We start from the raw sequence: 57671 nt of genomic DNA, 5'->3' as shown, positions 1-57671 counted from the left end.
CGGGTTGTACGCCTTCGCCGGCGCCTCGGCCACGGCGACCGCGGCGGCGTGGGCGAAGCGGTTGGACTGGCCGATGACGAAATTGTCGAAGGTGTACTTCGGGTTGAGGCGCGTGTCGTTGCGGGACGCGGGAACGATCGGCTCGGGTGCCTGCTCTTTGAGGGCGGCGTGCGTGGGGGCGGCCTGTATCGCGCGCTCTTCACTCGGCGCCGCCGACGAGCTGCGCTGGGTTTCGATGACGTCGGGGTTGACGACGACTCGGAACGTGCCGATCTGCGGGTCGTCTCCCTGTACCTGGGCGAGCGCCTCGAGGATGGGGGCGCGCATGCGCTTGTTGAACTGCGCCGCGGTCAGATCGTTCGGCACGTCGAGATAGAGCGTCCCGCCCATCACACCCTGCGGAACGGCGAGGTTCAAGAAGCCGTGGAGTTGCGGGGTGACGCGATCATCGGTGAGAAGCTGGTCCAGCACGGATGACCAGACGGGCACATCCGGTGCTTCGTGCAGAGACATATCCCCTCCGGGATCTTGACGCGACGGCAGATCGACGTGTCGCGTCGAACCTGTGGATAACTTCCGGGGCCACGCTAGTTCGCGGCTCAGTCGGAGCAAAATCCACTGTAGGACTCGGTCGCGTGTCTTTGCCACGCTTGTGGACAACGCCTGGGGATAATGGGCGGTCGCGTTCTCGGTTTGAGTTAACGCCGCTCGCGACGTAGCCTTAGTCGGTTGACTTATGCCTATACGGCAGTCCCGACCCCCGTCCCCGGCAGAAGAGCATCGGGCGACATCACCTCCGGAGTGACCCATGAGCAAGCGCACCTTCCAGCCCAACAACCGCCGCCGCGCCAAGAAGCACGGCTTCCGCGCCCGTATGCGTACGCGCGCCGGCCGTGGCATCCTCGCGGCCCGTCGCGCCAAGGGCCGCACCGAGCTCTCGGCCTGACAGCCCCGGTGCTCGCGAAGCCGAACCGACTCACCCGCGGATCGGACTACAAAGCCACGGTCCGACGGGGCACTCGCTGTGCCGGAGCGCACACCGTGACCTACGTCGGAACCTCGGCCGAAAGTGGTTCGCCCCGGTTCGGCTTCATCGTGAGCCGCCAGGTCGGCTCCGCGGTCACCCGCAACACCATTCGCCGCCGCCTCAAGGCGGTGTGCGCCGAGGCGCTCCCGTCTGTTCGCGGGGGCGCCTCGATTGTCATCCGTGCGCTGCCATCGGCGGCGACCGTCGACTACCCGACGCTTCGCGCCGATGTGGTGCGATGCCTCGAACGAAAAGCATCGGTATGAGCGCTTCGACTCTCCCGACCTCCTCCACGGGGGCTGGCCGTCTCTCGGCCGACGGTGTCGTGGCATCCATCCCGCTCCTCCCCCGCAATGCGGGGCTGGCGCTGTTGCACGCGTATCGAGCGACCATCTCGCACGTCTACGGCGACGTGTGCAAGTACTACCCGTCCTGCTCCGCCTATTCGGTGGGCGCCGTGCAGCAGCATGGACTCGTGAAGGGCATCGCGTTCACCGCGGCCCGTCTCGCACGCTGCCATCCCTGGGCTCAGGGTGGCATCGACGACGTCCGTCCTCATCGGGCCTTCCGCCACGAACTCACTCGGCACGGATTCGTCGTGCCCTCCCGAAAGGACTGATCGTGCAATTCGATCTCATTGGGACCATCCTCTGGCCATTGAAATGGATGGTCGAACTCGTGCTGGTCGGATGGCACGCGCTCTTCACCGCGCTGGGCATGGCCCCGGCCGCCGGTCTGACCTGGGTGCTGTCGATCGTCGGCCTCGTGCTGATCGTGCGCGCCGCTCTGATCCCGCTGTTCGTGAAGCAGATCAAGAGCCAGCGCAAGATGATGGAGATTGCTCCTGAGCTGCGCAAGGTTCAGGAGAAGTACAAGGGCAAGCGCGACCAGCTCTCCCGCGAGGCCATGAGCCGCGAGACGATGGCGCTGTATAAGAAGCACGGGACGACGCCCGTCTCGAGCTGCCTCCCGCTGCTCGTGCAGATGCCGATCTTCTTCGCCCTCTTCAGCGTGCTGAACGACGTCTCGAAGCACGCGGCGAGCGGCATCGGTGGCGTGGGCCTGCTCACGCCCGAGCTCACGACCGAGTTCTACGACGCGCGCCTGTTCGACGTGGCATCCATGCACGTCAACCTCGTCACGGCGTGGAGCCAGCCCGACGGGCAGGTCACCGTCGCTATCCTGCTCACGCTCGTCGTGCTCATGATCGGTTCGCAGTTCTTCACGCAGCTGCAGATCATCTCGAAGAACCTGTCGCCCGAGGCCAAGACCGGTCAGGCGTACCAGATGCAGAAGATCATGCTCTACATCCTGCCGCTGGCCTTCATCTTCTCGGGCGTCTTCTTCCCGCTCGGTGTCGTCATCTACTGGTTCGTCAGCAACCTGTGGACGATGGTGCAGCAGTTCGTGGTCATCCGTGAGATGCCGACGCCCGGTTCCGACGCCGCCAAGGCTCGCGAGGAGCGCCTGGCGCGCAAGGGCAAGGCCATCGACTCGTCGGGCAAGGTCGTCCCGGTCGAGAAGTATCGCGCCGAGCAGGAGCGCCTCCTCGAAGAGGCTGAGAAGGCTCGCGCAGCCCAGCCGAAGCGTCAGCAGCCGGTCGGAAAGCAGCGCGCGAAGAAGCAGCAGTCCACGAAGAACACCGGTGCCGCGGGTGGATCCACCGGCAACGCCGGCTCCGCACCCGCCTCCTGAGAACCGGAGATCACGATGACGACGTCCGATCAGATCGCCCCCGACCAGACCGCCGCCACCGAGGAGCAGCTCGAGCAGGAGGGCGACATCGCCGCCGATTACCTCGAGGGTCTCCTGGACATCGCCGACATCGACGGCGACCTCGCCATGGACGTGCGCGCCGGCCGCGCGTACGTCTCTGTGGAGGCCGAGGATGCCGCGGCGCTGTCCACTCTGTCGCACCCTGACACCGTCCAGGCGCTGCAGGAGCTGACGCGTCTGGCGGTGCAGAACTCGACGGGACGGTTCTCGCGCCTGATCCTCGACATCGGCGGATCGCGCGACGCCCGTCAGCGGCAGCTCGAGAACCTCGTCGACCGGGCCATCGCCCGTCTCGACGAGGGAGCATCGCAGGCGTCGCTGCCGGCCATGTCGAGCTACGAGCGCAAGCTGGTGCACGACATCGCCGCCGACCGCGGGTTCACCTCCGAGTCGTTCGGTGAGGGTGCCGACCGCCACACCGTGATCCGTCGCGGCTGAGTGATCGGATGCCGGAACAGCTCGAGGCCGAGCCGGGCGCAGCGCTGACGCTGTTCGGCGATCACATCGAGAAGGCCCGTCGTTTCACGAGGAATCTCGCCGTTCACGGGGAGGAACGCGGGCTCATCGGCCCGCTCGAGGTGCCGCGACTGTGGACACGCCACATTCTGAACAGCGCGATCGCCGCGCCCTACTTCTCGGGGCGCGCCGTCGACGTGGGATCGGGTGCGGGTCTGCCGGGTCTCGTGCTCGCGATTGCCCGTCCGGACGTGGAGTGGACGCTCATCGAGCCGATGGAGCGCCGTACCGCGTGGCTGTCGGAGCAGGTGGCTGAGCTCGAACTCGAGAATGTGACCGTCGCTCGTATGCGTGGCGAGGAGTGGTCCGAGGGACGGGTGTTCGACGTGGCGACGGCCCGCGCGGTCAGCGCTCTGCGCACGCTTCTGCCGTTCACCGCTCCCCTGGTTCGACCAGGCGGCAGGCTTGTCTTCTTGAAGGGCGCCAACGTGGGTGCCGAGGTAGACGCGGCCGCGAAGCAGGTGCGGAAGTTCGGGCTGACTGACGTCGCGATCGAGGTCGTCGGCGAGGGAGTGCTCGACGAACCCACGCGCGTGTTCGTGGCCACTGTTTCGCGCTGAGAGACCTGCGAGTCGGACTGACGGTCGCGAGCGAGCCGAATCACACGGCACCCCCGCCCTCACGGGTCGTCGTCGACGAGCGCGCGAGGGCGGGGTCGACCGCCGGCGGGGCGCCCGTCCGAGCTACGGGTCGTGCGGACGTGACACTTCGGGTGCACCCGGGTCGATGCTCCGGAGGAACATGGTGAAGGCCTGATCGACGCGGCGGAAGTCCGCCGTCGCATCCAGGTCCATGATCAATCCGCGGATGACGGCGAGGACCAGCGTTGCGGACGGCGGCGGGTCGATCGTTGACAGACCCTGGGCGAGCAGCGGGAGCCAGTCGGTGGTCGCTCGTGCGTGAAAGCCCGGCCACAGCGAGTTCTCGCGCTGCTCAGGGAGGTGCGTGAACATCCGCAAGAAGGACTTGCCCTCGGGTTCGGTCATGCCCACCCAGGCTGTGGCCAGCGTGCGCGTGTAGCTCTCCCCCGGGACGACCCGGAGCAGCTCGCCGAAGGAGGCGAGGTGCATCTCGCGTGCGCGGCGCAGCACGGCGCGGAACAATTCGTCGCGGGTGCCGAAGTGGTAGAGCAGCATCCGAGCGGATGTGCCCGTCGCCTGGGCGAACGGCCCGAGGCCATCGGGGAGCCCGTGAGTGAGAGCGTGCTCGGCGCACTGGTCCAACAGGTCTTCTGCGATTGCCGGCTGCTTCTGTCTGCCCACGGTGCGATCATTTCACGTAATATCAGGTACGTCTAACCTTGACGCGGGGTCAACACGAACGGGCGTGACCATGGAGGTTGTGTCTGCGCACGGAGCATTGGTGCGGGGTGGCGCGTGGTGATGGAAGCCGACGGCTGATCTCCTACGGGACCGTACCGGGATCGTGAGCCGCGCTGTCGCGCTTCCTTCGTGCGGTGACGCGGCTGGCCCGCGTCTGGAGGTCTGGTGGCGGATGCCGCGGACCTGCGTTTCGCTCTGATTCAGGTGGATGCGGCGGTTGTCGTCGGCCCCTCCTGCGGTCGCACCGTCATCGCAGAGGCGGGCCATCATCCTGCGGTGAAGAAGCCGCCGTACGTAACCTCCTATCTGCCGCAGGTGGGTCAATCTCAAGGAACCATCATGAGCGATGACCCTGACCTGGTGCGCGCGAAGCTCGGCGGTGGAGGGCTCCTCGAGCTCGAGGGAGAGGATGTCTCGTCGTTCGGGCGGCGATTCCTCCAAGACGCCGATGCCGCCATCCAGTCCCGAGCCTGGGACCGAGTCACGATGCAATCCACGGCGGCTTTCGCGACTCCGGTCTCGTGCGCGGGCTGGCACGGGGTGGATTCGACGTACATCGTGTGCCAAAAGGACCGCAGTACGTCTGTCGTCCTGCAGCGCGTTGATGCTGCTCGTGCGCAAAGGTTCGTCGAGCTTGCGCCCGGCCACCATCCCTTCGTCCCGCGTCCCGATCTCGTTGTCGATCAGCTCGAGCTGCTTCTGTGAGACGCGAACGTGATGCTTGCGCTTTCAGCAGGATCGAGCGCGCGTGCGTTGCAGTGGTGGGACGGTGGGACACCAAGGGCGAGACGCGTGCGTTTCACGTGAAACGGGAGCTGAACAAGGCTGGTGGGGAGGTTGTCTCGACGTGGCGGTTGTGTGGAGCGAACCGGGTCCGGGTGCCAGCGCCTGGTCATTGGGCAGGCCCCCGCGTCTGGTGGGGTGGGCCGTCCTTTCCGCTGAGAGTGGTCCGAGCTAACTCGGCATTCCGTGGGTAGGGATGTCTCGTGCGCTCTCTCATGGTGGTGATCGAACGACTGTCCGGGTCCGCGTGGGTGTTGTCGGCTATCGGGGACAACACTTTGCGGCTGTGCTCGGGGAGTACGTTAAGTGTCCCGAGCCTTTCAGCAAGCCGCCAGTCGGCCGCTAGGGGTTTCGTCCTCGATGGGTGTGTACCGGCCGCGGGTGGGGTGGGATGCCGGGTCCTGGTCGCATACCGAATGCTGCGCTCCCCCCGGCCGGCGGCAGTGCGAACGCTCGGCTCTTATTGCGATGTTTCACGTGAAACCTTTGACGATCGCGGATGGTGCTGGAGCTGGGTTGCTCTGCAGACGATCTCGAGCTCGGCGAGTGGTGGAGATCATCCTGGTGCAGCGGGTCCCTGTCGGCTCGGTCCATGTCGAGAGGTGTAGAAAGAGTGGATCGCTTTAGCGATGGGTGATCTGTTCTGCTCCGCCAGCCTTCGCGCTCGTTCGCGGCCACCCCGCGCCTATCGGTGGGCCGAGTTCGTCGTCTTCCGAGATTGGCGCGATGCCATCCGCGGGGGTGAGGCATGAGGCCCTCCTTGGGGCTGCGGGGAGTCTCTGAGGGCGGGCTAGCCAGCGTTTGGCGGCCCGATGCGTCCTCGAAGGTCGAGGGCGTTGCTTCACAGCACCGAATCACCTTTGGTCGCTCTACTCGTGTTGGTATGGGGAGCGCGGGGTGTCGCAGTGGTGCCGCCCTCCTCCCTGAAGTGCTTTCCGCCACGGAAGCGCGACACGGACGGCGCTCTGACGTAGGCGCGCAGCCCCTCCCCCGACACCGCTTCGCGTGGCCCGCGGGCCGCCACCTGAAGAAGACTGCTCCCCCGGCGGACGTCATGCCCGGAGAAGCGGGAATCCCCTCCCCCGGAACCCGTCATGATGGAGTGGGTGTCACGGACCGGGCGCTGCAGCCGTGCGCGATTGATCATGCGGAGCCAGCAACCTTGCTGCGTCAGAAGGTCAGCCACGACCCACCCGGTCGCTTCGTGCGGAAGGCGCGGGGGTATGTTTCACGTGAAACATGTCGTCGGTCATGTTTCGTGGGACGAGCCGAAAGGCAGCAGGACCTCCCTTTGACAACGTGAAGCGCGGCTTCACGGCCGTCCCGTCGCGCCCACGAATACGACCGCGCCCGTCGGGATGGCACCACGGTGAAGGACGCGCGCGGCAGTGGCTCGCCTGCTTCCAGCGGTGGAGTGATCTGGGCTGGTGACCAACACCTCTTTGGGAGCGGGCTCAGCGCGGACGGAGCGCATGCGGTTGCTCTCCATTCGGGTATCGGTAGGCAATGGGTGTGACAAAGCCGTTCCGCGCTGGCGGTCGATCTCTTCTCGCTCGTGCACTGGTCTTCCTGGGGACGGAAGAGGGCTGCTTGTCGGGCCCGAGGCCCACGGCCTGATGCTGTTGAGGACCGGGGAGTGCAGGGCACGCCTGAATAGCGGACGATTTGATTGCCAACCCTTGGAAGAAGGCCGAGCCCTACTGGGATCAACTCACGCGACGTTTCACGTGAAACATCGCACCGCGCGGCACGTGCGTGAAGCTGGTAGACCCACGTCGGACGCGCGTGCCAATATCGACGCGTAGCGCTGTGGCCACATGGTGGCGGAGCTCGGCGCTTAGGTGGCCGTGCGCAGAACCCCAAATTACCGCACGCTGACGTGAACGCCCCAGGTGTCATCCGAACGCGCATGTATCGCCGACGGTCCGACGATCGAGCGCAGCTGTCGAGCCGCACTCTGGGGACCCGGCCGGCGAGTCTCCGGTATCCACCCAATCGAGCCTGGAAGCCGGTGAGATCGCAGGGCTTTCGGCTCGTCTCGAGAGTGGCCTCAGTCCCCGGCCAAGGGGCGAAGGTGACTCAGTCCTGGGCATTGCCCGCCTGCGTGAGGTGCGTGCGTCCGTTCACCGCGCAGGCCTCACGGAAGGACTGGTGGCGGGCGCGGCCGGCGGAGCGCGCTCTACGCACGGCGGCCGCGGGTTCATGCCGTTGTGGTGCGAGTTCTTCTCCCCTGCCGCTCATCGCCCACGTGGGCATCGAGCGACTCGCTGGTATCGGTGGCCGGCGGTCGTCTTCTGGCGGTACTGCTCGACGCGTCCTCATCTCGGTCCGCTCCCCTGCGTCGTGCCCTGGCACTTACGCCAGCGTGGCTCGCACCGGGTCGGCGGTCGTCGTTGCACGGAGCTGCTCAACCCCGCGCGATCCCGGCCGACCGCTGTGCCCCGCGCGGCTCTTACGAAGGCGTGGCTCGCACCGGGTCGGCGGTCGTCGTCGGACGGAGCTGCTCAACCCCGCGTGATTCCGGCCGACCCCCTGGGCCGTGCACGGATCTCGCAGAGGTGTGGATCCCCTCAGGCTGGCGCCCGCCGTCTCGTGGAACTGCCCGACTCCGTCTGATTCCGGTTCGCTCCCGTTCGCGGTGCGTGATACCCGCGGCGGCGCGGCTCGCCTCGCACGTGCCGAATCCGCTGCCGTGTGATCTCCCGGAGCCATTGCCGGTTCGGAGGTCCAGGACGTGTGCCGCCAGCAGCCGTACGAGTGCTCTCGGGTGTGTGCATCGCGCGCAACCGTGCGTCACACGCCCAGGTTGTGAGGCCAGCCTGAAGACTGTGCGCTGGCGCGGGTGACAAGAACGTAAACGCCTCCCGGAGACACGGGCTGGCTGGTCGCGCTTGCGACGAGACTCGGAGTTCCCTGCTGTCACCAGGAGCCGCCGTCATCCTGTATCGCTGGGGCGCATCGACATCGGCTGATGAGGGCGGTCAGTTCCTCGCGCCCGATGGACTACGCCCTCCCCGTCCTGGGTGGGGTGTTTGCAGTGATCGCGAGACTGCGCAACTTCTCGTGGATAATCGCGGAAACATGAACTCCCCAGCCGAACGAACGCATGGCCGCGCTCACGGCGGTCGCACCAAGCCAGCCCAGCATGAGGAGGCGCGGAGCAAGCCGCGGCATCGCATGTTTCACGTGAAACGTCTATCAGCTCAGCTCGAGCAGAGAACCTGCAGCTGACGCAAAGCGCCGAACGCACGAAACTGGTTGTGTGGCGACCTTCCTCTGCGCATTTTCGGGTGAGTCTCAATTCTCCGCACACGTTTCACGTGAAACATCCCTCACAGGGCGACGCGTACTCAACTTTGCAGCGCGAGACCACAACCGCCGAATGGTCAGATCAGAACGCGACGTTTCACGTGAAACGAACACTGAAGCCCTCTCCGGGGGGTGCGACCCCCTTGTGAGTCGGGCTGAGCCCCCGGCGCTCATGCCTCTGCTGCACGTGATCCAATTCATCCGCCCATCAGGAATGTCAGCACCCGCGGGTAGACTGATCGGGTTGGCGACGGGAAGGTGTGTTTCACGTGAAACAGTCCGATGAGGCAGCCACGCCGTCATCCTTCGAGGACTCCCCCATTGCACGTGAGATCGCGAATCTCTCGGCGCGGAGGCGTGTGCTCGACGAGACTACCGTCGAGTTGTCCGGTCGAACCCGTGTCTTCACGGTCTCTAACCAGAAGGGCGGAGTGGGCAAGACCACGACCGCTGTTAACATCGCTGCCGCACTCGTTTCGGTCGGTGCTCGCGTCCTCGTCATCGATCTCGACCCCCAGGGAAATGCGTCGACCGCCCTGGGCGTTCCCCACAACGCTGATACGCCCAGCGTCTACGACGTGCTCATCGATGAATTCCCTCTCGCGGATATCGTGCAGGTCAGCCCCGAGTCCCCCGACCTGCTCTGTGCTCCGAGCACCATCCACCTCGCCGGTGCCGAGATCGAGCTGGTATCACAGGTCGCGCGTGAACATCGCCTTCGGGGTGCGCTGCGGGATTATCTCGCGATCGAGGGCAATCACCTCGATTTCGTCATCATCGACTGCCCTCCCTCGCTGGGACTGCTGACGATCAACGCGTTCACCGCGGCCGACGAGGTCATGATCCCCATCCAGTGCGAGTACTACGCGCTCGAGGGGCTGAGCCAGTTGCTCGGCAGTGTGCAGATGATCCAGAAGCACCTCAACCCTGGTCTTCACGTATCGACAATCCTCTTGACCATGTATGACGGGCGTACGCGTCTCGCACAGCAGGTCGCGGAGGAGGTTCGATCGCACTTCACGGACGAGGTGCTCGACACCGTCATTCCTCGATCCGTCCGTGTGTCCGAGGCGCCGAGCTTCGGGCAGACCGTCATCGCGTACGATGGCCAGTCAGCGGGCGCCATCGCCTACCGCGAGGCAGCAGTAGAGATCGTCGCTCGCGACACCACCAAGAAGGGCTCCTGATGGCCAAGAGGACCGGTCTGGGGCGCGGTATCGGCGCCCTCATCCCCACGATGGAGCCGTCGGAGGCGCGTCCCGTCGATGTCTTCTTCCCCGACGGGGTCGCCGCGGCGAAGGATGCGGCGGCGAAGACCGAGGCGGATCGCACCGAGGACGACGCGGCGCTGGTGTCGGTGCCGGGCGCACGCCTCGTGCACATCGACCCGAAGACCATCGTCCCCAACCCTCGTCAGCCTCGTACGCACTTCGATGCGGATGACCTCGCGGAGCTCGTCCACTCGGTCCGCGAGTTCGGTGTCCTTCAGCCCGTGGTCGTTCGCGACAAGGGCGACGGTACCTATGAGCTGATCATGGGTGAGCGACGCACGCGTGCCTCCCGCGAGGCCGGGCTCGAGAGCATCCCGGCGGTGGTCCGCGAGACCGATGACGAGTATCTCCTTCGCGACGCTCTGCTCGAGAACCTTCATCGTTCTCAGCTGAACCCCCTCGAAGAGGCATCCGCGTATCAGCAGCTGCTCGAGGACTTCGGCATCACTCAGGAAGAGTTGGCGACGCGCATCGGTCGCTCGCGTCCGCAGATCAGCAACACGATCCGCCTGCTGAAGCTGCCCGTCCCGGTGCAACAGCGCGTTGCTGCCGGCGTTCTCAGCGCCGGGCATGCTCGCGCGATCCTCTCTCTGGACGACCCCAAAGAGATGCAGAAGCTCGCGGATAAGATCGTCAACGAGGATCTGTCAGTTCGCGCGGCTGAGGCTGCCGCCAAGATGCCGGGTGTCGCCCCGGTTCGTCAGAAGCCGAAGGCCGGATCGCGCCGGTCGGGACTCGACGACATCGCGGATCGTCTCGGAGACAGGTTCGACACCAAGGTCCGCGTGTCTCTCAACGCCAAAAAAGGCCAGATCAGCATAGATTTCGCCAGCATTCAGGACCTCAATCGCATCCTCGCGACGCTGGGTGAAGAGGGCTACACCGGCTGAAGCGGGACCGTCGGCGAGCGGATCTCGCGGCGAGCGAACGCGGCCCCGCGCCCGGTGTCGGTAGGTCGACGTACGCTGGAACGGTGACAGCGAACGACGATACCCCGCGCCGTCGCGCCAGCCTCGAGCTCTTGCGCGCGGAAGCCTCCGACGAACTCGCGGTCCTCATTCACGAGCGTCTGCGCGGCGGTGAAGATCCGTGGGACTTCATGGAAGACCTGCCCAGTGTCGACGAGCTCGTCGTCCTCACTCTGCGCGCCGACAATATCTTCGAGAACGGCGGAGTTCGCCCCAACCGCTCGCGCAACTACCGCGTGCTCCGCCAGANCCGCCGGTGGGACGCCAACGTCAGGCTCGACGCCTCCTGAGCCCCTCGGTCGCCGCTCGGGCACTCCGGGGTCGATATAGCGTCGAACGGCCCTCAGATCGCCGGTGAGCGCTCCTACAGCGAGCGTCTGTGTGATCGACCCCGTCCTCCACGCCTGGTCGATCAGATCCGTCCTCATCGCCGTTGTCGGGGTGATGGCATCCTGAGTCGGCTTTTCTGCTTCAGCGGGGACCGCCCGCACATGCGAACGTCCCCGGCGCCCTGAGGCACCGGGGACGTTCAGTCAGAGGTCTCAGCCGAGGAACGCGGCGAGGTCCTGCTCGAGCGCGTACTTGGGCTTCGCGCCGATGATGGTCGTCTTCACCTCACCGCCCTGGAAGACCTTCATCGCGGGGATGGAGGTGATCTGGTACTTCATCGCGAGGTCCGGGTTCTCGTCGACGTTGAGCTTGAGGACGGTGATCTTTCCCGCGTTCTCGTTCTGGATCTCGTCGAGGACGGGGGCGACCATGCGACACGGTCCGCACCACTCAGCCCAGAAGTCCACGAGAACGGGTCCGTCGGCCTGCAGGACGTCCTGCTCGAACGTTGCGGAGGTCGTCGCCTTGGCAGTCATTGCATTTCTCCTTAGTGAAAGCGTCAGTTGATGAGAACGCCGGTGAACCGGGTTTTGTTCCTCAGACGACCGCGGCGTCCGGGAGGCCCGCGATGGGGCTCTCGGCGACAGCGGGCTCGCCGGCCTCGCCGCGGGCGGCGAGGAAGTGCTCCACGTCGAGAGCGGCGACGGTTCCACTGCCCGCGGCCGTGATGGCCTGGCGGTAGGTGGGGTCGATGACGTCACCGGCGGCGAAGACACCCTCCACCGAGGTGCGCGACGAGCGGCCGTCGACCCAGATGGTGCCCTGGTCGGTCAGCTGCAGCTTGTCGTGGACGAGGTGCGTGCGGGGGTCGTTGCCGATCGCGACGAACAGACCGTCCAGCGGCAGCTCACGCGTCGAGTCGTCGACCGTGGAGCGCAGGCGCACACCGTTCACGGCCTCGTCTCCGAGGATCTCGTCGACGGCGCTGTTCCAGATGAACTCGATCTTCGGGTTCGCGAACGCGCGCTCCTGCATGATCTTCGACGCGCGAAGCGAGTCCTTGCGGTGGATGATGTAGACCTTCGACGCGAACTTGGTGAGGAAGTTCGCCTCTTCCATCGCGGAGTCGCCGCCGCCGACCACAGCGATCGTGCGGTCGCGGAAGAAGAAGCCGTCGCACGTCGCGCACCACGAGACACCGCGGCCGGACAGGCGCTCTTCGCCCTCGAGACCGAGCTTGCGGTAGGCGGAACCGGTCGCGTAGATGACCGAGACGGCCTCTTCGACCTTGCCGCTCCCGAGCGTGACCTTCTTGACAGGACCGTCGAGCTCCAGCGACACGACGTCGTCGTAGAGCACCTGGGCGCCGAAGCGCTCGGCCTGGGCCTGCATCTTGGCCATGAGGTCGGGCCCCTGGATGCCGTCGGGGAACCCGGGGAAGTTCTCGACCTCGGTCGTGTTCATGAGGTCGCCGCCGGCTTCGACGGAGCTCGCGACGACGAGGGGCTCGAGGTTGGCTCGGGCAGCGTAGATGGCGGCCGTGTATCCGGCCGGGCCCGATCCGATGATGATGACGTGACGCACGTTTGCGCCTTCCTCTCGTTGATTCCGTCGGATGAAACCCATGGTAGCCGCGGGGTATTCCACGGCCCCGGGGGCTAGCGCTTGGGGAGGAACCGCCGGCCGAGCGCGAGCGCCGGGGCGAGTTCGGGAGTGCGGAACAGGGCCAGGATGCCGATGTACACGGCGAGGACGACCAGACCCAGCACCGCGGCACCGGCGATCCCGGCCGCGACGCTGCTCGTCATCCATCCTTCGGGGCCGCCCAGCAGGATCAGGACGCCCCACCCGGCTGCGGCGGCGGGGATCGCGGCGAGGGCGAAACGTCCGAGTGCCGACAGCCAGGAGCCCGTGCCGATGCCGGAGAGGCGGCGGCGCAGCAGCACCGTCGCCACGATCACCTGCACGATGCTCGCGAACGACTGGGTCAGGGCGACGCCGGCGGCCAGGTCCGACCGATCGACGAACGCGCCGGCCGCGATGGCCCCTCCTGCGACGAGCGCGCACTGCAGCAGGGTGAAGAAGAAGGGGGTGCGAGTGTCGTTGTAGGCGTAGAAGGTGCGCTGGATGACGAAGAGCACGGCGAGGGGCACGAGGCAGACCAGGAAGCACCACAGGACGGGAGCGGCGGCGAGGGCCTGCTCCGATCCGTTCGTGAAGATCCGGCTGGCGGGGACGGCGGCCACGGCGAGGGCGGCGGTGGCCGCGACGATGAAGAACCCCAGGGTGCGGATGCTGCGAGCGATGTCGGCTCGTACCTCGTCGTCGCGTCCCGCGGCGGCGTGCTCGCTGAGCTGCGTGAAGTAGGGCGTTCCGATCGACAGCACGATGATCGAGTACGGCAGCATGAACAGCAGCCAGGCGTTCTGCGAGGCGAAGATCGCGGGATCGTTGCCGGAGGCGCCCGAGAGCACGTTCGACTGCACGATTCCGGCGAGCTGGCCGGCGACGACCATCAGGAAGGTCCAGCCCGCGAGGCGGCTGATGTGTCGGAGCCCCACGCCTCGCCACTGGAAGTCGGGACGCAGGGTCAGTCCCGCGCGGCGCCAGAAGAACATCAGCACCGCCGTCTGCACGACGATGCCGCCGGTCGCGGTGGCGGCGAGAACGGCGATCATCGAGGGCGTCCACGCGTCGACGCGCACCTGCTGTCCCCCGAAGAGCAGGATGAACGCACCGAAGCCCGCGATCGACACGATGTTGTTGACGATCGGCGCCCACGTGTACGGACCGAAGACGCGACGGGCGTTGAGGATCTCGCCGAGCAGGGCGTAGAGACCGTAGAAGAAGATCTGCGGCAGGCACCAGTAGGCGAATGCGGTGGAGAGGGCCAGCTGATCGTCGGTGAACTTGCCCGCGTACACGTGCACCAGGAGTGGTGCGGCGATCATCGCGAGAGCGGTGGCGCCGAGCAGGCCCACCGTGCCGAGGGTGAACAGCTTCGAGATGAACGCCTGTCCCCCGTCCGCGTGCGCGGCGGCCTTCACGATCTGCGGGACGACGACGGCGGTCAGCAGGCCGGTCGAGATGATCGCGTAGATGTTGTTCGGCAACTGGTTGGCGACGGCGAATGCGTCACCCGCGCTGCTGATAGACCCGATGGCGGCCACGAGCACGATGGTGCGCAGCACCCCGCTGACGCGCGACACGATGGTCCCGGCCCCGATGAGCACACTGGCCCGTCCGATGCTGCTCACGGGCGTGTCTCCTGCTCGATGTCCGAAGGGTTCTCGTGGGGGGCGTGCTCGTCGGTCAGGGGATCGTCGGCGTCCTCGGCGGGGCTGCGCCCGTCGGCATCCGGATCCTTCACGCCGATCCCATCCACGGGCTCGTCGTCATCGGAGACCGGGGACGACGCCTCCTCGGCGCGCAGCCGGCGGCGGCGCGCGACAGTGCGGACGACCCCGAGGCTCAGGAAGCCCACGATGAGGGCGATGACGACGACGATGCCGATGTTCTCCCACTCCGCGCGCACTTCGACGTCGACCGCCTGGGGCGACCCGATCGGCACGCCCGAGGCGCTGTAGAGCTGCAGGTCGACGCTGACCTCACCGTTGGCGATACGCGCCTCGACGGGCACCTCGACGCGTGTGTTGGCCGAGGCCTGGGCATCGATCGTGGTGCGGTCCTGCACCCGCAGGCGGGCGTCGTTGGTGCGGACGGACATCACGACGGTCACCGGCCACGGCAGGTCGTTGCGCACCCACGGGCGCAGCGGCGCGCTCGAACTGACCAGACGGAAATCGGATGACAGGATGCCGACGGAGTCGAGCGTCGTGCGCGTGGCGGCGCGGTGGTCGGCGACGGCCTGGCGGGCGGCATCCCCCGTCCACGACACGTTCGTGACCTGGAGGAGCTCCGCGCGTTCGCGTCCGGTGAGCAGCTCGGGCTGATCGAGGATCGACGCGAACCGATCCACGTTCTGTTCGTCGCTCACGAGGTTGCGGACCTCGTCGACGCGAGCCGCGTCGACGTCGGGCGCCTCGAGCGAGATGTCGGATGCCGGCACCGAGGCGACGGCGCGCAGGGTCGACGCCGTATACCCCGGCGCGGTGGCGGCGAGGCCGAGGGTCGCTCGCAGGCTCACGCGCGAACGATCGGTGCCCCGGTCGAGGACGGCGAGGACCGGCTGGTCGGCGGTGACGGTGCGGGCGATGGAGAGATAGGCCTGGGCTGCCGCCAGCGAGGCTCCCCGACGGGTGCTGTCGTTCTGACCGGCCGCGTCGGCGAGGGCGCGCGAGACCTCCGCGTCGTAGACCGGCGTCGAGACCCCTCCCACGCGGGCGGAGGCTTGCCGCCCCCCGCCGGAGACGCTGGTCGACGGGATGAGCACGTGGGTGGGGTCGTCGGCGCTGCCAAGCGCGCCGAGGGTGGCGACGGTGTCCGCTCCCGCGGTTCCGGTCGCGGGCCAGTACACGTTGGGGGTCGCGACCCCGATGTCGAGCAGCGTCGAGAGGGACGGGTACGAGGGCTGGCCGGGCGTCGTGCTGGACGCCGGTTCGGGCGTCGACACGGCGGACACCGCCGGGGCGGGCTGCACGAAGTCAGCCGCGGCCATATAGTTCTGCAGCGAGGTGGGGCCGAGCGGGGCCGTGAGCCCGGCGTGCAGCTGCGCGGCGACGTCGGAGTCGCCGAACTGGAGGGCGAACCGGTCGTTCGGCAGGGCCAGAAGTCGCTGGAGCCACGCCACCGCGGTGGGCGGGGCGGCCGAGCCGAGCACCCGGATGGCCGCGGGGATCGCGGGATCGACGGCGAGGGTGGCCGCGGTGCCGTCCACCGCGTCGAGCTGCGCGGACAGACCACCGTCGACCGCGGTCAACTCGGCCAGCTCGTTCGCGGTGAGAAGACCGCGCGTCAGGGGGGCCGCCGTGATCGGAACGACGAGGGCGATCGGCGTCTGCGCCCCCGCGTCAGCCGGAACGACGACCACGCTCGGTGCCGTCAGCCCGCCGCTCGTCGCGAGGACCGGGTAGACGCCGGTGGCGCGGTTCGCGAGGGCCGGGTCGGTCCCCGGTGCCGTGAGGGTGGTCATCGACTGGGCGCCGGAGGCGGTGGCATCCAGGGTTCCCGTCGCGACCTGCTGGAAGGCGATGCCGGAGGCGTCACCGCTGAGCCATCGATCGATGGAGGCGTCGTCGGCCAGAGGGGCGGACCCGATCGACAGGGCGACGGGACCGGCGGGCGCAGCCGATGACCCTGCCGCGAGACTCACGACGACCGACAGGGAGTCACCGGGACGCAGGATGCCGTTCGCCGAGGGAGCCGCGATGAGCACGGACGGCGAGCTCGAAGCCGACGGAGAAGGGCTCGGCGTCGCAGCGGAAGCCGCCGAGACCGGCAGCGCCACGCCCGCGACGATGGCCCCGGCGGCGAGGGTCGCCAGGAGCCGGCGCGTGAAGGAGCGCCGCGGCACGGGTGAGCCCGAAGGCTGGGAGGTCACGGTCATACGAGCGTCGGTGGAGCGAGGGGGCCTCGCACCGCCTGCGAGTCTAGGCCCGCCTACCTACAAGCCCCCCGATAGCCTCGCGCAGACGGTTGAATGGACCGGTGCTTCCCGAACCCGATCCCCAGCTGTGCCAGGCCTTCGCCGACGACCTCCGCACCGCGGACTACACGAGCGCCGCCCTCCGCGCCGCCTGGGGACCCCAGGCCGACGACGCCGTCGCGAGGGGTCTCCGCCGCCCGGCCACGCGCGCGTTGGGTGAGCGCGGCGATGCGCTCGCCGTGCTGGGTCGTCTGTGGGGGCTCGGGCTGCCCGTCCCGCGCGGTGACGCCGAGGCGGCGCTGCCGACGTTGCGCGTCGACGGAGCTGCCGCGCTCGGACTGCTGGAGATTTCGGGGGATGCCGTGACTCCCGCCGTGCTGGTGAGGCCTCAGGCCTTCGCCGACGACGAGGGAGAGGTCGAGTGGTGGATCGCCAGTGACCTCGACGAGGCGGCCCTCGAGGGTCCGCTCCCCGAGGACCACGTGCTCGGCGTCGGCGGGGCCTCCCAGACCCTCGCGCGCCTGCAACTCACCCGCCGAGCGCGCACGGCCGTCGACATCGGCACGGGCTGCGGCATCCAGGCCCTCCGACTGCGCCGGCTCGTCGACCACGTGGTCGCGACCGACATCTCCGAGCGCGCGCTGCGCTTCACCCGCCTCAACGCCCTCGTGAACGGCGTGGACGGGATCGAGACCCGCCTGGGCTCGCTGTTCGAGCCCGTCGCCGGCGAGACGTTCGACCGAGTGGCATCCAATCCCCCGTTCGTCATCACGCCGCGCGTCGCCGGCGTTCCGGCGTACGAGTACCGCGACGGCGGAATGGAGGGCGACTCCCTCGTCGCGGCGGTCATCTCGGGCGTGGGGGAACATCTCGCGCCCGGGGCGGTGGCGCAGTCGCTGGGAAACTGGGAGTACCGGTGGGGAGAGTCGGGGCTCGACCGCGTGCGCGGGTGGGTCGGCTCGTCGCTCGACGCGTGGGTGATCGAGCGCGAAGTGCTCGACCCCCTCGCGTACGCCGAGCTGTGGGTGCGTGACGGTGGCACCGTTCCCGGCACACCCGAGTACGCGCGGCTCATCGACGCGTGGCTCGACGACTTCGCGGCACGGGGAGTGACCGGCGTCGGGTTCGGGTACGTGCTGCTGCGGCGCCCCCTCGCGGGCGGGCCGACCCTCGCGCGGTACGAACGCGTTTCGGGCGGAGGCGAATCGGCGTTCGGACCGCACCTCTCGGCATCCCTCGCCGCCCATGACCGGGCCGCCCTGCTCGACGACGACGGACTGGCCTCGAGCGTGCTGCGCGTGGCTCCCCACGTCACCGAGGCGCGCCACCACCGACCGGGCGAGGAGGACCCCTCGGTCATCGAGCTCCGACAGGGCGGCGGCTTCGCGCGCACGCTCGAGGTCGACCCGGGGCTCGCGGCCCTTGTCGGCGCCTGCGACGGCGACCTGGCCGTCGGAGCCCTCATCGATGCGATCGCCCAGCTCATGGAGGTGGATGCCGAGGCCCTGCGCGCCGACCTGTTGCCGCGGGTGCGCGAGTTGCTGGTGACCGGGTTCCTGGGCTTCGCCGACGACTGACGCGTCGCGACTGCCCGACGGAGCCGTCGGCGGCCCCGGATAGGCTCGAAGGCATGCTGAACATGGCCGAGGGTCTCGCGCGCCTCGAGGAGCTCGCCGCGCATCCCGTGGTCGCCACGCTCGCCCGGGTCTTCGCCGATGCCGGTCGCGATCTCGCGATCGTGGGCGGTCCCGTGCGCGATGCCCTGCTGGGGCGCGTGACCCACGATTTCGACTTCACCACCGACGCTCGCCCCGACGAGATCCTCGCGCTCGTGAAACCCGTCTCGAGCGTGCAGTGGGACGTCGGACGGGCGTTCGGCACCATCGGCGCCCGGGTGAAGGGCGAACAGGTCGAGATCACCACGTACCGCGCGGACAGCTACGACGGGGTCACCCGCAAGCCCACCGTCGAGTTCGGCGACACCCTCGAGGCCGACCTCAGCCGCCGCGACTTCACCGTGAACGCCATGGCGCTCCGCGTTCCCGCCCGCACGCTCGTGGACCCCACCGGTGGTGTGGAAGACCTCATCGCCGGGCGCCTGCGCACGCCTATCGATCCCGCCGTGAGCTTCGGCGACGACCCCCTACGCATGCTGCGCGGAGCCCGCTTCGCGTCGCAACTCGACTTCGTCGTCGACCCCGACACCCTCGATGCGATCCGCGAGCTGCGTAGCTCTCTCGCCATCGTCAGTCCCGAGCGCGTGCAGGCCGAGCTCGTGCGCCTCCTGCAGACGGATGATCCCGTCCGCGGCATCCGCGTTCTCGTCGAGACCGGGCTGATCGACGAGTTCCTCCCCGAAGTGCCCGCCCTGCGCCTCGAGGTCGACGAGCACCACCACCACAAGGACGTGTACGAACACTCGCTGACGGTGCTGCGCCAGGCGATCGCGCTCGAGAAGCAGCGACACCCGGATGCCGCCCCCGATGTGCCCCTGCGGCTGGCGGCGCTCCTGCACGACATCGGCAAGCCCGCCACCCGACGCCTCGAAGCGGGCGGGGGCGTCACCTTCCACCACCACGACATCAAGGGCGCGCGCATGGCGCGAAAGCGCCTGCAGGCCCTGCGCTTCGACGCGGCCACGACCACCGTCGTCACCCGACTGGTCGAGCTGCACCTGCGCTTCTTCGGCTACGCCGAGGGAGCGTGGACGGATGCCGCGGTCCGGCGCTACGTGCGCGACGCCGGGGACGAGCTCGAACGCCTGCACATCTTGACCCGGGCCGACGTGACCACGCGCAATAAGCGCAAGGCGCAGCGCCTGGCATCCGCGTACGACGACATCGAGGCCCGCATCGCCGCGCTCCGCGAGCAGGAGGAGATCGACTCGATCCGCCCCGAGCTCGACGGCAACCGCATTCAGGAGGTCCTCGGCCTCACGCCCGGTCGCGAGGTCGGCGAGGCCTACCGCTTCTTGCTCGAGCTGCGCCTCGACGAGGGCGTGCTGGGCGAAGAAGAGGCCGAGAAGCGCCTGCGCGAATGGTGGGCGGCGCGGGGCTGAGGCAGCCCTGTCAACGCTCCTGGGTGATCGGCGCGACGGTCACGCGGACCTCGTGGGTGACGCGTCGGCGGTGGACGACGGCCGGCGGCGCGTCTCCCGTCTGATCCGCTCGACGGTAGATGCTCGGTCCGGAATGAAGCGATCGGGCGACGCCCGGGACGGTATTCGGAAGCCCCCACTCCCCGGAAGATCCGTCCCGAGCGCCTGTCTCAGTGCGGTCGGTCCGCGTCGTCATCGCCGTGGGCCAGCGCAGCTTCGACGAGGTGGGTCAGGTCGATGCTGATGAGGCGCGGTTGATCGGTCACGGCGCGACCGCCTCGGTCGGCTGCGGGGAGGGTGTCGCTCCCGTCGTCGGACCGACACCGGTGTCCGGGAGAGGTTGCACGTGCGCGAAGGGTGCGGCCGGGATCACAGCCTTCGACAGGTCGATCTCGGTCCACGTCCACTTGTCTGCGGGTACCTCCCGCAGCGGATAGACGTTCCACAGCGGCGCCCTCCCCGGGGAGGTGTCAGCGACAGGGACCGGTCCGCCGCCCCCGGCGAAGAAGATGTCCCAGTCCTCGCTGCCCGCCATACCGACGGTCGTGAGGGGCCGGCCCTCCTGATCGAACAGCTGAACGGACGAGATCGGATTGCCGTCGGAGTCGTAAGCGAAGATGTTGCGGATCCGGTTGCCGTCCAGGGCCAGTCCGGGCGCGGACGCCTGAAATGGAGGCGATGACGCATTCCAGACCGCAGTCTGCAGGCTCGTCAGCAGGCCGATCAAAAAGAACGGGGCGATCGCGACGGCGAGGACGTTTACGATCGTCCGAAGAATGCGAAGGGGGCGCCCCGGAATCCATCGGCCCCGCCCCCACTGAATGCTGAGCAGCAGGATTCCGAGGAAGACGACGAGCCCGGGGAAGTTCGCTGCGGTGAGGGCCCGCGAGAGAAAACCGTCGCTCGTGTTCCCGTTGAAGATGAGGACCGGCGCGATCAGGAGGTAGAGCACGACCGCGCGGAGCACCCACCACACGGGACGAAGGGCGACGAACAGGTCGAGCAACCAGGCGCCCGCGGGATTCGCGCGCACAAGGTCGTGCAGTTCCCGCGAACCGGTTTTCACCTGCTGAACGAGCGGTACTCGCTTCTTCGATACGGCGGATCCGCGTTCCGGAAGCCCCGCGGCCGCGCGCAGTTCGACGGCGTAGGTCGCGGCATCCGGGATCGTGAAGTCTTCTCCGGCCTCGCTCGCCTGGTCGGCGAGGTCGGCCTCGAGACCATCGAGCAGGTCGTCGACGTCGTCGCCAGGGAGATCATCGAGATGCGAGCGGACGGCGGCGGCGAAGGCGCGGATGCCGTCGTGGACGGTCGTGGTGATCATCGTGCGTCTCCGATCGTGCGCAGCTTGGGGGTGGGAGTGGTGTCGTCGAGGAGGCTCGTCATGGCTGACGAGAAGTGCGTCCAGCTGGCACGTTGTGCGTCGAGCAGCTCACGGCCCTGCGGGTTGATGGCGTAGTACTTGCGGTGCGGCCCGCCCTCCGACGGCACGACGTAGCTCGACAGCGCGCCCGCGGAGTACAGGCGGCGGAGCGTCCCATACACCGACGCGTCGCCGACCTCGCCGAGCCCCGCTTCGCGCAGGCGCCGCACGATGTCGTACCCGTACCCGTCGTCGTGCTGCACGACCGCGAGCACCGCGGCATCCAGCACCCCCTTCAACAGCTGCGTCGTATCCACGCGGCCCCCTTCGCTTGTCTGCCTCGGACAGTACCACGCACTGCGCAGTAGTGCGGAGTGCATACCCGGGTGATTTCGGAACGCCGAGGGGGTGGCATCCATGATCCGGATGCCACCCCCTCGAGGTTCGCGTCAGGGCACGACGACGGCGCGGCCGCGCACCTGCCCCTTGTGCAGCTTCGCGTACGCCTCGACGGCGCCGTCGAAGCCGTAGCGCTCGACGTGGACGCCGACCGCGCCGCTGCGCGCGAGGTCGAGCACCTCGATGAGCTCACTGCGGGTGCCCCAATAGGGAGCACGCACCGCGGCGCCCATCGGCGTGGAGAAGAACCCGGCCGGCATGATGCCTCCGCCGATGCCGACGATGTGGATGAAGCTGTCCATTCCGGCGACCGCGCGCGCGAGGTCGATCGTGGGCTGCACGCCGACGAAGTCGAAGACCGCGGTGGCGCCGAGTCCGTTCGTGAGATCGCGGATGCGTTCGGCCGCGTGCTCGTCGGAGTTCACCGTGTGGTGCGCACCCACCTCGCGAGCGAGGGCCAGCTTGTCTTCGCCGAGGTCGACGGCGATGACGGTGGCCTGGGTGATCGCGCGGAGGATCTGCACACCGACGTGACCGAGGCCGCCGACGCCGATGACGACGGCCGTCGCACCGGGGTACAGCTTCTCTTTCGCCGAGACGATCGCGTGGTACGGGGTGAGTCCGGCATCGGTCAGCGAGACCGTCTCGACGGGATCGAGGTCGCCCAGCGGGGCGAGGTGTCGCGGGTCGTCGACGATCACGTATTCGGCCATGGCGCCCGGGCTGCCCAGGCCCGGAGGGGTGATGCCCATCTCGGCCGCGTAGGGGCAGTAGTTCTCGGCACCCTGGGCGCACGCGTGGCAGCGCCCGCAGCCCCACGGTCCGTAGATCGCGTAGGCCGCGCCGATCTCGACGCCCTCGACGCCCTCGCCGAGTTCGTCGACGATGCCCGCGCCCTCGTGGCCGAGGGTGAGCGGCAGGCCGTAGGTGTACTGGTCCTCGGGGAGGTCCATCACGAACCAGTCGGAGTGGCACAGCCCCGCCGCGGTCACCTTCAGACGCACCTGGCCCGGGCCCGCGTGGGGCTCCTCGATCTCGACGACCTCGGGTCCTTTGCCGATCTCGCGGTACTGCACAGCCTTCATGGCGTTCCTTTCTGTCGGTCCTTCCACCGTGCGCTCGCCGGCCGTGGGCGGTGACGGGGGTTGACGGCGTTTCGAGGGGATCGGGAACCGTTCTCATCGGCAGGGGACGAATGGATGCCTCGCACCGGTGCCGCTGGGCCGCGCGCACGTCGTGTCGTGGGAGGTCGCGCCGTAACGGGGCGCGTGTCGTGCAGTGGGGTGGTCGACGACCGCCCCGGTGCACCGAGAGCGCCCCAGTGATGCCCGCCCTCCCCCACGCGCACCACGCGACCTACACTGGGAGCCACCTCCGTCACCGCCGATGGGAGTCCCGTGCCCTCTCCATGGTCGCGACCGACTGTTTCCCCCGAGACCTCGGGGCTGTTGATCGCGCGTGCTCACGAGGAGCTCATCGCCGGCAACGACGACCGCCGACTCGACGACGTGCGACCGCTCGTGCAGGAGTCGTGGCGGAGGTCCTTGGCATCCCTCGTCGGCCCCGAAGGTCTTCCTCCGCTCGACCTTCCCAGCGGCGAGCTGGAGGCCTACCGCCGCGCTCACCCGCTCGCCGGGGTCATGGACATGGTGCGTTCTCTGCTCCTGCCCGGAACTGCGGAGGAATCGGGCGTGGTCGTGGCGGTCGGCGATGCTGCGGGCCGTCTGCTGTGGGTCGAAGGCGATCGTCACATCCGCGCCCTGACCGGCGACATGGGGTTCGTGGCGGGGGCGAATTGGGCGGAGGATGCCGTGGGCACGTCCGCTCCCGGAACGGCGCTGACACTCGACAGGTCGGTGCAGATCCGCGGTGCCGAACACTTCAATCGCCTTGTGCAGCCGTGGTCCTGCACCGCGGCGCCCGTGCACGATCCCGAGACGCGGCGTCTGCTCGGCGTGATCGATGTCACCGGAGGGCCCGAGGCCGTGACACCTCAAGCCCAGTTGTTGGTGGATGCCACGGCCCGGGCGATCGAGAGCGAGATCCTCGTGGGGCGGCTGCGCGCTCAGCAGGCTCCTCCCCCGCGGCGGTCCGCGCCGGCCCGGGCTCTGCTGCGCATCCTCGGACGGGATCGCGCGCTGCTCGAGGTCGGGGGTGCGTCGGTCGAGTTGAGCGCCCGGCACGCGGAGATCCTTCTGCTGCTCGCCGTGCACCGGGAGGGGCTGTCGGCCGAGGCCCTGAGCGAGGCGGTGTACGGCCACGCCGCCGTCGAGACGCTGCGCCCCGAGATGGTGCGGCTTCGGCGCGCGCTCGTGCCGGTGGCGCCGCGTCTCGTTCCGGCATCCCGTCCCTATCGACTGCCCGTGGGCCTCGAGACCGACGCCCAGCACGTGCTGTCGCTGCTGGACAGGGGTGCGCATCGCGTGGCGCTCGCCGCGTACGCCGGACCGGTGCTGCCGGAGTCGGAGGCACCTGGAGTGGTCGAGGTACGCGAATCGGTGCGCTCGACCCTGCGAGAGGCCCTCATCGAAGAGGCGGGGGTCGACGTCCTGCTCGCCTACGCCGAGACAGCCGATGCGCGCGATGACGAAGAGGTGCTGCGGCTCTGCCTCGAGCTCGTTCCCGCCCGCTCCCCCAAGCGAGCGGGACTGGTCGCTCGACTGGAGCGTCTCGCTCGGGGGTGACACTCCGCGCTCGCCCGGCGCAACCAGGGGATTTCCCGAGAGCGTCCCCGATGTCGGAGGCCCTCGTTACGCTGAACATATGGACGAAAACGCGCTCGACATCTTCTCGGCAGCACGCGCCCGTCGCGACGTGGGGCGTATCCGCGAGGCCCTCGCCGAGGTCAAGGCGGGTGACGTCGCGCGCGTCATCGTCCGCTCCCCGCGCTACGGCCTGTACGCGCTCGAGGGCACCGTGCGCATCGGCGTGGGCGGGCAGCCGCTTGTGGGCGACGTCATCCTCGCCACGAGCGCCGAGATCCAGCGCATCGACCTCGGCATCGAGGCTCCCCAGCCCGCGCTCGAGGCCGACGTCGTCGATCCCTCGACCCTCCCCCACGGAACGCCCGTGCGCGTGACCTTCCTCACGCCGACGCACCAGACCTTCGCCCTCACCGGCCCGATCACGGCGGGCAACGACCGCTTCCTGCTCGTCGGCAGCTGGATCGTCGCCGATGACCGCGCGATCGCGCCGCGCGTGCAGAGCATCGAGCGCCTCGACGGCGTCGACCTGCACGAGGTCAACGTGCCCCCGCTGCGCTCGGTGCTCGCCGACGCCGACGCGTAGACAGCGTTCGCTCGAACGGATGCCGCGGCCCGAGGGTCGCGGCATCCGTCGTTCTGTCCGGCCGTCCTGCCCGCGTCGGCGTCGGGCTTCTGGCGCGGTCCCCCCGCGTGCGCTGCATTCCAGGCACGGTCCTTGCGTGTGCGTCGGGTTCCAGGCGCGGGCCTCGCGTATGCGTCGAAGCCGCATTCATTCGTCGACGACGCACCCGTTTCGCGTCGATCTCGTGCGGTCTCGTCGAACGAATGCGTCCTCAGCGCATGCCCGCTCGCCCGCGCAACCCGATGCAACCTCCTGCGGCGTACCGTCGGCGCATCGCCGCCCGAAGCCGACGCGGCGACTCATGACCGTCGAAGGAGACACGCATGACCATCGTCGAAGAAGGCGTATCCAGCGTCTACGCCGCCCCGGGAACCCGCGGGGCCGTCGCCGAGTACCGCTCGCGGTACGGGCACTACATCGGCGGCGAATGGGTCGAACCCCACTCCGGGGAGTACTTCGAGAACATCACCCCCGTCACCGGCAAGCCGTTCTGCGAGGTCGCCCGCGGCGACGCGCACGACATCGACCGTGCGGTCGAGGCCGGGTGGAAGGCGTTCGCGTCGTGGAAGAAGACCACTCCCGCCGAGCGCAGCGTCATCCTGAACAAGATCGCCGACCGCATCGAAGAGAACCTCGAGAAGATCGCCGTCGCCGAGACGTGGGAGAACGGCAAGCCGGTGCGCGAGACGCTCGCCGCCGACATTCCCCTCACGGTCGATCACTTCCGCTACTTCGCGGGCGTGCTGCGGGCGCAGGAGGGCTCGCTCAGCCAGCTCGACGAGAACACCGTGGCGTACCACTTCAACGAGCCGCTCGGTGTGGTGGGTCAGATCATCCCGTGGAACTTCCCGATCCTCATGGCCGCGTGGAAGCTCGCTCCGGCCCTCGCCGCGGGCAACTGCGTCGTGATCAAGCCGGCCGAGCAGACGCCGGCGTCGCTGCTCTTCCTGTTCGACATCATCGGTGACCTGCTCCCCGCGGGCGTGGTGAACATCGTGAACGGCTTCGGCATCGAGGCGGGTGCACCGCTCGCGCAGCACAAGCGGATCCGCAAGATCGCCTTCACCGGCGAGACCACGACCGGCCGCCTGATCATGCAGTACGCCTCGCAGAACCTCATCCCCGTGACGCTCGAACTCGGTGGCAAGAGCCCCAACGTCTTCTTCGAAGACGTCGCCCTGCACAACGACGACGCGTACTACGACAAGGCGCTCGAGGGCTTCACGATGTTCGCGCTGAACCAGGGCGAGGTCTGCACGTGCCCGTCGCGCTCGCTCATTCAGCGGTCGATCTACGACCAGTTCCTCGGCGACGGCCTCGAGCGCGTGAAGAAGGTGCGCCAGGGCAACCCGCTCGACCCCGAGACGATGATCGGCGCGCAGGCCTCGAACGACCAGCTCGAGAAGATCCTGTCGTACATCGACATCGGCAAGCAGGGTGGCGCCAAGCTGCTCACCGGTGGGGAGCGCGTCGACCTCGGTGGCGACCTGTCGGGCGGCTACTACGTCGCCCCGACCGTGTTCGAAGGCACGAACGACATGCGCATCTTCCAGGAGGAGATCTTCGGCCCCGTGCTGTCGGTCACGTCGTTCGACGACTTCGACGACGCCATCTCGATCGCCAACGACACGCTCTACGGCTTGGGCGCGGGCGTCTGGGCACGCAGTGGCGACACCGCCTACCGTGCCGGTCGCGCGATCGAGGCGGGCCGCGTCTGGACGAACACGTACCACCAGTACCCCGCGCACGCGGCGTTCGGCGGATACAAGCAGTCGGGCATCGGTCGCGAGAACCACCTCAAGATGCTCGATCACTACCAGCAGACGAAGAACCTGCTCGTGTCGTACGCCGACGGGGCGATGGGCTTCTTCTGAGTCGCAGCGGCGCCGGGGCTTTCGGGCCTCGGCGCCGCCTCGCCATGTCCCACAAATGGTCGTCTGAGCACCCCTCAGACGACAGAAAGTGGGACATCGTTCGAAAGGAACGGGACATGGCCGAGTTCTCTCGCGTCGATGTGACGGATGCCGCGGCCGCGCTGCTGCGCGAGCTCACGGCCACGCACGGGCCGCTGATGTTCCATCAGTCCGGCGGTTGCTGCGATGGCAGCTCCCCCATGTGCTACCCCGTGGGCATGTTCATCACGGGTCCGAGCGACGTGCACTTGGGCGACATCGACGCGGGTCTGGATGACCCGATCGAGGTCTACATGTCGGAGTCGCAGTTCGAGTACTGGAAGTTCACGCACCTGACGATCGACGTCGTCCCCGGTCGTGGCGCGGGCTTCTCGGTCGAGGGACCGACGGGCATGCGCTTCCTCATCCGCTCCCGGATGCTGACGGAAGAGGAAGCGGAGGCGTTCGGAGTGGGCGCCGACCGCTAGAGCCACCCGCGCTCGACGGCCACCCGCACGGCATCCGCACGATTCCGCCCGCCGGTCTTGCCGATCGCGCTCGAGAGGTGGTTCTTCACGGTGCCCTCCGAGAGGTGGACGGTCCGCGCGATGTCGGCGATCGAGCCGCCGTCGCGGGCAGCGGCGAGCACGTCGGTCTCCCGCTCGGTCAGGGGCGAGTCGCCCTGCGCCAACGACTCGGCTGCGAGAGCGGGGTCGACCACGCGCAGTCCCTGGGAGACCCGCCGCACCGCGTCGGCCAGCTCGGCCGCGGGCGTGTCCTTCACCACGAAGCCCGAGGCGCCGGCCTGCATCGCCCGCGCCAGGTAGCCGGGGCGTCCGAAAGTCGTGACGATGAGGGCACGGCATCCGGGAACTTCGGTCCGCACCCGCGCGGCGGCGGCGATCCCGTCGATCCCGGGCATCTCGATGTCGAGCAGGGCGACCGTGGCCTCCGACGTGCGCGCCGCCTCGACCACCTCGTCTCCGCGCCCGACCTGGGCGACGACCTCGATGTCGGCCTCGAGTCCGAGCAGGGCGGCGAGGGCCCCACGCACGAGGGCCTGATCGTCGGCGATGAGCAGTCGGATCACCACGCCACCTTCACTTTGAATCCACCCAGGTCGCTGCGACCGATGGTCAACCGTGCTCCGGAGGTCTCGACGCGCTCGCGGAGTCCCGTGAGTCCTGAGCCGGTGGATGCCGTGGACGCCGGGCCGCATCCGTCGTCGGCGACCTCGATCGAGCGGTTGTCGAGTCGCACGCGGCAGGCGCTCGCGCCCGAGTGACGCACCACGTTGGTGACGGCCTCGCGCACGACCCATCCCGCGAGCTCGCGGCGGTCTGCGGGCACCTGGTCGGTGGAGCCGGGGAGGTCGGCCGAGACGCCGGCGCTCTCGAGCGCGGCGCGGGCCGCGGCGAGCTCGCCGCTGATGCTCACGCCGCGGTAGCCGTGCACGGTCGCGCGCACGTCGGCCAGGGCTCCGCGGGAGAGACCCTCGATCTGGGCGATCTCGTCGCGGGCGGCCGGGGAGCCGGCATCCATCAGTCGTCCCGCCAACTCGGCCTTCACGGTGATCACCGTGAGCGAGTGTCCGAGGATGTCGTGCACGTCGCGGGCAACGCGGCCGCGCTCGCGTTCGGCGGCGAGTTCGGCGATCTGCTCTTGTGCGGCACGCAGCCGCTCGAGGGTCGAGATGTTCTCGACGAAGCTGAACATCATGATCGAGATCGAGAGGATGATCGCCGAGTTCACGACGTTCGAGAACGCGTCGGCCCCCATCGCCTCGCCGACGACGAACGACAGGGCGCTGAGGGCGGGGACGAAGAGCCAGGTGGTCCTGCGGCCCATCGCCGAGACGGCGAACGCGACGCCGACGAAGGTCCACATCCAGCGGACGTCGGTGCCGAGCCACGGAAGCAGCGCGAGGCTCAGCGCGAAGAGCACCACCGTCGGCAGCAGCCGGCGAAGTCGCGACGTGGTGACGCGGGCGTAGGGAACCGTCGCCATGAACACGGCCGCGAACACGACGATGATCGCGGTGCCGACGAGGTGACCCGCGACGCTCGGACCCTCCCACAATTCGACGAGGACCGGGAAGGTCCAGATCAGCGAGATCGACGCCCCGATGAACCAGCCGCGGCGGAACGGACGGCGGCCCGGAACGCGGGTGCGCTCCGGGCCGGTCGTCGTGCTCACGTCGTTCACCCTAGGCGTGTCAGCCGCGACGCGTGTCGCGACGGAAGAAGTAGACGGTGCCGGCGACGAACACTGCGAGCCAGACCACCGCGTTGACGAGGGCGCCGAGGTCGAATCCGTCACCCGTGAGGGGCGAGCGGGCGAGCTCGCCGATGCCGTAGACCGGCGTCAGCTTGCCGATCACCTGCAAGAAGTCGGGCATCGACGACAGGGGGAAGAACAGGCCGCCGAGGAACGACAGCAGCACCACCGCGAGGCTCGTGATCTGCGCCGCGTTCTCGCCCGGCACCATGTAGCCGACCATCAGGCCGAGGGTGGTGAAGACGGCTCCGGCGAGCACCCAGGCCGAAAGACCCGTGACGATCCACTGCACCGGGGCGAGCTGCACGCCCGCGCCGGCGGCCACCGCGTAGGTCGCGATGACCGCGATCAGGCCGAACATCATGCCGGCGAGCATCTTGACGACGACGTTCGAGATCGGGTTGAGAGGGGTGAGCCGCAGTTGCCGCGACCAGCCCTGCGCGCGCTCGACCGCGACCGATGCCCCGGTCTGGGTCGCCGACATCATGGTTCCGTACATCGCCATCGAGACCATGATGTACGCGGCCACCGACACTCCCCCGGACGCCAGCGGCGTATCCGTCAGCGGGACGTCGAGGGTCTGGAACCCGACGATGAAGAACATCAGCACGGGGAACGCAACGGTGAAGAAGATGCTGCGCGGATTGCGCAGCTTGCGCACCAGTTCGATGCGCAGATAGGTCAGTGTGAAGCCGCCCATGGCGGGGAGCGGGCGGTCGAGGGCGATGGCGGTCATCGGAGTGCTCCCGTCGGGACGAGGTCGGATGCCGAGGGCTCGGCGGTGAGCGTCAGGAACACGCTCTCGAGGTTCTGGGCGGTGATCTCGAGATCCCGCGCCGAGGTGGAGGTGAGGAGGTGACGCGCCAGGGCGTCGGAATCCCGCGTGTGCACGGTGATGCGCTCGCCGGCGGCCTCGACCGAGTCGACGCCCGGAACGGCCGCGAGGGCCGTGAGGTCGGCATCCGGGAGAGTCACCTGAACGACCCGCCCCGAGACGAGGTTCTTGATCTCGGTGGTGCTGCCGTCGGCCACGATCTGCCCGCCGCGCATCAGGATGATGCGGTCGGCGTACTCGTCGGCCTCGTCGAGGTAGTGCGTGGCGAATATCACGGTGCGTCCGCGCGCGGCATCCGCCCGGATCGCGTTCCAGAACGACCGGCGTGCCTCGACGTCCATGCCGGTGGTGGGCTCGTCGAGGATCAACAGCGCCGGGTCGCTGACGAGTGCCATCGCGAAGCGCAGACGCTGCTGCTCGCCGCCCGAGCACAGGCCCACCTTGCGGCGGGCGAGACTCAGGATGCCGGCCCGCTCGAGGGCCTCGTCGACGGGGCGCTTCTCGGCGAACAGGCTCGCCGTCAGCTCCACCGTTTCGCGCACGGTCAGGTCTTTCAGCAGCCCGCCCGACTGGAGGACGGCAGAGACGAGGCCCCGGGCGACGGCTCCGCGAGCGCTGTGGCCGAACACCTCGATGCTGCCGTCGTCGGGGTTCGTGAGGCCCAGGATCATGTCGATCGTGGTGGTCTTGCCCGCGCCGTTCGGGCCGAGGAAGGCCACGATCTCGCCCGGTCGGACGGTGAGGTCGACGCCGCGGACGGCGTGGACGGAGCCGAAGCTCTTGACGACGCCCCGCGCGTCGATCGCGGCGGGGGTGGGGGTGGAGGAGGTCATGTGTTCATGCTCGCCTCGGGGCGCTCGCCGCACATCGGACGGCTGTCACCATTCAGAGGTGACGTTCGTCATGGGTGGATCCGCTACGCCACCTTCGTCGCCCTGATCGTGTAGCTGAGCGGCACGACAGACGGCTGCTCGGTCAACGCGTATTCGCCGTTGCCGCGAAGCGTCATGCGGCCGGGCAGCGCTTCCCACGGCACACTGTCGTGCTCGACCAGCGTGTCGAGGCGCAGGCCACGCTGGAGCAGGGCGGTGACGATCTCGCCCAGGCCGTGGTTCCACTCGTAGGTCTTCGTCGACGTGAGCGGCGCGGCCACCTCGACGTACGTGCTGTCGTCGTCCCACTCCAACGGGGCGGTCTGCTCGAAGTACGGGAACGTCAGGGACAAGCCCGGCAGGTCCTCGTTCATCGCCCACAGGACGGGGTGGCCCTCGCGGATGTGCAGCGTGCCTCCTGGTGCGAGCAGCTCGGCCACGACGCCGGCCCACTCCGAGATCGACGGCAGCCAGCACAGGGCGCCGATCCCGGTGTAGACGAGGTCGAAGCTTCCGCGGGGCAGGACGTCAGCGGCATCCCGGACATCCGCCTGGACGAACTCGACGTCGACGCCCGCGTCGGCAGCGAGGCGGCGGGCCTCGACGACGGCGTTCTCGGAGAAGTCCAGACCGGTCACCGTCGCGCCGAGACGGGCCAGAGACAGAGTGTCGGTGCCGATGTGGCACTGCAGGTGCGCGGTGCGCTTGCCTGAGATGTCGCCCAGCAGCGGCCGGTCGAAACGCACGACGTCCGAGAGCGCGTCGGCGTCGTCGATGTAGCGCGCGATTCCGTATCCCGATCCGTCCCGGGCGGCGTGCAGCGTCGCGCGCTCGTTCCAGTTGGCGCGGTTGGCGTCGATGTAGTCGGAGGTCATGGCATCCCTTTCCGGGAATCGAGCCTAGGGATGCCATGACCCGGTGTCGCCGCGTGACGCGGGGCGGGCGTGATGTCGGAGGTGCGGGTTAGCCTGGCGGCATGTCGGGCAAGGTCTATGTCATCCACGAGAACCCCCAGTGGATTCCGCCGTTCGCGGCGGCGTTCGAGGCGGAGGGCGTGCCGTTCGAGGAGTGGCTGCTCACGGACGGGTCGATCGACCTCGCGGTCGAGCCTCCTGAGGGAGTGTTCTGGTCGCGGTTGAGCGCATCGGCGCACACGCGTGATCACGCGCACAGCAAGGAGTTCGGTCGGGCCGTGTTGCGCTGGCTGGCGTCTTGGGGACGAACGGTCATCAACGGTGCCGACGTTCTCGAGCTCGAGGTCAGCAAGGTGGCGCAGCATGCCGCCCTGCGTCACGCGGGGATCGACGTCCCGCGCACCGTCGCCGTCTTCGGCACCGACGATCTCGTCGCCAAGGCGCGGGAGTTCGGGGCGCCCTTCATCAGCAAGCACAACCAGGGCGGAAAGGGCCTCGGCGTGCGCCGTTGGGACTCCGTCGACGAGTTCTCGGCGTGGGTGGCCGGCGCCGACTTCGAGCCCTCCCCCGACGGCATCACCCTCCTGCAAGAGTTGCTGGTCGCGCAGGCGCCCTTCATCACGCGCGCCGAGTTCGTCGCCGGTGAGTTCGTCTACGCGGTGCGCGTCGACACGAGCGCGGGCAGCTTCGAGCTCTGCCCGGCCGAGGCCTGCGCGATCCCGGGCGCCGACGGTGTCGAGCCCGAGCCGCTGTTCCGTCGTCGCGACGACGTCGATCCGGCGCTCATCGACCGCTACCTCGCCTTCCTCGCGGCAGAGGGTGTGGGCATCGCGGGCATCGAGTTCATCGAGACGCGCGACGGCCGGACCGTCACCTACGACGTCAACACCAACACGAACTACAACCCCGACGTCGAGGCGACCGCGCCGCGCTCCGGGCCGCGCGAGATCGCTCGCTGGCTCGGCTCGCTGCTGCCGAAAGAAGCGGTCGGTCTCCGTGGCTGAGGCCGCTCCCCCGCACTCCGACTGGCGCGGCTTCGGCTTCGCCACGCGCCAGGTGCATGCGGGCGAGGTCGAAGACCTGACGCACGGCTCGCGCATCACACCGGTGCACCTGTCGGCGGCCTACCGGTTCGACTCGTTCCAAGAGGCGACCGACCGGTTCGCGGGAGCCGATCTGGGCCACCTCTACTCGCGCAACGCCAACCCCACCAACCAGGTGGCCGAGGCGCGATTGGCGTCGCTCGAAGGCGGTTCGGGCGCGATCGTCGTCGGCTCGGGCCAGGCGGCGATCACCATCGCCCTGCTCGGTCTCGCCGGCAGCGGCGAGCACATCGTCTCGACCGCCAGCATCTACAGCGGAACGCGCGTGCTCTTCGACCGCACCTTCGCCCGCATGGGCGTGACCGTCGAGTACGTCTGGGACCCCGCGGACGACGCCGAATGGGACGCCCTGATCCGCCCCGAGACGAAGGCGATCTTCACCGAGACGCTGCCGAACCCCAAGAACGACGTCGTCGACATCGACGCCGTCGCTCGCGTCGCGCAGCGGCACGGCATCCCTCTCGTCGTCGACAACACCATCGCGACGCCGTTCCTCATCCGCCCGATCGAGCACGGAGCCGACATCGTCGTGCACTCGGCGACGAAGTTCCTTTCTGGGCACGGCGCGAACCTCGCGGGCGCCGTGGTCGACGGTGGGACGTTCGATTGGGTGGCATCCACTCGGTCCTATCCCTCGCTCACCGACACGGCCATCGCCGGGCACGCGTCATTCGTCGATGCGTTCGGGCCGCGCGCATTCGAGCTGTCGCTGCGGTTCGGCATCGCGAACGACACCGGGCCGGCGCTCTCGCCGCTCAACGGGTTCTTGCTGCAGCAGGGCATGGAGACCCTGTCGGTGCGCATGCGCCAACACCTCGCGACCGCCCGCACGGTCGCCGAGTGGCTGGAGGAGCACGCCGCCGTCGAGAGCGTCGACTACGCGGGCCTGCCCTCGCACCCGCAGCACGCGCTCGCGGTGCGCGATTACGGCGGTCTCTCGGGTTCGGTGTTCTCGTTCACCGTGCGCGGGGGCCGTCCCGCAGCCGAGCGGTTCTTCGACGCCCTGCGCTTGTTCAGCCGCATGACCAACATCGGCGACACCCGATCGATGGCCCTGCACCCCGCGACCACGACGCACCTCGGCTTCACGCAAGAGACGCGCGATCGCCTCGGCATCGGTGACGGCCTGATCCGCCTGTCGATCGGCCTCGAAGACGCCGAAGACCTCGTCGCCGATCTCGATCAGGCGCTTCGCGCGTCGAGCTGACGCTCCCGTCACGGGGGGGTCCGGCGCCGCCGGGCCCCGGTGTGCGCACGGTCGGACCTTCGCGCACGGCCGGGTTCCCGGCATCCAGCCCCGGAGTCCCGGCGCAGGCCCCACCTTCCGCGGGGCCCGACCTTCGACACGCGCTCGGGTTCCCGGCATCCGGCCCCGCCACCCCCACGAGTGTCCAAAACACGCGGACGGTCTTCGATGTCGTCCGGGTGTTTTGGACACTTCAACAAGAAGGGAACGGTACGGCACGAGCCCGCACGCCCATGCGCGCCTCACACCGGACGAGCCCGCCTTCGCGACGCCCCGTCAGGCGTCGCGCTGCGCCTCCAGGCGCCGCACGCGCGGGATCACCTCGGCGGCGAAGCGCTGCAGCTCGGGCAGGTGCGGCGAGAACTGCAACAGCAGGGTCGAGACGCCGACGTCCGCGAAGGCGACGATGCGTTCCGCCACCTGATCAGGGGTTCCGACGAGGTTCGGCCGCAGGCCGCGGTTCGAGACCGAGTACTCCTTGAGGTCGACCTGGGTGTCCAGCTTCGACTTGCTGACGAAGTCCTGGTACGAGCCGTAGGCCGCTCCCCCGCGCACATCCGTGATGCGGTCGATCTCGGCCTGCGCCTCGTCTTCGGTGTCGCGCACGACGGCGTACGCCGCCATTCCGAACGCCTCGAACGGCGTGGCCCCGGCCTCGGCCCGGCGCCGGCGCATGTCGGCGACCTTCGTCTCGAGCTCCTCGAGGGTGCCGCCGTGCGTCAGATACGCGTCGGCGAAGCGCGTGATCGCGTTGCGTCCCGCCTCGCTCTCGCCGCCCGCGTACAGGCGCGGCCGCACCTGCGGCTTCGGCTCGAGGTACGTCCCCTCGGTGCGGTAGTACTCTCCCTCGTACGCGAACGGCGTCTCGGACCACAGGCCGCGCAGCACCTCGACCCACTCGATCGTGCGGGCGTAGCGGTCGTCGTGGGCGCTGAAGAGGCCGTCGTACTGCGTGGCCTCTTCGGCCCACCACGCCGAGACGACGTTCAGGGTGAAGCGTCCCCCGCTGATCTCGTCGATGGTCGCCGCCTGCTTGGCGGTGTGGAAGGGATTGTGGAAGCCCGGGCGCACGGCCGCGAGCAGCTCGAGCTTCGAGGTCACGGCGGCGAGTCCCGCGGTCACCGCCCAGGCGTCGAGCGACGGCGCCTCGACGCCCTTGATGTCGTTGAGGTTCAGCTCGGGGATGAGCGTCAGATCGAATCCGCCCTCTTCGGCCGCCCGGGCGATCTCGGCGATGTGGGCGAACGACACGGGTGTCTGCTCGTCGTCGACGTTGCGCAGCCACCCGCCGAAGATGGGGGTCCAGTAGCCGAAACGCACGCGCTGGGGGGAGGTCATGGCTCCATCCTCACCCGGTCGGCGTCGCCCGGCGTCACGGGGCGAAACGGTCCGTCACATGTCGTTGACCGATGGCCGAAGCGGTGCGAAGTTTGCCGGGTTCCGATCCGCGAGGAGAACCCCATGACCGACTTTCCGCCCACCCACGAGCCGCTGAAGTTCGCCTACTGGGTGCCCAACGTCAGCGGCGGGCTCGTCATCAGCTCGATCGAACAGCGCACCGACTGGGACTACGACTACAACGTGAAGCTGGCTCGCACGGCCGAGCGGGTCGGGTTCGAGTACGCCCTGAGCCAGGTGCGGTACGCCTCCAGCTACGGCGCCGCGCAGCAGCACGAGTCCACCTCGATCAGCCTGGCCCTGCTGCTGGCCACCGAGAAGCTCAAGGTCATCGCCGCCATCCACCCCGGCATCTGGCATCCGGCTGTCCTGGCGAAGTTCATCAACACGGCGGATCAGTTCTCGCACGGTCGTGCGGCGGTCAACGTCGTCAGCGGGTGGTTCAAGGACGAGTACACCGACCTGGGGCTGGAGTGGCTCGAGCACGACGAGCGGTACGAGCGCGCGGCCGAGTTCATCCAGGTGCTGCGCGGTCTGTGGACGCAGGAGAAGTTCTCGTTCCACGGCACGTACTACGACATCACCGACTTCACACTGCGCCCGTTCCCGTTCGAGGTGCCGGGGCGGGCGCACCCCGACATCTTCCAGGGCGGCAACTCCACCGCCGCGCGCTTCAACGGCGGTGCGTTCTCGGACTGGTACTTCTCGAACGGCAAGGACTTCGACGGTTTCACCGAGCAGCACGACGACGTCACCCGCGTCGCGGCCGAGCACGGTCGACGCACGCGCTTCGGGCTGAACGGCTTCGTCATCCAGCGCGACAGCCGCGCCGAGGCCGAGGCGCAGTTGCGCGAGATCATCGCCCACGCCGACTCGGGCGCCGTCGAGGGCTTCCGCAAGAGCGTGCAGGAGGCGGGCAATTCCACGGCCGACAAGAAGGGCATGTGGGCGGACTCTTCGCTCGAGGACCTCGTGCAGTACAACGACGGGTTCCGCACCCAGCTGTTCGGAGATGCGCAGCAGATCGCCGAGCGCATCATCGAGTACAAGAAGCGCGGGGTCGATCTCTTCTTGCTCGGCTTCCTGCACTTCCAGGAGGAGCTGGAGCACTTCGGAGAGACGGTGATCCCTATCGTCCGCGAACTCGAGGCGGACCTGGCGCGGACGGGCGATCCGATCGGGGTAGCCGCGAGCTGACAGGTGATCCGACTGAGCTGAAGGTCGCGACGATGCATATGCCGATAACGGAATGACCGAGATCGGCTCCGATTCGTCATAACTCTGTAACAGGTAATCCATAGGTTGTTCCCAGGATCGAGATCGGTCCTATCCCCCTCGACCGCGCGGGAAGCTCCAGGCCGTGCGATCGCAACCTGATGGAGAACCCGTGCAGAGACGCATCCTCGCGGGCACGGTCGTCGGCGGCATCGCCGTGACGACCGTGTTCGCCGCCGCCCCGGTCTCGGCCGCGATCGCCCCACCGCCTCTGAGCGTGGTGCGACCGGCCTCGCCACTGATCGACATGCCGACGGCATACCCGGTGCAGCCCGACCTCAAGGTCTTCCCGGACAACCCCGACGACAAGTCCATCGCGCGCGGTGTCCGCCCGTACGACGAGATCGCCCCGTTCCTGAACACCCTGATGGATGCCAGCGACCGCGTGTCCGCGCAGGTCGTCGGCACGTCGGCTCAGGGTCGGGACATCTACCTGGTCACGCTGACCACGCCCGAGAGCGTCGAGCAAACCCGGCAGCAGGGTGTCTGGCGCGACCTCATCAAGGCCGACCCGGTTGCCGCGGCCGCCGACTCGACGCTGCAGTCCGGCTACAAGGTGCCGATGTGGTTCAACGGCAACATCCACGGCAACGAGTGGGAGGGGACCGACGCGACCCTCAACTACATCGAAGATCTCGCGACGAGCACCGACCCGGCCACGACCGAGATGCTCGAGGACCACCGCATCTACTTCACGGTCACCAACAATCCCGACGGGCGCGCGCTCGGCCAGCGCGGAACGGCCAACGGGTACGACCCGAACCGCGACTTCATCACAGGAGCCACGGCCGAGGCATCGATCGTCCGCGACCTGGCCAGTGTCATCCAGCCGACCTACTTCATCGACCTTCACGGTTACACCAACGTGCTCCAGGTCGAGCCGTGCGGACCGCCGCACGGCGAGAACTACGAGTACGACCTCTTCGTGCCCCACGCCTATGCGACCGCCCTCGAGATCGAGGAGGCCGTGACCGCCGCGAACATCCCGGGCAACACCTACTACGACCCGGCTTCGGGTGGGGTCACCTCCACGAATACCGGGTACATCAACATTCCGTTCCGCGACCAGCGCTCGGGCTGGGACGACTGGCCGCCGATCTTCGCCCCGCAGTACGTGGCGTACCAGGGTGCGATCACGAACACCGTCGAGCTCCCCCTCGGTCGCAGCGGCGACCAGCCCGCCCGCGCGAAGGTCAACATCGAGGTCGCGGAGCTCGTCATCGACACGGTTGTGGACTACGTCGACACCCACAGCGACGCCCTGCTCGACAATCAGATCGAGATCTTCCGTCGCGGTGCCGCCGGCGAGCCCAGCCGCGAGATCCCCGCCGACATCGAGCCCAGCGATCTCGCGCCGGGCGTGCCGACGCAGTGGACGGACATCTGGGACGAGACCGACGTGTACAACGCCGACTTCCCCCGTGCCTACGTCATCCCCGCCGGTGTCGGCCAGAGGTCCGAGTCCGACGCCCAGACCCTCGTCCAGCAGCTGCTCGTGAACGGTGTCCGGGTCGATCGGATGACCTCCGGTGCGCGCATCGATGGCACGGACTATCCAGCCGGCTCCTACTACGTCGACATGCACCAGCCTCTTCGAGGTCTCGCTAACGTGCTGCTCGCCGACGGGTCCGACATCTCGAACCGGGTGCCGGACATGTATGACATCTCGGCGTGGAGCCTCGCTCTGCTGTGGGGTGCCGATGTCGTCCGCGTCGGCGAGACCACCGACCCGGCCCCGGCCACGGCCCTGGAGCGCGTCACGTCGGCGCCGCTCACCGGCGCGGTTCCCGACGGCCCCGGTTACCTCACCTTCGAGCCGCGCGGTGTCTCCGACTGGCAGGCGGTCAACGCGCTCCTCGCGGAAGGCGTCGCCCTGTCGCAGGTGACCGACGGCACCATCGTGGTCGGCGCGGACGAGACCTCGCGCACCGCTGCCCGCGAGGCCGCCGCCGTCTTCGGCGTCGACTTCGTCCTGAGCGACGGACGCCCCCTCCGTGACGGCGAGAGCACAGCGCTGGCTCTGACGAAGGTCGGGTACGTCGGCGATGCCGGTGACCGCGATGCTTTGATCAAACTCGGTTTCCCGACACCCGTCGCGGTCTCTGCGGCGGCGGTCACCTCCGGCGACGTCGACCTCGGCGCGATCGACGTACTCTACATCGGCACCGGACTGAGCTTCACGCAAGCGCAGTCCGCGGGTGCCGAGAAGGTGCGCGCGTACATCGCCGCGGGCAAGCCTGTCGTCGGGCGAGGCACGGCGGCCGCCGCATTCGTCAACACGTACGTCACCCCGCTCGCCGCCGTCTCGGGAACGAGCGGATCGAACGGTATCGCGCGGGTCGACACTCCGAGCGAGGGCATCCTCGGCGATTACCCGCAGGACACCGCTTTCGGCTCCACCTTCGCGTGGTTCCCGAACCTCGCTTCCGGCGTCACCGTCGAGCAGCGTTATGCGGCGACCGACACCTTCGTCTCGGGCCACTGGCGCGCGACGCAGGGGCGATCGGTCCAGGATGCCGCCGGCCAAGCGTCGGCGGTCTCGCTCACGGGGGCGTCTGGTTCGCGGGCCTTCGTCTTCGGTACCTCGCCCACGTACCGCGCCCACCCCGTGGGGGCGTTCAGCGACATCGCCCGCGCGGTGTTCTGGGCGGCCGGGCAGGGAACCCCGGTGGTTCCGCCGCCCAGCGTCATCGAGGAGGACCTGACCGATGCCACGCGAGGCACGGTGACCGTCCCCGAGACGGCGGTCGCGGGACAGACGATCACGGTCGGACTCGGGGCGGACCTCACCGGCGACGACCCGTTCGCGCTGCTGTTCCCGGGCCCCGTGGCGGTCGAGTTCGACGAGGTCACCGCCACCTCGGCGACGCTCACGCTGCCGGCCGACCTGGCCCTCGGCGATCTGCGCGTCGCGGTCCTGCTGGGTGATCGACAGGCGCCCGATGCCGCCCGTGCGGCCGCGCTCGCCGCGCAGGGGACCCTCTTCGGATGGGACGACCTTGTCGTCGTCGCCGCCGCAGCGGAACCCATCCCCACCCCGAGCGCGGACCCGAGCGAGACGCCCGTCCCCGCTCCGGCGGGCGACGCCCCGCGTGATCTGGCCGCCACCGGCTCGCCCGACATGTCCTCCCTCGGCTGGTTGGCGCTCGCCGCGGGCATGATCGGTGCAGGCCTGGTCGTGATCGGTCGCGTGCGCGCGACGAGCAGCGCGCAGTGACACCGTCCGGGGAGGGGCGCCCGCCCCTCCCCGGACTCCCCCACCCCCTGGAGCTCCCCCCATGACCGACCCGAATGCACCCCTCGAGGCCGCCGCCGACGGCGGTACGGCGCCTCCGGCGACCCGCAACCGCCGTACCGCCCTCACCATCGCCGCCCTTCTCATCGCCGCGGGGGTCGCCCTGGCCATCTGGGCCATCTCGATCTCCTTCGTCGCCCCCGAGGGGCAGAACGTTCCGGTGACGGCCCCCTCCACGACCGCAGCCACGACCCCCGCGCCGACGACGACAGCTCCCTCTGCGGCGCCGGACGAGACCCCGGCGGCCGAGGCATCGGCATCCCCCGATCTTCCCGCTCCCGCTCCGCCCGTCGAGGGTGCCCCCGTCATCGCGGCGTTCGCCGTGCAGCCCGAGACGGCCGTGTGCCCCGACGAGCGCGACAGCGTCGTCCCGCTGACCTTCTCGTGGCGCTCCGAGGGTGCGGACCGCGCGTGGATCGGCGTGGCCACGAGCGACGCCTCCGTCCAACCCACCGCGGAGGTCCCCACCGCCACCGACGGGTTCACCTCGATCTCGTTCGCGTGCCGCGACGCCGACCAGGTGTTCACCCTCACCGTCCAGGGTGCGGGCGGCACCGTGAGCAGGACGATCGCCGTCACCCGGGACCTCGGCTGACCGGGGGAGAGGCCCGGGAGCGCCCGAAGGCCGCAGGGACTCAGTCGCACCGCCCTTGAGTTTCGGTCTCGTAAATATGCGCGCGAGGGCTTTGTGAGCGGCGGGAATCGGACTTAGATGTCCGAAGGACTGCGGCGTCTGTCGCAATCGACACTTCACAGCAGAGGTAATTCATGACACTGCACATCAGTGGGCGGGGCCGTCTCGGCCTCGTCATCGGCGCCTTCGGCGCCTCGGCCCTTGTTCTGGCAGGTTGCACGACCACCACCGGAGGCGGCGCCTCCGACGGCGGCTCGACCGACCCCCTCGTCATCGGCACCACCGACAAGATCACCTCGATCGACCCGGCCGGCTCGTACGACAACGGATCGTTCGCCGTCATGACGCAGATCTACCCCTTCCTCATGAACAGCCAGTACGGCACGTCCGAGGTCACCCCCGACATCGCCGAGTCGGCCGAGTTCACCTCGCCGACCGAATACACGGTCACGCTCAAGTCGGGCCTGAAGTTCGCGAACGGCCACGACCTCACGTCGTCCGACGTGAAGTTCTCGTTCGACCGCCAGGTCGCGATCAACGACCCGAACGGCCCCGCGTCGCTGCTGGGCAACCTCGAGAGCGTCGCCGCTCCCGACGACACGACGGTCGTGTTCACGCTGAAGAACGGCAACGACCAGGTCTGGCCCCAGATCCTCTCGAGCCCCGCCGCGCCGATCGTCGACGAAGAGGTCTTCTCGGCCACCGCCGTCACCTCGGACGACGCGATCGTCGAGGGCAAGGCCTTCGCCGGTCAGTACACGATCGACTCGTACAAGCCGAACGAGCTCATCTCGTACAAGCCCTACGCCGACTACATGGGGTCGCTCCCCAAGGCGGCCAACGGCGGCATCTCGACCAAGTACTACGCCGACTCGTCGAACCTCAAGCTCGACGTGCAGTCGGGTGCGATCGACGTCGCCTACCGCAGCCTGAGCGCGACCGACGTCGCCGACCTGCAGAAGGACGATGCGGTCAAGGTCGTCGACGGCCCCGGCGGCGAGATCCGCTACATCGTCTTCAACTTCGACACCATGCCGTACGGCACGAAGACCCCCGATGCCGACGCCGCCAAGTCGCTCGCGATCCGTCAGGCCGCGGCCGACCTCGTCGACCGCCAGGCCATCGCGACCGACGTCTACAAGGACACCTACTCGCCGCTGTACTCCTACGTGCCGCAGGGTCTCGCGGGTGCCAACGAGGCGCTGAAGGACATGTACGGCGACGGCAGCGGCAAGCCCGACGCCGCCAAGGCCAAGGCGACCCTCGAGGCGGCCGGTCTGTCGACCCCCGTCACGCTGAACCTGCAGTACAACGGCGACCACTACGGACCCTCGTCGGGTGACGAGTACGCCGCGGTCAAGGCGCAGCTCGAGAAGGACGGCCTGTTCACGGTCAACCTCGCGCAGACCGAGTGGGTGCAGTACACCAAGGACCGCAAGGCCGACGCGTACCCCGCCTACCAGCTCGGCTGGTTCCCCGACTACTCGGATGCCGACAACTACCTCACCCCGTTCTTCTCGAAGGACAACTTCCTGCTGAACCACTACGACAACGCCGAGGTCCAGAAGCTGCTCGTCGACCAGGCGACGCAGACCGACAAGACCACGCGTGAGCAGGAGATCGGCGAGATCCAGGACAAGGTGGCCGCCGACCTCTCGACGCTGCCGCTGCTCCAGGGCAAGCAGGTCGCGATCGTGGGCTCGAGCGTCGAGGGCGCCGTCCTCGACGGGTCGTTCAAGTTCCGCTACGCACCGCTGCACAAGTAAGACCGAATCGGCGCCTCGCGCGTTTCCGCTCACCCGACGACCGGGGGTCACGTACCCTCGGTCGTTGGGTGAGAGCGGAGCGATGAGGCGCCGTTCCCCCGTTGAGTGAGGTCTCTCCCGTATGGTCACCGCCGTCGACGCTGCCGACATCGCCAAACCCGTCTCTCCCAAGGGCGGAGGACTGTGGCGTTACATCCTGGTCCGTCTGCTCCTGATCATCCCGACGGTGTTCATCCTCGTCACCGTGGTGTTCGTGCTCATGCGCATCACGGGCGACCCGATCACCGCCGCCCTCGGCGGCCGTCTTCCCCCCGATCAGCTCGCGGAGCGCATCGCGCAGGCCGGTTACGACCGGCCGCTGATCGTGCAGTACTTCGAGTACATCGGCGGCATCCTCCGCGGTGACTTCGGCACGACGCTCACCGACAACCGTCCGGTGATCGAGATCCTGCTGCAGTACGGCTCCGCCACCCTCGAGCTCGCGATCTACGCGCTCTTCGTCGCGTTGCTCATCGGCATCCCCTTCGGTCTGATCGCCGCGTACAAGCGCGACCGCTGGCCCGACGCGACCCTGCGCATCGGGGCGATCCTCGGCTACGCGACGCCCATCTTCTTCGTCGGGCTGCTCCTCAAGCTCGTCTTCTCGGTGTGGCTGAGCGTCCTGCCGGTCGCCGGTCGTGCGAGCACCCGCACCGAGTTGAAGTTCGCCTCGATCGAGAACCCCACCGGCATCTACCTGCTCGATGCGATCCGCCTGGGCGACGGGGCGGCCGCGGGTGACGTCCTCGTCCACGCGATCCTGCCCGGTGTGGCTCTCGGCATCCTGACGGCGGGGATCTTCCTGCGTCTGGTGCGCACGAACGTCATCGGCACCCTCGGTGCCCAGTACGTCACCTCGGCGCGCTCGCGCGGCGTGGGGGAGTACCGCCTGGTCACCAAGCACGCCTATCGTCCCGCGCTGATCCCGATCATCACCGTGATCGGCCTGCAGATCGCCCTGCTGCTGTCGGGTGCGGTGCTGACCGAGACGACGTTCGAGTGGAAGGGCCTCGGATTCATGCTCAGCGAGTACCTCAAGGCCCGTGACTTCGTGGCGGTGCAGGGCATCGTCGTGATCATCGCCGTGCTGGTCGCCTTCACTAACTTCCTGGTCGACGTCATCGCGGCGATCATCGACCCGCGAGTGAGGTACTGACATGTCGGATGCCATGACCCCCGCCCTCTCCGACGACAGCGTGACGGTGCGCAAGGTGCCGCTTCGCGACCGCCTGCCGGTGATCTCGCACCTGCGCCGCAGCGTCGGCCTGCAGCGCACCATGCTCGTGCTCGGCCTCGTGATCACCACGGTGTTCCTGTTGACGGCTCTGTTCGCCCCTCTTCTCGCGCCCTACGGGTTCGCGCAGCAGGAGGCCGACGGTGTGAAGTTCGGCACCCAGCAGGCGCCCAGCGCGATGAACCTGCTCGGCACGACCGTCGGCGGGTACGACGTCCTCTCGCGCGTGATCTGGGGAGCGCAGACCGCGCTGCTCGTGATCCTCTGCGCGATCGCGTTCTCGATCTTCCTCGGCATCTTCCTGGGTCTCGTCGGCGGCTACTTCGGCGGCTGGCTGGACCGGATCCTCGTGGTGCTGTGCGACGCGATCTACGCGTTCCCCTCGCTGCTGCTCGCCATCGTCATGTCGATCGCGATCACCAAGGGGCAGTCGACCCTGTGGGGTGGCATCCTGGCCACCGCCATCTCGATCACCGTGGTGTTCGTGCCGCAGTACTTCCGCGTGATCCGCGCCGAGGTGGTGCGCGTGAAGGCCGAGCCCTTCGTCGAGTCGGCGCGCGTGATCGGGGTGCCCACGGCACGCATCCTGCTGCGTCACGTGCTGCGCAACTCGACGCGCTCGCTGCCGGTCGTGGTCACGCTGAACGCCTCCGAGGCGCTGCTGACCCTGGCGGGCCTCGGCTTCCTCGGCTTCGGCATCGAGGCCACCGCCGCCGCCGAGTGGGGCTACGACCTCAACCGCTCGGTGAGCGACGTGACCAGCGGAATCTGGTGGACGGCGATCCCGCCGGGAGTTGCGATCGTGCTCGCCGTGCTCGGCATCACCCTCGTCGGCGAGAGCCTCAACGACCTGAGCGACCCGCGTCTGCGCACGCGCCGCCGCGCGGGTCGCGCTCCCGCTCCCGTCACCGCGGTCGATCCGTCGACGTCTCCGGCCGAAGCCTCGGCCACCGCGTCCCCCGCCGGGTCCCCGGCATCCGCCCCCTCCGATGGGAGCCCCTCATGACCGGCACCACCGCCCCCGTCGCCCGGATCGACGACCTGCGCGTCGCCTTCGCCACCGATGGCGAGCCGGTCGCGGCGATCAACGGCATCTCGCTCGAGGCCCACGCGGGCGAGGTGCTCGCGATCGTCGGCGAGTCGGGCTCGGGCAAGACCGTCACCGCCAACACCCTGCTGGGGCTGCTGCCCGAGACGGCGACGCTGTCGGGCGCGGTCATCGTGCGAGGTCGCGACGGCGACCAGACCGACATCGTGCACGCCACCCGCGCCCAGTTGCGCGAGATGCGCGGGCGCGACGCGGCGATGGTGTTCCAGGAGCCGTCGACCGCCCTCAACCCGGTCTACACGGTCGGGTGGCAGATCGCCGAGGGCCTGCGCGCGCACGAGAAGCTGTCGAAGTCCGAGGCGAAGACCAAGGCCGTCGACATCCTGCGCCGCGTCGGCATCCCCGATCCCGAGAAGCGCGTCGACGACTACCCGCACCAGTTCTCGGGCGGGCAGAAGCAGCGCGTGGTCATCGCGATGGCCCTCGTGCTGAACGCCGGCCTGATCATCGCCGACGAGCCGACCACGGCGCTGGATGTGACGGTGCAGGCCGAGATCCTCGACCTGCTGCGCACGTGCCGCGACGAGTTCGGCGCGACGATCGTGCTCATCACGCACAACATGGGCGTCGTCGCCGACCTCGCCGACCGCGTGATCGTGATGTACCGCGGCGACATCGTCGAGCAGGCGCCCGTGCGCGAGCTGTTCGCCGCCCCGCGCGAGGAGTACACGCGCGAACTGCTCGCGGCCGTGCCGCACGTGGGTCGCGGCAAGAGCTCGCGGCAGTCGCTCGCCGATGCGGCACCCACCTCGCCGCCGGCGGGAAGCCTCGTCGTGGCCGACAAGGTCGAGATCGGGTACCCCGGTCGCTTCGGGTCGCCGGGGGTCGTCGCCGTGAAAGGCGTGGACTTCTGGATCGGCCCCGGCGAAGTGCTCGGTCTGGTCGGAGAGTCCGGCTCGGGAAAGACCACGATCGGTCGCGCGATGGTCGGTCTCACCTCGGTCGTCGGGGGATCGCTCAAGGTCCTCGGCACCGAGATGAACGGCGCGAAGCCCCGCACGCTCGCCAAGACGCGCCCCGACATCGGCTTCGTCTTCCAGGACCCGGCGACGAGCTTCAACCCGCTGCTCACGATCGCGGAGTGCATCGCCGAGCCGCTCGTGGTGCACCGTCGCGTCTCGGGAGCCCGCGCCGCCCGCCAGCGCGTGAACGAGCTGCTGGATGCCGTGCAGCTGCCGACCGCGTTCGGCGATCGCTACCCGCACGAGCTGTCGGGTGGTCAGCGCCAGCGCGCTTCGCTCGCTCGAGCCCTCGCCCTGGACCCGAAGCTGCTCATCGCCGATGAGCCGACCTCGGCGCTCGACGTGTCGGTGCAGGCGCGCGTGCTGCAGCTGTTCGCGCAGTTGCAGGCGGAGTTCGGGTTCGCGTGCCTGTTCATCAGCCACGACCTCGCCGTCGTCGACGAGGTGGCCGACCGCGTGGTCGTGCTGCAGCGGGGCGTGATCCGTGAGCAGGGCACGACCGTGCAGGTGCTCACCGAGCCGCGCGACGACTACACGAAGCGCCTGCTCGTGTCGCTGCCGGTGCCGGACCCGGTCGAGCAGGAGAACCGCCGCGAGCTGTGGCGGTCGACCCGCGGGGTCTGACGACTGACGAGAGCGGGGCCCTCACGTACGCAGCGTGGGGGCCCCGAGTCGTATCGGCTGACATTGCGCAGGGTCAGTGATTCAGCGCGATGGGCCGGACGCCGGCGGAGCGTGCCCCGCGTCAGCGCCCGAAGACCGTCGTGAGGATCCACCACGCGGCGAAACCGGCGATCACGACGAACGACCACACGGGGATTCCCCGCTTCAGTCGCCGCCCCTCACGGGCCACGCCCGCGGGCGGCGGGGTGAGCAGGGGAGCGCCCTGGACGGTGGCCCCCGGGATCCCGGATGCCACGGCCCCGGTCGTCGCTCGGGTCAGGCGGTCGTCGCGCCAGCGCGCCCACTGCGCGAGCTTGTCGTCGATCGCGGCGACCGTGGCGAACAGCCATTCCCAGGTCGCGGGGTCGAGGGTCGTCAGGTCGCGCTTGGCGTAGAGGAACAGCCAGTCGTCGACGATCTCGACGTCGAGGGCCGCGGCGTTGTCGACGAAGCGGGCCATGACGTCGGGGGTGAAGAGGTACAGCGCGTCGCGCTCGTAGCCCTCGGGGCAGTACAGCGCGAAGTGCTGGTCGAAGTCGCCCTCGAGGCTCAGGCGCTGGTCGCGTCCGAACGTGATCGGCAGGTTCGAGCCGCCGAACAGACCGTTGTTGCCCACGGCATCCAGCACGATGTGGGGCAGAGGGGTGTCGAGCCGCAACGCCACGTATCCCCAGCGGTGGGTCTGCTTGTTCTTGCCCGACCCGGTCTCGTACGTGTAGTTGGCCACCTCGAGGGTGCGCGGCTGCGTCCGCCGCATCACGTCGTGCAGCTCCTGGTTGCGGCCGAGGTCGAAGATCATGCCCGGGAGTCGGGGGTTCGAATATCCCGGATGCCACGTCATGCCGTTCGCGCTCGCGAACAGGCTCAGCCGGTAGCGGCGTGCCGCGGCGCCGCCGACCCCGCGGATGACCGCCCACGCGATGAGCCCCGCGATGACGAGCATGATCGCGAAGGGCAGGAGCCCGAAGACGCTGCCGCTGCTGCCCGTGAACGCGATCGCCATGAACGAGACGAAGGTCGGAACGACGATGAACAGGGCCGCGAGGCCCACGAACGCGAACACGATGATCGTGAACGCGCGGCTCTGCAACATTCCCTTCTCGCGCAGCGCCTTGCTGAAGGCGCGGACCTTCGCGCGGTCGATCGGCTGGGTCAGGGCGGTGGTGTCGAGAGTCATGTTCACTGTGCCAAGAAGAAGAGGAAGCCGGCCGCGAAGACGACGAGCGGGATGACGACGAGGGACCCGGCCACGACGAGCAGGGCGATGAGCCAGGCGTTGCTGCGTTTGAGCCTCTGACCGGGAGGGGCGACTCCGACCGGCGCGGGGGTGAACGTCATCGGCAGGGGCGCGGGTGTCGGCGCCGCGGCTGTCGGTGCAACGGCTCCCGGCGTCGCGGCGACCGGAACGGGTCGCGGTGCGAAAGCCCCCTCCTGCAGCCTGTCGTCGCGCCACCGCCCCCACTGCTCGAGCTTGTCGAGCAGCGCCGAGACGACCGCGAACGCCCACGCCCACCGGGCCGGGTCGAGGGTCGAGAGCTCGTCGGGCGAGTAGAGGAACATCCAGTCGTCGACGATCTCGACCTCGAGCGCCGAGGCGTTGTCGATGAAACGCGCCATGACGTCGGGGGTGAAGAGGTACAGCGCGTCGCGCTCGTAGCCCTGGGGGCACGACAGGTGGAAGTACCGGTCGAAGTCGCCCTCGAGGCTCAACCGCTGCCCGCGCTCCCACAGGCCGAGTTTCACCCCGTTGCCCACGGCATCCAGCACGATGTGGGGGAGGGGGACGTCGAGGCGGATCGCGATGTAGCCCCAGCGCGAGGTATGCGTGTTCTTGCCGTCGCTCGTCGTGTACGAGTAGTTGCCGATCTCGACGAACCGCGGCTCGCGCCCGCGCAGGATGTCGTAGCCCGTGCGGTCGCCGCCGACCCCGAACAGCACCCCCGGAAGCGGGGGGGGTCGGCACCGCGGGCACGTACTCCATGCCCACGTCGCGGCTGAATCCCGCGAGCCGCCAGCGGCGGTCCTCCTGGGTGCGCTGGGCCCTCTGGCCGAGGAACCACGCCAGCGCCAGCCCGCCGAGACCCAGCACGATCGGGAAGAGGAACAGGATGCCGAGGATGAACGACCCTTCGCGCAGCACCGGCGCCAGCAGCACCGCCGCGACGATGATGACGACGCCGATCCCGCCGATGAGCGCGAACGCGATGGCGAAGATGACGACGGCCGCACCCGTGCCCGGGAGCCGGCCCCTTTTGCGCAGGTCGGCGGTGAATGCCTTCGCGGCCCGGGGGTCGGGCGGCGTCAGCAACGCTCGTGCGTCGAATGGTCGGATCCCTGCCATGCGGCCCCCCGCCGTCGTCTGGTCACGTCCACGCTACCGATGTCCGATTCCCCGAGGCGAGCGGCATCCGTTAGACTACGAAGGTTGTCCGGCGACGCCCATGCGCGTGTGAGCCCGTGACGACGTGCAACACACCCTCCTGCTGCCGGGAAATGCCCGTCAGCCGTTCTAGTCCGAAGGAGGTGGGTTAGTGACGCACCAGTACGAACTCATGGTCATCTTCGATCCCGAGATCGACGAGCGCCAGGTCGCTCCGAAGCTCGACGGATTCCTCAAGGTCATCACGGCCGATGGAGGAACCATCGACAAGATCGACATCTGGGGCCGCCGTCGTCTCGCCTACGAGATCCGCAAGAAGAACGAGGGCATCTACGCCGTCGTCAACTTCGTCGCGACCAGCGAGGCCACGAACGAGCTCGACCGTCAGCTGAAGCTGAACGAGCAGATCATGCGCACCAAGGTCCTGCGCGCCGAAGAAGCGATCGCCCAGGTCGCCGCCGAGGCCAAGCGCTCCGAGGAGAAGGCCGCCCGCAAGGCCGCCGCTCCCCGCAAGGTCGAGTCCGCCGAGAAGGCTGCGAAGTAACGACGATGGCCGGCGAAACCGTCATCACCGTCGTGGGTAACCTCACGGCCGACCCCGAGCTGCGGTACACGCAGAACGGGCTCCCGGTCGCGAACTTCACCATCGCGTCGACCCCCCGCACGTTCGACCGTCAGGCGAACGAGTGGAAGGACGGCGAGGCGCTCTTCCTGCGTGCCTCGGTGTGGCGCGAATTCGCCGAGCACGTCGCCGGTTCGCTGACGAAGGGCAGCCGTGTCATCGCGACCGGTCGCCTCAAGCAGCGTTCGTACCAGGACCGCGAGGGAAACAACCGCACCTCCATCGAACTCGAAGTCGATGAGATCGGTCCCTCGCTCCGCTACGCGACCGCCCAGGTCACCCGTGCCGCCGGTGGCGGTAACGGTGGCGGCGGCGGTGGCGGTCAGCGCGCGCAGGTGCAGCAGTCGAACGACGAGCCGTGGTCGACGCCCGGTTCGAACAACGGCGGCGGCAACAACGGCGGCGCAGACGCGTGGAGCACTCCTGGTTCCTACGGAGACGACACCCCGTTCTGAACTTCGCCCCGCTCTCGAGCGAGACGACCCCTGAAATTCCGGATGCCGTGTCCCGGTCCGCGTGACCGACTCGGCGTCCGAACCACACGAAAGAAGGAAGCATGGCTGGAAAGGCCACTGGCGACCGCCGCAAGCCGCGGAAGGGCGCGAAGAACGCAGCCCCCGCGAAGGCGATCCGCGTCGGCGTCATCGACTACAAGGACGTCCCCACCCTCCGCAAGTTCATCTCGGAGCGCGGCAAGATCCGCGCCCGTCGTATCACCGGTGTCTCCGTGCAGGAGCAGCGTCTGATCGCCCGCGCCATCAAGAACGCGCGCGAGATGGCTCTTCTGCCCTACGCCGGCGCCGGCCGCTAAGGAGCACCCGATGGCAAAGCTGATTCTCACTAATGAGGTCACCGGGCTCGGTAGCGCCGGTGATGTTGTCGAGGTCAAGAACGGGTACGCCCGTAACTACCTCATCCCGCAGGGCTTCGCCGTGTCGTGGAGCCGTGGTGGCGAGAAGCAGGTCGCGTCGATCCGCGCTGCTCGCGAGACCCGCGCGATCCACGACCACGAAGAGGCCGTGTCGCTGAAGAACACGCTCGAGTCGAACACCGTCAAGCTGGCCGTCAAGGCCGGCAACGAGGGTCGCCTCTTCGGTTCGGTCAAGCCCGCCGATGTCGCCGACGCCGTCAAGGCTGCCGGTCTGGGCGAGCTCGACAAGCGCAAGATCCAGATCACCTCTTCGATCAAGTCGGTCGGCGAGCACGAGGCGACCGTTCGCCTGCGTGACGACGTCACCGCCGTGATCACCCTCCAGGTGGTCGCCGCGAAGTAATTCGCGACGCACGATTCGGCCCCGCTCCTGCTTCGGCAGGGCGGGGCCTTTTCGCGTTCGCCCTCATCGGTTCGGGGCGGGTTTCTGTGGTTGGGGCGTGAATTTTCCGCCCCGACGTGCGGGATGCGCCCCAAACCCGCCCGCCGCGGGGGTCGTCGGGGGGACGGATGCCGTGACCCTAGGCTGAGTGCCGTGACCGACCATCGCGCACCTGAGCGCATCGTCCGCCGCTTCGCGCGCTCATCGAACCTCATGATCGCCGGACGCCCCTTCGCGGCGACCGGGGCCGGCGCCGACGCGCTGGCGGAGCTGTTGGTGGGGCTGGGCGGCATCCCGAGTCCCTCTCCGAGCGCGGGGCGCGTCGAGTTCGACCTGGATGCCGACCGGGTGCTGCTCGACGGCAAGCCCCTGCCCGAGCGGGGCGACGCGGCGGGGCGGATCGCTTTCGCGCGAGAGCACATGCCCGTGGCCGCGGCCCTCGCCCAGCGTCTCGACCTGACCGGCCTGCGGGTGGGCGTGGCGATGGTGCTCGAGCCCAAGACGGCCGTGCTGTCGCTGCTGCTGCGAGAGCGCGGCGCCGAGGTGTCGGTGTACGCGCACCCGGACGAGACCGACGTCGCGGTCGCCGACGAACTGCGCGAGCGGGGCTTCGCGGTGACGGCGGATCCGGCGCTCGCGGGTGCTGAGGAGCGCGCGGCGGCCCTGGGGTTCCTCCGCGCGGGGCTCGACGTGCTGCTCGACGACGGGGCGCATCTGATCCGTCTGGCGCACGAGGCGGATCCCGCGCTCGTTGACGGCTGGATCGGGGCCTGCGAAGAGACGACGAGCGGGCTGACCCCGCTCCGCCGCATGCAGGATGCCGGTCTGCTGCGCTGCGCCGTGATGGCGGTGAACGACGCGCGCACCAAGACCATGTTCGACAACCGCTACGGCACGGGGCAGTCGTGCGTCTTCGCGATCGCGGATCTGCTCGAGGAGCGGGGAATCGCGCTGACGGATCAGCCGGCCCTCGTCATCGGCTACGGGCCGGTCGGGCAGGGTGTGGCAGCGCACCTCCGCGCCCTTGGGGCAGAGGTGCGCGTCGCCGAGACCGACCCCGTGCGAGCGCTCGAAGCGCGGCACGACGGGTTCCGCACGGGCCGGGCGCTCGAACTGGCCGAGGGAGCCCTGGTGGTGTCGGCGACCGGCGCGCCCGCGACTGTGACGCCCGAGATCGCCGCCGGGGCCCGCGTGGTCGCGGTCGCCGGGGGCGTGCCGGGCGAGGTCGTCGAGGCGGGGTCCGCTCTGCTGCTGGGCGGCGGGGGAGCGGTGAACATCACGGCGGCCGAGGGCAACCCCATCGAGATCATGGACCTGTCGTTCTCGGTGCAGCTCGCGGCACTCGGGGAGTTGATCGAGCGACGGCCCGCGCCGGGTGTCCACGCCCTGGGACCCGAGGTCGACGACCTCGTCGCCCGCACGGCACTCGCGGTGCGGGGAGCGGCGGTGGATGTCGCGCGCGCCCTCGACCCCGAAGGCCTCGACGACTGGCGGTCGCCGCGATTCGCGGGCGGTGACGCATGAGCGTCGTGTTGTATTCGGCATCCCTCGTCGTGCCCGTGACGGCACCGCCCATCCCGGGTGGGGCGATCGCCGTGGCCGGGGGCCGCATCCGGCACGTCGGGGATCGCGAATGGGTGCGTCACGAACTGCGGGCGCGCGGGGTCGCCTTCGACGAGGTGCACTGGCCGGGCGTCCTCACCCCCGGACTCGTCAACGCCCACTCGCACCTGCAGTACACCGGCATGGCCGAGGTCGGCCGGGGGTCGTATTCGGGCTTCGACGACTGGGACGAGGCGTTCACCCCCGTCTATCGCGCCGGTCACGACTGGGCGGCGGATGCCAGGACCGGAGCGCTCGCGATGATCGCCGCGGGGACCACGGCGGTGGCCGACATCGTCACCGACGTCGAGGCGGCGTCGGCGTTGCACGACGCGCGGCTGCACGGCATCACCTACTGGGAGGTGATGAGCTGGACGAACGCGGCGTGGGCCGAGCGCGGCCGCGCCGAGGTGGAGGCGCGCCTCGACGCGCTGCCCGCTCCTCCCGGGACCGGCCTCTCTCCGCACGCGCCGTACTCGCTCGACGTGGAGCCGTTGCTCGAGATCCCCGACATCGTGCGCGAGCGCGGCAGCCGTCTGCACCTGCACCTGGGCGAGGCCGCCTTCGAACGCGAGCACGGTGAGGCCGTGCCGTGGCAGCTGCACCGGCCGACGAGCTTCCGCGCGCTCCGCGACGAGGGCTTCGGCACCGGGGCGACCGAGTTCGTCGACGAGCTCGGCGTGCTCGGCCCCGATTGCCACATCGCCCACGGGGTCTACATGACGGCGCGCGATCGGGCGATCCTGCGCGCGCGGGGGACGACCGTGGCGCTCTGCCCGCGCTCGAATGCGGTCATCGGTCTCGACGAGCCGCCGGTCGCCGCGTACCTGCTCGAGGGCAACGCGCTCGCCGTGGGCACCGACTCGTTGGCATCCAGTCCCTCGCTCGATCTGCTCGCCGACGTGTCGGCGCTTCACCGCCTGGCGCGTGCGCAGGGGTACGTGAACCGCGACCTGTCGGAGCTGCTGCTGCGCGCGGCGACCCTGGGCGGAGCGCACGCGATGGGGCTCGACACCGGGCCCGCTCGCACGGGGTATCTCGCGGTGGGGGCCGTGGCCGATCTCGCGTTCTTCGACGTGCCGGTGTCGGAGGTCGATGACACCATCGAGCACCTCGTCGTCGACGGCGAGGGGCGTGCCGCCGCGACGTTCATCGACGGCGAGGTGCGCTCGGCATCCGCCGCCTTCACCCGAGAGACCGGAGTATCCGCCGATGACCGCTGAGCGTCCCGTCACCGCCGTCCTGCTCGATCTCGAACCGCACGCCGAGGGCGGGTGGTTCCGCCGAATGTGGACCGGCAGCGTCGAGGTAGACACCCCCGCCGGCACGCGGCCCGCGGCCACGTGCATCCACTACCTGCTGACCCCGGGCGAAGAGAGCGCGTGGCACGTCGTGACCAGCGACGAGGTGTGGCTCTGGCACGGGCCGGGAGCCCTCGAGCTATCGCTCGGCGGCGGCGGAGAGCAGCCCGGGGCCGCGCGCACCGTGACGCTCGGGCCCGATCTCGCCGCGGGGCACGTGCTGCAGCACACCGTGCCCGCGGGGGTCTGGCAGGCGGCCCGACCGGCGGGTGACGCCGAGGTCGTGGTCAGTTGCGTGGTCTCTCCCGGCTTCAGCTTCGCCGACTGGCGCCTCGCCGAGTAGCCGCGTCCCGTGTCCCCAGGTTTCACCGGCGACATCCCCTGAAACATCCGCTCGGTACGCTGTGCACATCACAGCACTCCGGGGATGACCCCGATACGTCCACGAGGAGACATCGTGACCGCTTCCGCACGCCTGCGCCGCGCCGCCGCTCTGACCGCCGTGGCCGCCGCCACGCTCGTCACGCTGACGGCCTGCGCCTTCGCCCCCACCGGATCCGACGCCGGTTCCGCCCCCGCCACCGAGGGCGCCCTGCAGACCGTCGCCGCCGGCAAGCTCACGATCGCCACCGGGGAGCCCGCGTTCTCGCCCTGGGTCGAGAACGACGACCCCGCCTCGTGCCAGGGCTTCGAGGCGGCCGTCTCGTGCGCCGTTGCCGAGAAGCTCGGCTTCACGAAGGACGACATCGTCTGGGTGCGCTCCAACTTCGACAGCGCGATCGCCCCGGGCCCGAAGGACTGGGACATGAACGTCCAGCAGTTCTCGATCACCGACCAGCGCAAGCAGGCCGTCGACTTCTCGTCGCCGTACTACACGACCACCCAGGCGATCGTCACGACGGGCACCTCGCCCGCCGCCTCGGCCACGACCGTCGCCGAGCTGAAGAACATCCCCGTGGGCGTCATGAGCGCCACGACCAGCTACCAAGTCGCCAAGGACCAGCTGGGCACGGCCAACCTCAGCGTCTTCAACTCCAACGACGACGCCGTCGCCGCTCTCCAGTCGGGCCAGGTCGATGCGATTGTCGTCGACCTGCCGACCGCGTTCTACCTCGCCGGGGCCGTGCTCGACAACGGCAAGGTCGTAGGCCAGCTGCCCGACTCCTCCGCCGGTGGCGACGAGCTTGCCTACGTCCTGCCCAAGGGCTCGGCCCTGACCACCCCCGTCAGCGACGCGGTCGACGCCCTGAAGGCCGACGGCACCCTCGACCAGCTGCAGCAGGAGTGGCTCGGTGGCACGGCCGCCGCGCCCGTGCTGAAGTAACTCCGTGGCATCCACGTCTTCCGACACCGCGTGGCGCCCGAGCGAGCTCGAGCTCGGTCGGCGCGCCACGCGGCGTCAGCAGTCGACGAAGTCGGTGCTGATCGCGCTGGTCAGCTCGGTCGTCTTTGTCGTGGTCGTCGGCTGGGCGATCCTCTCGAGCCCCGGCTGGGAAGACGTGCGCCGCAGCTTCTTCGACCTCGACATCGCGGTCAAGAGCTTCCCCTCGATCCTCGCGGGGCTGTGGGTCAACATCCAGGTGCTCATCGTCGCCGCGCTCGCCGTGGCGGTGCTCGGCACGACCCTCGCGGTCATGCGCTCGCTGCGGGGGCCGGTGTTCTTTCCCCTGCGCGCCCTGGCCACGATCTACACCGACCTGTTCCGCGGCATCCCTCTGCTGATCGTGCTGTACCTGGTGGGCTTCGGCCTGCCGGCGCTCGGGATCTTCGGGCGCGTACCGGTCGTGCTGTGGGGGACCATCGCGATCGTGCTGACCTACTCGGCGTACATCGCCGAGGTGCTGCGCGCGGGCATGGAGGCCGTGCACCCCTCGCAGCGCGTCGCCGCCCGGTCGATGGGGCTGACGCACGGGCAGACGCTGCGGATCGTCGTGATTCCCCAGGGCGTGCGCAAGGTCGTGCCGGCGCTCATGAACGACTTCGTGTCGATGCAGAAAGACGTCGGGCTCATCTCGGTGCTCGGAGCGGTGGATGCCGTGCGCGCGGCGCAGATCTCCGCGGCCGAGTACTACAACTTCACGCCGTACATCGTGGCGGCGCTGCTGTTCGTCGCGATGGCGCTGCCGATGATCCGCCTGACCGACTACGTCTCGGCGCGGTTGGCCAAGCGCGAGCAGATGGGCGGGATCGTATGAGCGTGCTCGACGTCCGCGCGGTGCGGAAGGCGTTCGGCGATCACGTCGTGCTCGACGGCATCGACCTCGACATCGCGAAGCACGAGGTGGTCGTGCTGATCGGTGCCTCGGGTTCGGGCAAGTCGACCCTGCTGCGCACCATCAACCTCATCGAGCGCGTCGACGACGGCCAGATCCTGCTGAACGGCGACGATCTGACCGACCCGACCATCGACCAGGATTCCGCCCGGTCGCGCATCGGCGTGGTGTTCCAGCACTTCAACCTGTTTCCGCACCTGCGCGTGATCGACAACGTCACGCTGGCTGCGCGCAAAGTGCACGGGATGCCGAAGGCCGAGGCCTACGCCCGCGGCACCGAACTGCTCGAGCAGCTGGGTCTCGGTGCGAAGGCACGCGAGTTCCCCGACCGGCTGTCGGGCGGTCAGCAGCAGCGCGTCGCGATCGTGCGCGCCGTGATGACCGACCCCGAGCTGCTGCTGCTCGACGAGATCACCTCGGCCCTCGACCCCCAGCTGGTGGGCGAGGTGCTCGACCTGGTGCGGGTGCTGCGCGACCGCGGGTCGACCATGCTCATGGCCACGCACGAGATGTCGTTCGCGCGCGAGGTGGCCGACCGCATCGTGTTCATGAAGGGCGGCAAGATCGTCGAGCAGGGCACGCCCGCGCAGATCTTCGATGACCCGCAGAAGCCCGAGACGATCGCGTTCCTCGAGCGCGAGAGGCGCGGCGGGGCGCTGTAACCCGACGGGGTCGCGGCGCGCGGGTGCGGTGGCTCGGCGTGTGGGGCGGGTTTCGTATTTCGGGGCGCGAATTGCACGCCCCAAAGTGCAAAGTTCGCCCCAAACACCGGCGCAGGCCGGTGCGGTGGCCCTGCGCGCGGTGACGGAGCGCAAGTGCCGGGGTCGCCGCGCGGGGCGCGGTGGCTCGGCGTTTGGGGCGCGTGTTGCGCTTCGGGGCGAGATTCTCGCGCCCCGAACGGCGGGATCCGCCCCGAACCCCGCGTAGGGCGACGCTCGCATCGATTCGGGTCGGCTGCCGTCTGTGAGTCACGTCCGGGCACGCCGCGACACCGGATGCCGCCCCGAGGGCGTGGCATCCGGTGTCGCGTTCTGTGGGCGAACGCTCCGGGTCAGGCGACCGAGCGGCGGCGACGCAGCAGCAGACCGGCTCCGAGGAGCAGGGTCAGCAGACCGGCGATGCCGAGGCCGGCGGCCATCGAGCCGTCGGTGCCCGTCACGGCGAGGGCGCCGCGGGTGGTGCCCATGCCGGTGGCGGCCACGGAGCCGACCGACGCGACCTTACCGATCACGGCGGGGGCGCCGTTGGTGCCGTTCGTTCCGTTCGTGCCGTTCGTTCCCGGGGTACCGGGGGTGCCGGGCGTTCCGGGGGTGCCGGGCGTTCCGGGCGTTCCGGGGGTGCCAGGCGTTCCGGGGGTACCGGGGGTGCCGGGCGTTCCCGGGGTGCCGGGCGTTCCGGTGGTCGAGCCGGTGGTGGTGCTGTCACCGATCACCGAGACCGCGTTGCCCCCGATGGTGACGGGGATGTTGATCGGCAGACCGATGATGTTGCCGCCGCCGATGCTGCCCGTGCCGTCGGTGCTGGAACCGCCGGTCGAGCCGGTGGTGCCGCCGGTGGTGGTGGCGTTCTGGGACGTGCTGTCGCCGACACCCGAGACGGCGTTGCCGCCGATGGTGACGGGGGCGTTGATCGGC

51 protein-coding genes and 2 pseudogenes (1 of these 53 only partly in view) are annotated in these 57671 nt (G+C 69.0%); 35 read left to right on the top strand and 18 right to left on the bottom strand.

The features are described from left to right. Nucleotides 1-513, bottom strand: partial view of a chromosomal replication initiator protein DnaA gene (dnaA, locus tag ASE56_RS03695; RefSeq protein WP_056225058.1) — the start only. It extends 912 nt beyond the left edge of the window; 513 of the gene's 1425 nt are visible here — the first part of the coding sequence; its start codon is at nucleotides 511-513; its stop codon lies off the left edge, out of view. Between the two features lie 295 nt (nucleotides 514-808). Here dnaA and rpmH point away from each other — a divergent pair, with 295 nt between their 5' ends. Genes rpmH through rsmG form a run of 6 tightly spaced genes read left to right on the top strand, consistent with a single transcriptional unit; the run spans nucleotide 809 to nucleotide 3879 of the window. After that, the gene (rpmH, locus tag ASE56_RS03690; protein WP_013584598.1) at nucleotides 809-946 is read left to right on the top strand and encodes a 50S ribosomal protein L34; all 138 of its coding nucleotides are present in this window, start codon (nucleotides 809-811) and stop codon (nucleotides 944-946) included. Between the two features lie 8 nt (nucleotides 947-954). After that, nucleotides 955-1293 (top strand): ribonuclease P protein component, encoded by a 339-nt coding sequence (gene rnpA / locus ASE56_RS03685; protein ID WP_056225054.1) that lies wholly within the window; start codon nucleotides 955-957, stop codon nucleotides 1291-1293. Beyond that, nucleotides 1290-1646, top strand: coding sequence for a membrane protein insertion efficiency factor YidD (gene yidD, locus ASE56_RS03680; protein ID WP_143017815.1), 357 nt, complete (start codon nucleotides 1290-1292; stop codon nucleotides 1644-1646). The genes rnpA and yidD overlap by 4 nt, the downstream gene beginning before the upstream one ends. 2 nt (nucleotides 1647-1648) lie before the next feature. Then, a complete protein-coding gene (gene yidC / locus ASE56_RS03675) occupies nucleotides 1649-2722 on the top strand; it encodes a membrane protein insertase YidC (protein ID WP_200914113.1) in 1074 nt (357 codons plus the stop codon). Between the two features lie 15 nt (nucleotides 2723-2737). Then, complete coding sequence (locus ASE56_RS03670; protein WP_056225050.1) at nucleotides 2738-3241, top strand: R3H domain-containing nucleic acid-binding protein; 504 nt, start codon at nucleotides 2738-2740, stop codon at nucleotides 3239-3241. An 8-nt stretch (nucleotides 3242-3249) separates the two neighbouring features. Continuing rightward, on the top strand, nucleotides 3250-3879 hold the full coding sequence (gene rsmG, locus ASE56_RS03665) for a 16S rRNA (guanine(527)-N(7))-methyltransferase RsmG (protein WP_056225045.1): 630 nt from the start codon (nucleotides 3250-3252) through the stop codon (nucleotides 3877-3879). Between the two features lie 123 nt (nucleotides 3880-4002). On the opposite strand, the gene ASE56_RS03660 is transcribed toward rsmG, so the two are convergent. After that, nucleotides 4003-4581, bottom strand: a complete 579-nt coding sequence (locus ASE56_RS03660) for a TetR/AcrR family transcriptional regulator (protein WP_056225043.1) — start codon at nucleotides 4579-4581, stop codon at nucleotides 4003-4005. A 225-nt stretch (nucleotides 4582-4806) separates the two neighbouring features. On the opposite strand from ASE56_RS03660, the gene ASE56_RS03655 reads away from it, so the two are divergent. The 4 genes and pseudogenes from ASE56_RS03655 to ASE56_RS03640 form a co-directional block, all read left to right on the top strand. Beyond that, nucleotides 4807-5346, top strand: a complete 540-nt coding sequence (locus tag ASE56_RS03655; RefSeq protein ID WP_235556922.1) for an alpha/beta hydrolase — start codon at nucleotides 4807-4809, stop codon at nucleotides 5344-5346. Nucleotides 5347-9002: 3656 nt separating this feature from the next. Continuing rightward, nucleotides 9003-9920, top strand: coding sequence for a ParA family protein (locus tag ASE56_RS03650; RefSeq protein ID WP_056225040.1), 918 nt, complete (start codon nucleotides 9003-9005; stop codon nucleotides 9918-9920). Beyond that, nucleotides 9920-10894, top strand: a complete 975-nt coding sequence (locus ASE56_RS03645) for a ParB/RepB/Spo0J family partition protein (RefSeq protein WP_056225037.1) — start codon at nucleotides 9920-9922, stop codon at nucleotides 10892-10894. Before ASE56_RS03650 ends, ASE56_RS03645 begins: the two co-directional genes overlap by 1 nt. Before the next feature lie 83 nt (nucleotides 10895-10977). Then, nucleotides 10978-11221 (top strand): annotated as a pseudogene (locus ASE56_RS03640) (tryptophan synthase subunit alpha); the annotation flags it as partial. A gap of 293 nt (nucleotides 11222-11514) precedes the next feature. Here the strand turns inward: ASE56_RS03640 and trxA are convergent. From trxA to ASE56_RS03620, 4 genes are all read right to left on the bottom strand, one after another. Then, nucleotides 11515-11838, bottom strand: a complete 324-nt coding sequence (trxA, locus tag ASE56_RS03635) for a thioredoxin (protein WP_056225032.1) — start codon at nucleotides 11836-11838, stop codon at nucleotides 11515-11517. Nucleotides 11839-11899: 61 nt separating this feature from the next. Next, nucleotides 11900-12886, bottom strand: coding sequence for a thioredoxin-disulfide reductase (gene trxB / locus ASE56_RS03630; RefSeq protein ID WP_056225029.1), 987 nt, complete (start codon nucleotides 12884-12886; stop codon nucleotides 11900-11902). Between the two features lie 74 nt (nucleotides 12887-12960). Next, nucleotides 12961-14559: a murein biosynthesis integral membrane protein MurJ gene (murJ, locus tag ASE56_RS03625; protein ID WP_056225026.1), complete on the bottom strand. Its 1599-nt coding sequence runs from the start codon at nucleotides 14557-14559 to the stop codon at nucleotides 12961-12963. Next, nucleotides 14556-16802 carry a DUF6049 family protein gene (locus ASE56_RS03620; RefSeq protein ID WP_156371596.1) on the bottom strand — a complete coding sequence of 749 codons (2247 nt, stop codon included), beginning with the start codon at nucleotides 16800-16802 and terminating at the stop codon, nucleotides 14556-14558. Before ASE56_RS03620 ends, murJ begins: the two co-directional genes overlap by 4 nt. A 107-nt stretch (nucleotides 16803-16909) precedes the next feature. Between ASE56_RS03620 and ASE56_RS03615 the strand changes: the two genes are divergently transcribed. Together ASE56_RS03615 and ASE56_RS03610 are read left to right on the top strand one after the other, a co-directional pair. Beyond that, nucleotides 16910-18424 (top strand): methyltransferase, encoded by a 1515-nt coding sequence (locus ASE56_RS03615; protein ID WP_056225020.1) that lies wholly within the window; start codon nucleotides 16910-16912, stop codon nucleotides 18422-18424. A 53-nt stretch (nucleotides 18425-18477) separates the two neighbouring features. Beyond that, the gene (locus ASE56_RS03610) at nucleotides 18478-19905 is read left to right on the top strand and encodes a CCA tRNA nucleotidyltransferase (protein ID WP_056225018.1); all 1428 of its coding nucleotides are present in this window, start codon (nucleotides 18478-18480) and stop codon (nucleotides 19903-19905) included. Nucleotides 19906-20206: 301 nt separating this feature from the next. Here ASE56_RS03610 and ASE56_RS03605 read toward each other — a convergent pair whose 3' ends face one another. From ASE56_RS03605 to ASE56_RS03595, 3 genes are all read right to left on the bottom strand, one after another. Further along, nucleotides 20207-21268, bottom strand: coding sequence for a hypothetical protein (locus ASE56_RS03605; RefSeq protein WP_056225016.1), 1062 nt, complete (start codon nucleotides 21266-21268; stop codon nucleotides 20207-20209). Then, a complete protein-coding gene (locus tag ASE56_RS03600; protein ID WP_056225013.1) occupies nucleotides 21265-21624 on the bottom strand; it encodes a PadR family transcriptional regulator in 360 nt (119 codons plus the stop codon). The genes ASE56_RS03605 and ASE56_RS03600 overlap by 4 nt, the downstream gene beginning before the upstream one ends. Before the next feature lie 132 nt (nucleotides 21625-21756). Then, nucleotides 21757-22791, bottom strand: coding sequence for an NAD(P)-dependent alcohol dehydrogenase (locus ASE56_RS03595; protein ID WP_056225009.1), 1035 nt, complete (start codon nucleotides 22789-22791; stop codon nucleotides 21757-21759). 312 nt (nucleotides 22792-23103) lie between these two features. Between ASE56_RS03595 and ASE56_RS03590 the strand changes: the two genes are divergently transcribed. The 4 genes from ASE56_RS03590 (at nucleotide 23104) to ASE56_RS03575 (ending at nucleotide 27413) form a co-directional block, all read left to right on the top strand. Next, nucleotides 23104-24390, top strand: coding sequence for a GAF domain-containing protein (locus tag ASE56_RS03590; protein ID WP_056225008.1), 1287 nt, complete (start codon nucleotides 23104-23106; stop codon nucleotides 24388-24390). 79 nt (nucleotides 24391-24469) lie between these two features. Then, nucleotides 24470-24994, top strand: coding sequence for a hypothetical protein (locus tag ASE56_RS03585; protein ID WP_056225005.1), 525 nt, complete (start codon nucleotides 24470-24472; stop codon nucleotides 24992-24994). A gap of 362 nt (nucleotides 24995-25356) precedes the next feature. Further along, on the top strand, nucleotides 25357-26907 hold the full coding sequence (locus tag ASE56_RS03580) for an aldehyde dehydrogenase family protein (protein WP_056225004.1): 1551 nt from the start codon (nucleotides 25357-25359) through the stop codon (nucleotides 26905-26907). 116 nt (nucleotides 26908-27023) lie between these two features. Beyond that, nucleotides 27024-27413 (top strand): DUF779 domain-containing protein, encoded by a 390-nt coding sequence (locus ASE56_RS03575; protein WP_056225001.1) that lies wholly within the window; start codon nucleotides 27024-27026, stop codon nucleotides 27411-27413. Here ASE56_RS03575 and ASE56_RS03570 read toward each other — a convergent pair. From ASE56_RS03570 to ASE56_RS03550, 5 genes are all read right to left on the bottom strand, one after another. Further along, complete coding sequence (locus ASE56_RS03570) at nucleotides 27410-28015, bottom strand: response regulator transcription factor (protein WP_056228139.1); 606 nt, start codon at nucleotides 28013-28015, stop codon at nucleotides 27410-27412. The two genes, ASE56_RS03575 and ASE56_RS03570, sit on opposite strands and share 4 nt — an antisense overlap. Beyond that, nucleotides 28012-29121, bottom strand: coding sequence for a sensor histidine kinase (locus ASE56_RS03565; protein ID WP_056228136.1), 1110 nt, complete (start codon nucleotides 29119-29121; stop codon nucleotides 28012-28014). The genes ASE56_RS03570 and ASE56_RS03565 overlap by 4 nt, the downstream gene beginning before the upstream one ends. Nucleotides 29122-29140: 19 nt before the next feature. Further along, nucleotides 29141-29938: an ABC transporter permease gene (locus tag ASE56_RS03560; protein WP_056224999.1), complete on the bottom strand. Its 798-nt coding sequence runs from the start codon at nucleotides 29936-29938 to the stop codon at nucleotides 29141-29143. Then, nucleotides 29935-30870, bottom strand: a complete 936-nt coding sequence (locus tag ASE56_RS03555; RefSeq protein WP_056224997.1) for an ABC transporter ATP-binding protein — start codon at nucleotides 30868-30870, stop codon at nucleotides 29935-29937. The genes ASE56_RS03560 and ASE56_RS03555 overlap by 4 nt, the downstream gene beginning before the upstream one ends. A gap of 83 nt (nucleotides 30871-30953) precedes the next feature. Beyond that, nucleotides 30954-31784, bottom strand: a complete 831-nt coding sequence (locus ASE56_RS03550; protein ID WP_056224996.1) for a bifunctional 2-polyprenyl-6-hydroxyphenol methylase/3-demethylubiquinol 3-O-methyltransferase UbiG — start codon at nucleotides 31782-31784, stop codon at nucleotides 30954-30956. A 101-nt stretch (nucleotides 31785-31885) separates the two neighbouring features. Between ASE56_RS03550 and ASE56_RS03545 the strand changes: the two genes are divergently transcribed. After that, nucleotides 31886-32827 (top strand): RimK family alpha-L-glutamate ligase, encoded by a 942-nt coding sequence (locus tag ASE56_RS03545; protein ID WP_056224993.1) that lies wholly within the window; start codon nucleotides 31886-31888, stop codon nucleotides 32825-32827. Further along, a complete protein-coding gene (locus ASE56_RS03540; protein ID WP_056224991.1) occupies nucleotides 32820-34133 on the top strand; it encodes an O-acetylhomoserine aminocarboxypropyltransferase/cysteine synthase family protein in 1314 nt (437 codons plus the stop codon). The genes ASE56_RS03545 and ASE56_RS03540 overlap by 8 nt, the downstream gene beginning before the upstream one ends. A gap of 315 nt (nucleotides 34134-34448) precedes the next feature. Here ASE56_RS03540 and ASE56_RS03535 read toward each other — a convergent pair whose 3' ends face one another. Beyond that, nucleotides 34449-35510 (bottom strand): LLM class flavin-dependent oxidoreductase, encoded by a 1062-nt coding sequence (locus ASE56_RS03535; RefSeq protein ID WP_200914112.1) that lies wholly within the window; start codon nucleotides 35508-35510, stop codon nucleotides 34449-34451. 123 nt (nucleotides 35511-35633) lie between these two features. Between ASE56_RS03535 and sfnG the strand changes: the two genes are divergently transcribed. From sfnG to ASE56_RS03500, 7 genes are all read left to right on the top strand, one after another. After that, on the top strand, nucleotides 35634-36767 hold the full coding sequence (gene sfnG, locus ASE56_RS03530; protein WP_056224989.1) for a dimethylsulfone monooxygenase SfnG: 1134 nt from the start codon (nucleotides 35634-35636) through the stop codon (nucleotides 36765-36767). A gap of 190 nt (nucleotides 36768-36957) precedes the next feature. Beyond that, nucleotides 36958-40062 (top strand): M14 family zinc carboxypeptidase, encoded by a 3105-nt coding sequence (locus tag ASE56_RS03525; protein WP_056224987.1) that lies wholly within the window; start codon nucleotides 36958-36960, stop codon nucleotides 40060-40062. A 61-nt stretch (nucleotides 40063-40123) separates the two neighbouring features. Beyond that, on the top strand, nucleotides 40124-40735 hold the full coding sequence (locus tag ASE56_RS03520) for a hypothetical protein (RefSeq protein ID WP_056224984.1): 612 nt from the start codon (nucleotides 40124-40126) through the stop codon (nucleotides 40733-40735). Nucleotides 40736-40908: 173 nt separating this feature from the next. Then, nucleotides 40909-42540, top strand: a complete 1632-nt coding sequence (locus tag ASE56_RS03515; protein ID WP_056224981.1) for an ABC transporter substrate-binding protein — start codon at nucleotides 40909-40911, stop codon at nucleotides 42538-42540. Between the two features lie 121 nt (nucleotides 42541-42661). Further along, nucleotides 42662-43735, top strand: a complete 1074-nt coding sequence (locus tag ASE56_RS03510) for an ABC transporter permease (RefSeq protein ID WP_056224978.1) — start codon at nucleotides 42662-42664, stop codon at nucleotides 43733-43735. A gap of 13 nt (nucleotides 43736-43748) precedes the next feature. Further along, nucleotides 43749-44819, top strand: coding sequence for an ABC transporter permease (locus ASE56_RS03505; protein WP_056228129.1), 1071 nt, complete (start codon nucleotides 43749-43751; stop codon nucleotides 44817-44819). Next, nucleotides 44816-46507 carry an ABC transporter ATP-binding protein gene (locus tag ASE56_RS03500; protein ID WP_056224976.1) on the top strand — a complete coding sequence of 564 codons (1692 nt, stop codon included), beginning with the start codon at nucleotides 44816-44818 and terminating at the stop codon, nucleotides 46505-46507. Before ASE56_RS03505 ends, ASE56_RS03500 begins: the two co-directional genes overlap by 4 nt. A 121-nt stretch (nucleotides 46508-46628) precedes the next feature. Here the strand turns inward: ASE56_RS03500 and ASE56_RS03495 are convergent, their stop codons facing one another. Together ASE56_RS03495 and ASE56_RS03490 are read right to left on the bottom strand one after the other, a co-directional pair. Then, the gene (locus tag ASE56_RS03495; RefSeq protein WP_056224974.1) at nucleotides 46629-47723 is read right to left on the bottom strand and encodes a hypothetical protein; all 1095 of its coding nucleotides are present in this window, start codon (nucleotides 47721-47723) and stop codon (nucleotides 46629-46631) included. Nucleotides 47724-47725: 2 nt separating this feature from the next. Further along, nucleotides 47726-48484 (bottom strand): hypothetical protein, encoded by a 759-nt coding sequence (locus tag ASE56_RS03490; RefSeq protein ID WP_056224970.1) that lies wholly within the window; start codon nucleotides 48482-48484, stop codon nucleotides 47726-47728. 593 nt (nucleotides 48485-49077) lie between these two features. Here ASE56_RS03490 and rpsF point away from each other — a divergent pair. The 10 genes from rpsF to ASE56_RS03440 all read left to right on the top strand — a co-directional run bounded on the left by rpsF (nucleotide 49078) and on the right by ASE56_RS03440 (nucleotide 56699). Beyond that, on the top strand, nucleotides 49078-49470 hold the full coding sequence (gene rpsF, locus ASE56_RS03485; RefSeq protein ID WP_056224969.1) for a 30S ribosomal protein S6: 393 nt from the start codon (nucleotides 49078-49080) through the stop codon (nucleotides 49468-49470). Nucleotides 49471-49475: 5 nt separating this feature from the next. Next, nucleotides 49476-50003 carry a single-stranded DNA-binding protein gene (locus tag ASE56_RS03480; RefSeq protein WP_056224967.1) on the top strand — a complete coding sequence of 176 codons (528 nt, stop codon included), beginning with the start codon at nucleotides 49476-49478 and terminating at the stop codon, nucleotides 50001-50003. 101 nt (nucleotides 50004-50104) lie between these two features. Then, on the top strand, nucleotides 50105-50359 hold the full coding sequence (rpsR, locus tag ASE56_RS03475; RefSeq protein WP_055832386.1) for a 30S ribosomal protein S18: 255 nt from the start codon (nucleotides 50105-50107) through the stop codon (nucleotides 50357-50359). Between the two features lie 10 nt (nucleotides 50360-50369). Continuing rightward, complete coding sequence (rplI, locus tag ASE56_RS03470; RefSeq protein WP_056224965.1) at nucleotides 50370-50822, top strand: 50S ribosomal protein L9; 453 nt, start codon at nucleotides 50370-50372, stop codon at nucleotides 50820-50822. A 192-nt stretch (nucleotides 50823-51014) separates the two neighbouring features. Next, a complete protein-coding gene (locus tag ASE56_RS03465) occupies nucleotides 51015-52385 on the top strand; it encodes an adenosylhomocysteinase (protein ID WP_056224963.1) in 1371 nt (456 codons plus the stop codon). Then, complete coding sequence (locus tag ASE56_RS03460; protein ID WP_056224961.1) at nucleotides 52382-53686, top strand: amidohydrolase family protein; 1305 nt, start codon at nucleotides 52382-52384, stop codon at nucleotides 53684-53686. Before ASE56_RS03465 ends, ASE56_RS03460 begins: the two co-directional genes overlap by 4 nt. After that, nucleotides 53676-54107, top strand: a complete 432-nt coding sequence (locus ASE56_RS03455; RefSeq protein ID WP_056224960.1) for a cupin domain-containing protein — start codon at nucleotides 53676-53678, stop codon at nucleotides 54105-54107. Before ASE56_RS03460 ends, ASE56_RS03455 begins: the two co-directional genes overlap by 11 nt. Nucleotides 54108-54221: 114 nt before the next feature. Then, nucleotides 54222-55088, top strand: coding sequence for an ABC transporter substrate-binding protein (locus ASE56_RS03450; protein ID WP_235556920.1), 867 nt, complete (start codon nucleotides 54222-54224; stop codon nucleotides 55086-55088). A 4-nt stretch (nucleotides 55089-55092) separates the two neighbouring features. Beyond that, a complete protein-coding gene (locus ASE56_RS03445; RefSeq protein WP_056224954.1) occupies nucleotides 55093-55959 on the top strand; it encodes an amino acid ABC transporter permease in 867 nt (288 codons plus the stop codon). Further along, the gene (locus ASE56_RS03440; RefSeq protein WP_056224951.1) at nucleotides 55956-56699 is read left to right on the top strand and encodes an amino acid ABC transporter ATP-binding protein; all 744 of its coding nucleotides are present in this window, start codon (nucleotides 55956-55958) and stop codon (nucleotides 56697-56699) included. Before ASE56_RS03445 ends, ASE56_RS03440 begins: the two co-directional genes overlap by 4 nt. 389 nt (nucleotides 56700-57088) lie before the next feature. Here ASE56_RS03440 and ASE56_RS17475 read toward each other — a convergent pair. Continuing rightward, nucleotides 57089-57671, bottom strand: a pseudogene (locus tag ASE56_RS17475) (hypothetical protein); the annotation flags it as partial.

The sequence above is a fragment of the Microbacterium sp. Leaf203 genome, assembly GCF_001421275.1.
Lineage (GTDB): Bacteria > Actinomycetota > Actinomycetes > Actinomycetales > Microbacteriaceae > Microbacterium > Microbacterium testaceum_A.
Note: the sequence above shows the minus strand (reverse complement) of the source record. Positions and strands in the feature narration are given on the sequence as shown.

Excerpts from the sequence above, each read along its gene's own strand:
- rpmH (WP_013584598.1), top strand. The coding sequence starts at position 809 with ATGAGCAAGCGCACCTTCCAGCCCAACAACCGCCGCCGCGCCAAGAAG.
- ASE56_RS03535 (WP_200914112.1), bottom strand. The coding sequence starts at position 35,510 with ATGACCTCCCCCCAGCGCGTGCGTTTCGGCTACTGGACCCCCATCTTC.
- ASE56_RS03440 (WP_056224951.1), top strand. The coding sequence starts at position 55,956 with ATGAGCGTGCTCGACGTCCGCGCGGTGCGGAAGGCGTTCGGCGATCAC.
- ASE56_RS03645 (WP_056225037.1), top strand. The coding sequence starts at position 9,920 with ATGGCCAAGAGGACCGGTCTGGGGCGCGGTATCGGCGCCCTCATCCCC.
- yidD (WP_143017815.1), top strand. The coding sequence starts at position 1,290 with ATGAGCGCTTCGACTCTCCCGACCTCCTCCACGGGGGCTGGCCGTCTC.
- ASE56_RS03670 (WP_056225050.1), top strand. The coding sequence starts at position 2,738 with ATGACGACGTCCGATCAGATCGCCCCCGACCAGACCGCCGCCACCGAG.
- ASE56_RS03545 (WP_056224993.1), top strand. The coding sequence starts at position 31,886 with ATGTCGGGCAAGGTCTATGTCATCCACGAGAACCCCCAGTGGATTCCG.
- ASE56_RS03500 (WP_056224976.1), top strand. The coding sequence starts at position 44,816 with ATGACCGGCACCACCGCCCCCGTCGCCCGGATCGACGACCTGCGCGTC.
- trxA (WP_056225032.1), bottom strand. The coding sequence starts at position 11,838 with ATGACTGCCAAGGCGACGACCTCCGCAACGTTCGAGCAGGACGTCCTG.
- ASE56_RS03560 (WP_056224999.1), bottom strand. The coding sequence starts at position 29,938 with ATGACCGCCATCGCCCTCGACCGCCCGCTCCCCGCCATGGGCGGCTTC.
- rsmG (WP_056225045.1), top strand. The coding sequence starts at position 3,250 with ATGCCGGAACAGCTCGAGGCCGAGCCGGGCGCAGCGCTGACGCTGTTC.
- ASE56_RS03555 (WP_056224997.1), bottom strand. The coding sequence starts at position 30,870 with ATGACCTCCTCCACCCCCACCCCCGCCGCGATCGACGCGCGGGGCGTC.
- ASE56_RS03550 (WP_056224996.1), bottom strand. The coding sequence starts at position 31,784 with ATGACCTCCGACTACATCGACGCCAACCGCGCCAACTGGAACGAGCGC.
- ASE56_RS03580 (WP_056225004.1), top strand. The coding sequence starts at position 25,357 with ATGACCATCGTCGAAGAAGGCGTATCCAGCGTCTACGCCGCCCCGGGA.
- rpsR (WP_055832386.1), top strand. The coding sequence starts at position 50,105 with ATGGCTGGAAAGGCCACTGGCGACCGCCGCAAGCCGCGGAAGGGCGCG.
- ASE56_RS03505 (WP_056228129.1), top strand. The coding sequence starts at position 43,749 with ATGACCCCCGCCCTCTCCGACGACAGCGTGACGGTGCGCAAGGTGCCG.
- rplI (WP_056224965.1), top strand. The coding sequence starts at position 50,370 with ATGGCAAAGCTGATTCTCACTAATGAGGTCACCGGGCTCGGTAGCGCC.
- ASE56_RS03480 (WP_056224967.1), top strand. The coding sequence starts at position 49,476 with ATGGCCGGCGAAACCGTCATCACCGTCGTGGGTAACCTCACGGCCGAC.
- sfnG (WP_056224989.1), top strand. The coding sequence starts at position 35,634 with ATGACCGACTTTCCGCCCACCCACGAGCCGCTGAAGTTCGCCTACTGG.
- ASE56_RS03495 (WP_056224974.1), bottom strand. The coding sequence starts at position 47,723 with ATGACTCTCGACACCACCGCCCTGACCCAGCCGATCGACCGCGCGAAG.
- ASE56_RS03610 (WP_056225018.1), top strand. The coding sequence starts at position 18,478 with ATGCTGAACATGGCCGAGGGTCTCGCGCGCCTCGAGGAGCTCGCCGCG.
- ASE56_RS03510 (WP_056224978.1), top strand. The coding sequence starts at position 42,662 with ATGGTCACCGCCGTCGACGCTGCCGACATCGCCAAACCCGTCTCTCCC.
- ASE56_RS03460 (WP_056224961.1), top strand. The coding sequence starts at position 52,382 with ATGAGCGTCGTGTTGTATTCGGCATCCCTCGTCGTGCCCGTGACGGCA.
- ASE56_RS03575 (WP_056225001.1), top strand. The coding sequence starts at position 27,024 with ATGGCCGAGTTCTCTCGCGTCGATGTGACGGATGCCGCGGCCGCGCTG.
- ASE56_RS03520 (WP_056224984.1), top strand. The coding sequence starts at position 40,124 with ATGACCGACCCGAATGCACCCCTCGAGGCCGCCGCCGACGGCGGTACG.
- ASE56_RS03585 (WP_056225005.1), top strand. The coding sequence starts at position 24,470 with ATGGACGAAAACGCGCTCGACATCTTCTCGGCAGCACGCGCCCGTCGC.
- ASE56_RS03605 (WP_056225016.1), bottom strand. The coding sequence starts at position 21,268 with ATGATCACCACGACCGTCCACGACGGCATCCGCGCCTTCGCCGCCGCC.
- ASE56_RS03515 (WP_056224981.1), top strand. The coding sequence starts at position 40,909 with ATGACACTGCACATCAGTGGGCGGGGCCGTCTCGGCCTCGTCATCGGC.
- ASE56_RS03595 (WP_056225009.1), bottom strand. The coding sequence starts at position 22,791 with ATGAAGGCTGTGCAGTACCGCGAGATCGGCAAAGGACCCGAGGTCGTC.
- ASE56_RS03455 (WP_056224960.1), top strand. The coding sequence starts at position 53,676 with ATGACCGCTGAGCGTCCCGTCACCGCCGTCCTGCTCGATCTCGAACCG.